Source organism: Bacillus mesophilum (genome assembly GCF_008923265.1).
In the GTDB taxonomy this organism is placed as follows: domain Bacteria; phylum Bacillota; class Bacilli; order Bacillales; family Cytobacillaceae; genus Cytobacillus; species Cytobacillus mesophilum.
This window is the reverse complement of the sequence record NZ_WBOT01000003.1, coordinates 461,372-519,042: the sequence shown is the minus strand read 5'-3', so window position 1 is coordinate 519,042 and position 57,671 is coordinate 461,372. Positions and strand designations below refer to the sequence as shown.

Annotated in this window: 55 protein-coding genes, 1 other RNA gene and 1 riboswitch (2 of these 57 running past the window's edge); of the genes, 11 read left to right on the top strand and 45 right to left on the bottom strand. The window is 38.5% G+C overall.

Annotation, left to right across the window (positions count from 1 at the left end; translation table 11 throughout):
• From F7732_RS12130 to F7732_RS12115, 4 genes are all read right to left on the bottom strand, one after another.
• On the bottom strand, positions 1–948 hold the 5' portion of the coding sequence (locus F7732_RS12130) for an MFS transporter (RefSeq protein ID WP_080844135.1). Its footprint begins 258 nt before the window's first position; only the first 948 of its 1,206 coding nucleotides appear in the window; it begins with the start codon at positions 946–948; the stop codon falls past the left edge of the window.
• Between the two features lie 476 nt (positions 949–1,424).
• Positions 1,425–1,766, bottom strand: a complete 342-nt coding sequence (locus F7732_RS12125) for a GIY-YIG nuclease family protein (RefSeq protein ID WP_151574170.1) — start codon at positions 1,764–1,766, stop codon at positions 1,425–1,427.
• A gap of 21 nt (positions 1,767–1,787) precedes the next feature.
• Complete coding sequence (locus F7732_RS12120; protein WP_151574168.1) at positions 1,788–2,543, bottom strand: DUF2087 domain-containing protein; 756 nt, start codon at positions 2,541–2,543, stop codon at positions 1,788–1,790.
• Positions 2,544–2,888: 345 nt separating this feature from the next.
• A complete protein-coding gene (locus F7732_RS12115) occupies positions 2,889–4,313 on the bottom strand; it encodes a hypothetical protein (protein WP_151574166.1) in 1,425 nt (474 codons plus the stop codon).
• A 243-nt stretch (positions 4,314–4,556) separates the two neighbouring features.
• Between F7732_RS12115 and F7732_RS12110 the strand changes: the two genes are divergently transcribed.
• Positions 4,557–5,927: an aldehyde dehydrogenase gene (locus F7732_RS12110; RefSeq protein WP_151574164.1), complete on the top strand. Its 1,371-nt coding sequence runs from the start codon at positions 4,557–4,559 to the stop codon at positions 5,925–5,927.
• Positions 5,928–6,012: 85 nt separating this feature from the next.
• Here F7732_RS12110 and F7732_RS12105 read toward each other — a convergent pair whose 3' ends face one another.
• The 3 genes from F7732_RS12105 to F7732_RS12095 are packed head-to-tail and all read right to left on the bottom strand — an operon-like array spanning position 6,013 to position 9,453.
• Positions 6,013–7,080: a Ger(x)C family spore germination protein gene (locus F7732_RS12105; RefSeq protein ID WP_240056605.1), complete on the bottom strand. Its 1,068-nt coding sequence runs from the start codon at positions 7,078–7,080 to the stop codon at positions 6,013–6,015.
• Positions 7,077–8,153, bottom strand: a complete 1,077-nt coding sequence (locus tag F7732_RS12100) for a GerAB/ArcD/ProY family transporter (protein ID WP_240056604.1) — start codon at positions 8,151–8,153, stop codon at positions 7,077–7,079. The genes F7732_RS12105 and F7732_RS12100 overlap by 4 nt, the downstream gene beginning before the upstream one ends.
• Positions 8,146–9,453: a spore germination protein gene (locus tag F7732_RS12095; protein WP_151574162.1), complete on the bottom strand. Its 1,308-nt coding sequence runs from the start codon at positions 9,451–9,453 to the stop codon at positions 8,146–8,148. The genes F7732_RS12100 and F7732_RS12095 overlap by 8 nt, the downstream gene beginning before the upstream one ends.
• Positions 9,454–9,625: 172 nt before the next feature.
• On the opposite strand from F7732_RS12095, the gene F7732_RS12090 reads away from it, so the two are divergent.
• Positions 9,626–9,949, top strand: coding sequence for a thioredoxin family protein (locus F7732_RS12090; RefSeq protein ID WP_151574160.1), 324 nt, complete (start codon positions 9,626–9,628; stop codon positions 9,947–9,949).
• Between the two features lie 88 nt (positions 9,950–10,037).
• Here the strand turns inward: F7732_RS12090 and F7732_RS12085 are convergent, their stop codons facing one another.
• From F7732_RS12085 to F7732_RS12050, 8 genes are all read right to left on the bottom strand, one after another.
• A complete protein-coding gene (locus F7732_RS12085) occupies positions 10,038–10,574 on the bottom strand; it encodes a redoxin domain-containing protein (RefSeq protein ID WP_151574158.1) in 537 nt (178 codons plus the stop codon).
• Between the two features lie 76 nt (positions 10,575–10,650).
• Positions 10,651–11,301: a hypothetical protein gene (locus tag F7732_RS22850; protein ID WP_192913020.1), complete on the bottom strand. Its 651-nt coding sequence runs from the start codon at positions 11,299–11,301 to the stop codon at positions 10,651–10,653.
• A gap of 343 nt (positions 11,302–11,644) precedes the next feature.
• Positions 11,645–11,905 carry a metal-sensitive transcriptional regulator gene (locus tag F7732_RS12075; protein WP_066442699.1) on the bottom strand — a complete coding sequence of 87 codons (261 nt, stop codon included), beginning with the start codon at positions 11,903–11,905 and terminating at the stop codon, positions 11,645–11,647.
• Between the two features lie 81 nt (positions 11,906–11,986).
• On the bottom strand, positions 11,987–13,681 hold the full coding sequence (locus F7732_RS12070) for an FAD-dependent oxidoreductase (RefSeq protein ID WP_151574156.1): 1,695 nt from the start codon (positions 13,679–13,681) through the stop codon (positions 11,987–11,989).
• Positions 13,682–13,927: 246 nt separating this feature from the next.
• Complete coding sequence (locus tag F7732_RS12065; protein WP_151574154.1) at positions 13,928–14,773, bottom strand: dimethyl sulfoxide reductase anchor subunit family protein; 846 nt, start codon at positions 14,771–14,773, stop codon at positions 13,928–13,930.
• Positions 14,774–14,787: 14 nt separating this feature from the next.
• Positions 14,788–15,366 (bottom strand): DMSO/selenate family reductase complex B subunit, encoded by a 579-nt coding sequence (locus F7732_RS12060; protein WP_151574152.1) that lies wholly within the window; start codon positions 15,364–15,366, stop codon positions 14,788–14,790.
• A gap of 19 nt (positions 15,367–15,385) precedes the next feature.
• The gene (locus tag F7732_RS12055) at positions 15,386–17,782 is read right to left on the bottom strand and encodes a DMSO/selenate family reductase complex A subunit (RefSeq protein WP_151574150.1); all 2,397 of its coding nucleotides are present in this window, start codon (positions 17,780–17,782) and stop codon (positions 15,386–15,388) included.
• Positions 17,775–18,440: a TorD/DmsD family molecular chaperone gene (locus F7732_RS12050; protein ID WP_161598874.1), complete on the bottom strand. Its 666-nt coding sequence runs from the start codon at positions 18,438–18,440 to the stop codon at positions 17,775–17,777. The genes F7732_RS12055 and F7732_RS12050 overlap by 8 nt, the downstream gene beginning before the upstream one ends.
• Positions 18,441–18,774: 334 nt before the next feature.
• Between F7732_RS12050 and F7732_RS12045 the strand changes: the two genes are divergently transcribed.
• A complete protein-coding gene (locus F7732_RS12045) occupies positions 18,775–19,611 on the top strand; it encodes a nuclease-related domain-containing protein (RefSeq protein WP_151574146.1) in 837 nt (278 codons plus the stop codon).
• 679 nt (positions 19,612–20,290) lie between these two features.
• Here the strand turns inward: F7732_RS12045 and F7732_RS12040 are convergent.
• Positions 20,291–20,926, bottom strand: a complete 636-nt coding sequence (locus F7732_RS12040; RefSeq protein ID WP_151574144.1) for a DUF6944 family repetitive protein — start codon at positions 20,924–20,926, stop codon at positions 20,291–20,293.
• Between the two features lie 162 nt (positions 20,927–21,088).
• Between F7732_RS12040 and F7732_RS12035 the strand changes: the two genes are divergently transcribed.
• The gene (locus tag F7732_RS12035) at positions 21,089–21,775 is read left to right on the top strand and encodes a DsbA family protein (protein WP_151574142.1); all 687 of its coding nucleotides are present in this window, start codon (positions 21,089–21,091) and stop codon (positions 21,773–21,775) included.
• Positions 21,775–22,194, top strand: a complete 420-nt coding sequence (locus F7732_RS12030; RefSeq protein WP_151574140.1) for a disulfide oxidoreductase — start codon at positions 21,775–21,777, stop codon at positions 22,192–22,194. Before F7732_RS12035 ends, F7732_RS12030 begins: the two co-directional genes overlap by 1 nt.
• Before the next feature lie 53 nt (positions 22,195–22,247).
• On the opposite strand, the gene F7732_RS12025 is transcribed toward F7732_RS12030, so the two are convergent.
• Complete coding sequence (locus tag F7732_RS12025) at positions 22,248–23,864, bottom strand: sensor domain-containing diguanylate cyclase (RefSeq protein WP_151574139.1); 1,617 nt, start codon at positions 23,862–23,864, stop codon at positions 22,248–22,250.
• A 244-nt stretch (positions 23,865–24,108) separates the two neighbouring features.
• Here F7732_RS12025 and F7732_RS12020 point away from each other — a divergent pair, with 244 nt between their 5' ends.
• Positions 24,109–24,939 (top strand): immunoglobulin-like domain-containing protein, encoded by an 831-nt coding sequence (locus tag F7732_RS12020; RefSeq protein ID WP_151574137.1) that lies wholly within the window; start codon positions 24,109–24,111, stop codon positions 24,937–24,939.
• 238 nt (positions 24,940–25,177) lie between these two features.
• Here F7732_RS12020 and thiC read toward each other — a convergent pair whose 3' ends face one another.
• From thiC to ltaS, 15 genes are all read right to left on the bottom strand, one after another.
• Positions 25,178–26,962, bottom strand: a complete 1,785-nt coding sequence (thiC, locus tag F7732_RS12015) for a phosphomethylpyrimidine synthase ThiC (RefSeq protein WP_151574136.1) — start codon at positions 26,960–26,962, stop codon at positions 25,178–25,180.
• A 138-nt stretch (positions 26,963–27,100) separates the two neighbouring features.
• Positions 27,101–27,215, bottom strand: a riboswitch (TPP riboswitch).
• Between the two features lie 234 nt (positions 27,216–27,449).
• Positions 27,450–27,971, bottom strand: a complete 522-nt coding sequence (locus tag F7732_RS12010) for a DoxX family protein (RefSeq protein ID WP_151574134.1) — start codon at positions 27,969–27,971, stop codon at positions 27,450–27,452.
• Positions 27,964–28,185, bottom strand: coding sequence for a hypothetical protein (locus F7732_RS12005; protein ID WP_151574132.1), 222 nt, complete (start codon positions 28,183–28,185; stop codon positions 27,964–27,966). Before F7732_RS12005 ends, F7732_RS12010 begins: the two co-directional genes overlap by 8 nt.
• 278 nt (positions 28,186–28,463) lie before the next feature.
• Positions 28,464–28,613 (bottom strand): 50S ribosomal protein L33, encoded by a 150-nt coding sequence (rpmG, locus tag F7732_RS12000; RefSeq protein ID WP_066442686.1) that lies wholly within the window; start codon positions 28,611–28,613, stop codon positions 28,464–28,466.
• Positions 28,614–28,637: 24 nt separating this feature from the next.
• Positions 28,638–29,804 carry an FAD/NAD(P)-binding protein gene (locus F7732_RS11995; protein WP_151574130.1) on the bottom strand — a complete coding sequence of 389 codons (1,167 nt, stop codon included), beginning with the start codon at positions 29,802–29,804 and terminating at the stop codon, positions 28,638–28,640.
• Positions 29,805–29,847: 43 nt separating this feature from the next.
• On the bottom strand, positions 29,848–30,213 hold the full coding sequence (locus F7732_RS11990) for a hypothetical protein (protein WP_151574128.1): 366 nt from the start codon (positions 30,211–30,213) through the stop codon (positions 29,848–29,850).
• 36 nt (positions 30,214–30,249) lie between these two features.
• On the bottom strand, positions 30,250–30,501 hold the full coding sequence (locus F7732_RS11985; RefSeq protein WP_151574126.1) for a type B 50S ribosomal protein L31: 252 nt from the start codon (positions 30,499–30,501) through the stop codon (positions 30,250–30,252).
• A gap of 21 nt (positions 30,502–30,522) precedes the next feature.
• A complete protein-coding gene (gene rpsN / locus F7732_RS11980; RefSeq protein ID WP_151574124.1) occupies positions 30,523–30,792 on the bottom strand; it encodes a 30S ribosomal protein S14 in 270 nt (89 codons plus the stop codon).
• 108 nt (positions 30,793–30,900) lie between these two features.
• On the bottom strand, positions 30,901–31,848 hold the full coding sequence (locus F7732_RS11975; protein ID WP_151574123.1) for a CobW family GTP-binding protein: 948 nt from the start codon (positions 31,846–31,848) through the stop codon (positions 30,901–30,903).
• 61 nt (positions 31,849–31,909) lie between these two features.
• The gene (locus tag F7732_RS11970) at positions 31,910–33,109 is read right to left on the bottom strand and encodes a GTP-binding protein (protein WP_151574121.1); all 1,200 of its coding nucleotides are present in this window, start codon (positions 33,107–33,109) and stop codon (positions 31,910–31,912) included.
• A gap of 107 nt (positions 33,110–33,216) precedes the next feature.
• Positions 33,217–33,525: a DUF1980 domain-containing protein gene (locus F7732_RS11965; protein WP_151574119.1), complete on the bottom strand. Its 309-nt coding sequence runs from the start codon at positions 33,523–33,525 to the stop codon at positions 33,217–33,219.
• Entirely contained in the window at positions 33,522–34,658 is a 1,137-nt protein-coding gene (locus F7732_RS11960) for a permease (RefSeq protein ID WP_161598873.1), read from the bottom strand. The genes F7732_RS11965 and F7732_RS11960 overlap by 4 nt, the downstream gene beginning before the upstream one ends.
• Complete coding sequence (locus F7732_RS11955) at positions 34,621–35,544, bottom strand: CobW family GTP-binding protein (RefSeq protein WP_151574115.1); 924 nt, start codon at positions 35,542–35,544, stop codon at positions 34,621–34,623. Before F7732_RS11955 ends, F7732_RS11960 begins: the two co-directional genes overlap by 38 nt.
• A gap of 181 nt (positions 35,545–35,725) precedes the next feature.
• Complete coding sequence (locus tag F7732_RS11950) at positions 35,726–36,946, bottom strand: GTP-binding protein (protein WP_151574113.1); 1,221 nt, start codon at positions 36,944–36,946, stop codon at positions 35,726–35,728.
• 155 nt (positions 36,947–37,101) lie between these two features.
• Positions 37,102–39,042 carry a lipoteichoic acid synthase gene (ltaS, locus tag F7732_RS11945; RefSeq protein ID WP_151574111.1) on the bottom strand — a complete coding sequence of 647 codons (1,941 nt, stop codon included), beginning with the start codon at positions 39,040–39,042 and terminating at the stop codon, positions 37,102–37,104.
• Between the two features lie 203 nt (positions 39,043–39,245).
• On the opposite strand from ltaS, the gene F7732_RS11940 reads away from it, so the two are divergent.
• Entirely contained in the window at positions 39,246–39,800 is a 555-nt protein-coding gene (locus tag F7732_RS11940) for a recombinase family protein (protein ID WP_151574109.1), read from the top strand.
• A gap of 185 nt (positions 39,801–39,985) precedes the next feature.
• Here F7732_RS11940 and F7732_RS11935 read toward each other — a convergent pair whose 3' ends face one another.
• From F7732_RS11935 to F7732_RS11920, 4 genes are all read right to left on the bottom strand, one after another.
• Positions 39,986–40,405: a universal stress protein gene (locus tag F7732_RS11935; RefSeq protein WP_066442678.1), complete on the bottom strand. Its 420-nt coding sequence runs from the start codon at positions 40,403–40,405 to the stop codon at positions 39,986–39,988.
• Between the two features lie 245 nt (positions 40,406–40,650).
• On the bottom strand, positions 40,651–41,070 hold the full coding sequence (arsC, locus tag F7732_RS11930; protein WP_151574107.1) for an arsenate reductase (thioredoxin): 420 nt from the start codon (positions 41,068–41,070) through the stop codon (positions 40,651–40,653).
• 15 nt (positions 41,071–41,085) lie between these two features.
• Positions 41,086–42,381 (bottom strand): arsenic transporter, encoded by a 1,296-nt coding sequence (locus tag F7732_RS11925; RefSeq protein ID WP_151574105.1) that lies wholly within the window; start codon positions 42,379–42,381, stop codon positions 41,086–41,088.
• A gap of 14 nt (positions 42,382–42,395) precedes the next feature.
• Entirely contained in the window at positions 42,396–42,740 is a 345-nt protein-coding gene (locus F7732_RS11920; RefSeq protein WP_151574103.1) for an ArsR/SmtB family transcription factor, read from the bottom strand.
• An 888-nt stretch (positions 42,741–43,628) separates the two neighbouring features.
• Between F7732_RS11920 and F7732_RS11915 the strand changes: the two genes are divergently transcribed.
• Positions 43,629–43,928, top strand: a complete 300-nt coding sequence (locus F7732_RS11915) for a HesB/YadR/YfhF family protein (RefSeq protein ID WP_151574101.1) — start codon at positions 43,629–43,631, stop codon at positions 43,926–43,928.
• A gap of 370 nt (positions 43,929–44,298) precedes the next feature.
• Here the strand turns inward: F7732_RS11915 and F7732_RS11910 are convergent, their stop codons facing one another.
• From F7732_RS11910 to F7732_RS11880, 7 genes are all read right to left on the bottom strand, one after another.
• A complete protein-coding gene (locus tag F7732_RS11910; protein ID WP_151574099.1) occupies positions 44,299–44,697 on the bottom strand; it encodes a DUF3997 domain-containing protein in 399 nt (132 codons plus the stop codon).
• Between the two features lie 230 nt (positions 44,698–44,927).
• Positions 44,928–45,287, bottom strand: a transfer-messenger RNA (tmRNA) gene (ssrA, locus tag F7732_RS11905).
• A 174-nt stretch (positions 45,288–45,461) separates the two neighbouring features.
• Positions 45,462–45,929: an SsrA-binding protein SmpB gene (smpB, locus tag F7732_RS11900; protein WP_151574097.1), complete on the bottom strand. Its 468-nt coding sequence runs from the start codon at positions 45,927–45,929 to the stop codon at positions 45,462–45,464.
• Between the two features lie 117 nt (positions 45,930–46,046).
• On the bottom strand, positions 46,047–48,335 hold the full coding sequence (rnr, locus tag F7732_RS11895) for a ribonuclease R (protein WP_420837694.1): 2,289 nt from the start codon (positions 48,333–48,335) through the stop codon (positions 46,047–46,049).
• 73 nt (positions 48,336–48,408) lie between these two features.
• Positions 48,409–49,155 (bottom strand): alpha/beta hydrolase, encoded by a 747-nt coding sequence (locus F7732_RS11890; protein ID WP_151574093.1) that lies wholly within the window; start codon positions 49,153–49,155, stop codon positions 48,409–48,411.
• A 160-nt stretch (positions 49,156–49,315) separates the two neighbouring features.
• Positions 49,316–49,549, bottom strand: coding sequence for a preprotein translocase subunit SecG (gene secG, locus F7732_RS11885; protein ID WP_151574091.1), 234 nt, complete (start codon positions 49,547–49,549; stop codon positions 49,316–49,318).
• A gap of 319 nt (positions 49,550–49,868) precedes the next feature.
• The gene (locus tag F7732_RS11880; RefSeq protein ID WP_151574089.1) at positions 49,869–50,636 is read right to left on the bottom strand and encodes a DeoR/GlpR family DNA-binding transcription regulator; all 768 of its coding nucleotides are present in this window, start codon (positions 50,634–50,636) and stop codon (positions 49,869–49,871) included.
• 201 nt (positions 50,637–50,837) lie between these two features.
• Here F7732_RS11880 and F7732_RS11875 point away from each other — a divergent pair, with 201 nt between their 5' ends.
• Positions 50,838–52,289: a M81 family metallopeptidase gene (locus F7732_RS11875; protein WP_161598872.1), complete on the top strand. Its 1,452-nt coding sequence runs from the start codon at positions 50,838–50,840 to the stop codon at positions 52,287–52,289.
• Positions 52,290–52,436: 147 nt separating this feature from the next.
• Here the strand turns inward: F7732_RS11875 and F7732_RS11870 are convergent, their stop codons facing one another.
• On the bottom strand, positions 52,437–53,816 hold the full coding sequence (locus tag F7732_RS11870) for a M24 family metallopeptidase (protein ID WP_151574085.1): 1,380 nt from the start codon (positions 53,814–53,816) through the stop codon (positions 52,437–52,439).
• A gap of 479 nt (positions 53,817–54,295) precedes the next feature.
• On the opposite strand from F7732_RS11870, the gene F7732_RS11865 reads away from it, so the two are divergent.
• Entirely contained in the window at positions 54,296–55,681 is a 1,386-nt protein-coding gene (locus F7732_RS11865) for a PTS transporter subunit EIIC (protein ID WP_151574083.1), read from the top strand.
• A gap of 104 nt (positions 55,682–55,785) precedes the next feature.
• Complete coding sequence (locus tag F7732_RS11860) at positions 55,786–57,006, top strand: MFS transporter (protein WP_151574082.1); 1,221 nt, start codon at positions 55,786–55,788, stop codon at positions 57,004–57,006.
• Positions 57,007–57,237: 231 nt separating this feature from the next.
• On the opposite strand, the gene eno is transcribed toward F7732_RS11860, so the two are convergent.
• Positions 57,238–57,671, bottom strand: the 3' end of a protein-coding gene (eno, locus tag F7732_RS11855) for a phosphopyruvate hydratase (protein ID WP_151574080.1). Its footprint extends 862 nt past the window's final position; the window shows 434 of its 1,296 coding nt (coding positions 863–1,296); the start codon falls outside the window, past its right edge; its stop codon occupies positions 57,238–57,240.

The window sequence follows — 57,671 nt, the reverse complement described above, 5'->3', positions numbered from 1 at the left end:
CGATGTAGCTAAAAAGATTAATAATGTGATGGCAAAGAAAACAGCATAGCTTGAAGCAAATAACGTTAATAAGAAACCAAAAGCTGCAACACCTAAAAAGATGTTTAGTACTTTACCTTCTCCAATTTTTGAAACAAGACGATCAACAATAAACAATTGAACAACCACACTAATAATACCAGTGGCTGTAATCATAAGAGCAATATCCTGAGGTGAGGCACCAAATTGATTATCTACAAAAAGTCCCAATACAGATTCATAAGCCATTAAGCCGAAGCTCATCACAAGCGTAATAATAAGCGGGACAAAATAAGGCATTTTTACAGAGCGAACCATTTTACTGGCCATTGATTCTTCCTGTACATTTTGTGCAGCTGCTGCGGCCTGCTCAGACATACTTTCTTTTAATACAATAACAGAGAAAACAACAGCAACAAGAGAGACAAGGGCAGAAACAAGGAAAGGCACCTTTAATCCATATTCCGCTAAAAATCCGCCGACACCAGGACCGATTACAATCCCTAATGACATAGCTGCAGATACAAGGCTATTTCCTTTTGCACGCTGATCCATTGTTGTAATATCCGCAACATAAGCAAAGATTGCTGGAATCATCAGAGCTGCACCAACTCCTCCAATTACGCGGGAGACATACAGCAGGTAAATGGAATCAACGGCATAAAAAACAAACATAGATGCGGTTAAACCAGATAAACCAAATATAATCATTTTCCTGCGGCCGTATTGATCGGTCCATTTCCCTGCAATAGGAGACATGATCAGCTGTGCTCCAGCAAAAATCGCAATCATGAGTCCAGCTGCAGTTCCTCCCTGATTAATTGATTCTAAATATTGAGGGAGGATCGGGATGACAATCCCAAAACTTCCTATGGCAATAAACATATTAACCATTAAAATCGTTAATTTCTTCCTTTGATCAGGAGACATCGTAAAACCCCGCTTTCATACTGTATAGTTGATAAAATTTATTGAATGCGAAAAATAAAAGATCCTATCCGTCAATAATGGGATAGGATCCAGTCTAACCGTAGAAAAAGGCATAGTGCTGTCACACTAAGCATAAATGATCATTTTCTATCCAATTTTAGACTAATCCTATTTAAAAGAGCTCTTCAAAAAACGAAAATGTATTAAAACAGGATTAGCAGATCATTTTTCTATGGTCACCTCTTCAAATTTTATTTCTAAATCTTACATGGTTTTTTCCAGTTTATCAAGTTAATTATTATAAAAAAATTAGAATTCAATTGCATTTTTGACCTCAGTGGATCTTCTTGTAGTGAGATCAATGTGCCCATTTTCCTGCTTTCAGATAAGACAAAAGCGGCATCTGGGGATCTCACCACAGCACTTTTCCTGTTTTCCGACCCATTTTCTGTCTCATTCCACTACTTTAAACAATCCTAGTTATACCCATTTTCTCCAAAAGGCATAAGCTCATCCAGCCATTTTTGTTCTAATTTTCCAAGTTCCTTTTTGCTGTCAAAATAGCCTTGTTCAGGCTGTTTTAACACTTCTGCAACTTCTATTTGAAACGAATCGCTTCCCAATCTGCTCCAGTCCTCCTGCAGCTTTTTATGAACACTTGTTCCATTATTTAGTGTGAACTTAACTCCATTTAATGTTTTTAGATTAGGAGTACTTCCAATAAAAATCCGTCCATTTTCTTTATTTGTGATTTTATAAACACCTGCTTCCACTTTGGTTTCCTTATATAATTGCTTTAATTCTTTTCTTCGTTCCAAAATATTCAGCCTGCCTCTCGGTTATTTTTTCAGCCAATATGCACTGCCATCTTTTTCACGTGCAAGAAATCCATACTCTATTAAATACCGTCTAAGCAATACATAATCATCAAACACGCCAGCTAATACTGTGTTCATTTCTTTCTCATCATACTTTTTCTCTGGGCTGATTCTTTCTGCTGCGGCTCTTAAGATAATGAGTCTTTGCTTTTCCTTTGGAGGAAAGGATGCCAGTTTCCCTTCCACACCTTGAGGAAAATACTTATTCAGGATCTTAACGCTCTCTTCTTCTGTCACATTGTAGCGGTCATCAATCATTCGGGCATGAGGGTGGATTGGGATAAAAGCCGGCTCATCATTGTCATGTTCCTTCAGCAGCTCCATCAGTGTTAAAAACAGTTTTGCCTGACGCTCCTTTTCTTTCAGAACAAACCGATGATTTCTTATTGTCGAGGCACTGCCAATTCCCATTTCCTCGCGAATTTCCCCATCACTTTTTCCCTCATAAAATAAACGCAGCAGCCGGTTTTGATGTTCCGTTAAACCTGTCAGCTTCTTATCTAATCCCATCAAGTGATGAAAAACAGACTGATGCTCCTCTTTTAGATGAAGCCGCATAAATTTTTCCGCTTCGTAAAAGACGCCATGCCGCTCATACACAATTCCTCTTTCTGATGATCTGCCGCATAATAAGCACACAAAATGCTGCCCTTTCTCTATATAACCTTTTTTTAATTCCTCTATGGTTGCATCCCAGAACAATTCCTCCGCTTTCATTAATAGACACCTCTTACATATGTTTGTTTATTTATAGACATTATAGAATTATGTTTGTTTTATGTCAATGCTCAGATTTTACTTAAGTAGATAAAAGCCCGTTCCATTGCGCTGCGGACCCTCGCTTTCCGTGGGGAGGAAGCTGAGCCTCCTCGTCGCGCGCTCCTGCGGGGTCTCACCCTTTCCTCTATTGCCCACAGGAGTCGAGTGTCCTCCGCTCCATTTCACTCTTGTTAAAATAAGATATTTTATCATAAATAAAAAACCGAATGACTAGAAAGATGATCTTCCTAACCACTCGGTTCTATGGCCATGTTAAATACTGATGTCCCAGCCTCATGTTTCTTATTCAAATTCTTCCATGCAGGATGTATCGATAATCCAGGGTTCCCCGCTGGTCGCATTGATGCAGCGGATATGTCCTCTTGTTTGTGGAAAAGAAGGGACAAAAGCTAATGAATACATGCCGTTTTCCAGGTCTTTTACCCATGATAGCTCCATGGACAGACCCTTTTTATACGTTTCCGCTGCTTCTTCTATCGTAATAGACTGCTGAATATTTAGCATACTAAGATCAGCAAAAATAACCTGATCTGTTTCAACTCTAAGCAGGGAGCCTGTTTTGGCGCAGATTTCGATGGCAATTTCAGCATTTTGAACTTTTATGCCCTGTTCAAAACGGTGATAACAAAAACGATAAGCATATATTTCTGATTGACCTTCATTGGTATAATGGTGCAATTCGGCATCACCTTGAAGTAATTGAAACGTACTTTTATTTTTTGTATATTCACCAGAGATCACTTCATTCGCCTTTTTCAGTGCTTGTTCTGCTGTAATCACTGTTGCATTTGAATTATGATCTTCACTTAATAAGCGCAGTAATCCTCCATCCTGATTAAATAGCAGCTTAACCGTATCTGGAATCGCTAATTGGATTTCTGCCAGCTCCGCATTCTCAACAGCAAGCTCTTGTTTGGTTTTTTTGCTCCAAACCTCGATGCGGCCCTTCTTTGTTTTGCTTTCGTAAATCTTCATGTGATCTTCCGTTAATCCTGCTAGTGTATATAAATCAGCAGGATCCGACAGACAGACTTCCCCAGCATATTGCTGGCGCTCGACTCCAAACATTTCGATTGTCTGAAGCTTTCCGTCAGCTCCTACCTCCATCACATAATCTTCTATTTCATAGACAAAGTAATAACGGTTATCTCCGTTGACATATGTATCCTTATCATATTTAGCTATGACAGGAACTAACCGAAGCTCTTTCAAAAATAGTTTCTTTGCTTTTTCAGCAGTGATACAGCTTTTCGGATAAATGACCTCAACTTTATGATAATCTCTCTCCACATGACTGATAACTCCATTTGGCATAATGGAAAAGCTTACCCCAGAATTAGGAAGTTCAAGTCCAAACTTTTTGTCCTTCTGATTAAAGACAATCATCGTGAAATCATCCATATCAATTAATGCAGATAAACAGAGCGTTTCGCTGAAATCCCTTGGATAAAATTCATCAATAAAGGTGTAAGCTTTATTAATAAGTACATCCCTCTTTAAGGATCCTGTTTGAGATTCTTCATCATTATAGGTGGAAAAGTTAGCCAGACCTTCTTCATCAAAATTTGCTGAAGCAATCACCTCATCTTCCTCACGATCAATAAAGTCAAAGGAATTAGGATCGCCCTCTGCCGGGAAAACATCAATTTCCAAAACATCAAATCCATATATGTATGTTTTTAATTTGTCTAACACTGTTTTGTTCACTGTATGGGCCCCTCTTTAAAGAAAAATGGTTAGTTGAATTTTACCATAAACAATTCTTAGAAGTTAACTATTCCAAGTATAATCTGAACATCACTTCGAACAAAACCCTCACAAATGATGATTATTGCAGGTGCTCATTCATGATCTCATAAGTGTTACATGGTATGATATAGAGAACTTATCTGCTGCTTACACGCAAATGAAAGGTTCAATTTACTCTCCAAAAGAAGGAGTGCGGATTAGATGGAAAACTACAAGCCATTACGGCAAAAGCAACAAGAATATTTTAGAAGCAATCAAACCAAAAGCATTTCTTTTCGATTAGAAGCATTGGATCAATTGCGCTCCATTATTAAAAACCATGAACAAGAGATTATAGATGCGCTCCGCAAAGACTTAAACAAGTCAGAATTTGAAGCATATACAACGGAAATCGGTATTCTATTAGAAGAAATTAAGTTTACAAAAAAGCATTTACACAAATGGGCCAAACCTCGAAAAGTGAAGACTGCTTTAAGCCATACAGGAACAAAAGGCTATATTTATCCGCAGCCATATGGAAGCACCTTAATTATTGCACCCTGGAATTACCCGTTCCAGCTGGCGATCGCTCCATTAATAGGCGCAATCAGTGCTGGAAATTGTGCAATTATTAAACCGTCAGAGCTTACGCCAACCATTTCTGCTCTCATTAAGAAGATGATAGAATCTGTATTTCCCGAAGAGTATATTGCAGTCGTGGAAGGTGCCGTTGAAACAAGTCAAGCCCTGCTGAACGAGCCTTTTGACTATTTATTTTTTACAGGAAGTGTTCCTGTTGGAAAAATTGTAATGGAAGCAGCCTCAAAGCATCTGACTCCTCTTACCCTTGAGCTTGGCGGAAAAAGCCCTGCCATTGTTCATCATGATGCAGACTTAAAACTTGCAGCTAAGCGCATTGCATGGGGCAAGTTTATCAATGCAGGTCAAACATGCATCGCACCAGATTATGTTTATGTACATGAAAAGGTAAGAGAATCATTTATATCGTGCCTAAAAGAGGCCATTGCCGACCTGTATGGCAAACAGCCTCTCGAAAATCGTGACTATACCCGCATTGTCAGCGAAAAGCACTTTAATCGCCTTGAGGAGTTTCTGACAAGCGGTCAAATTGCATACGGCGGAAAAACGAATAAAGAAAAACTCTCCATTGAACCAACTGTTATCACAGATGTAAATTGGGGATCACCTATTATGGAGGATGAAATTTTTGGTCCTCTTCTTCCTATTATGGAATACAAGGACATTGATGATGTAATAGCAGGTGTTTTAAACTTTCCCAACCCGCTTGCCCTCTATTTATTTACAAGTGATAAACAGATCGAACATTATGTCCTTGAGAGCATTTCATTTGGCGGCGGCTGCATTAATGACACGCTATACCACTTGGCCACTCCCCACCTGCCCTTTGGAGGTGTCGGAACAAGCGGCATGGGTTCCTATCATGGTAAAAGCAGCTTTGATGCCTTCTCTCATGAAAAAAGTGTTTTAAAACAGTCTACTGTTTTTGATATGCCATTTCGTTATCCAAACAGTAAGGATGGGTTGAAATGGATCCGGAGATTTTTGGGTTAGAATGGCTTATCTCTTAAATAAAGGCTGTCGGTCGCTATCCGATAGCCTTTATGTTTTATGGAAGATTGCATCTAGAAACTTCCTTTCAATTTTTAGGAATTTTTAAATTCCCTGTGTTTTGAATATCTATCTCTATATCAAAGTCCACTTTCAGTTCTGGAAAATAAACACTGCGCCATTCTTTTAGTTGATCACGAGGGATTTCGCGCCTAAAGTACTGGCCAATTCCTAGAATATCTGACCCGCTTTCTTTCATCTGCTCAAAAAGGCTTTGGTATCTTTCAGTCAGCAGCTGTTCCAATTCCTTTTTAATCTCATTTTCAGAAGCATCATTAATTGTCTCCAATATGGTCACTTTTAGTTTTAAAAATAGCGAAAAAACCGGTTTACCCTCTTCCAGTTTGCTTTTGAACTTCATTTTCTCACCTAGGATCATGACACTTGCATCATCCAGCACTTCTATCTTTCCCAGTGTACTCTCTCCATTGAAGGCATTATACAATAGAGTTTTATTGGCCGAAATATCTCCCATCATTACGCCATTTTTAATAACCGCTGATCCTGTATGCTCAACCAATGTGGTCTTTCCAAGCTTCATTAAAGGCACAGCGACGTCATTTGTGTAAGAATAGATGCTTCTGTATACTTCCCATATTCTTGTTAATGCTATTTGCGGATCCCAGCCTGCACTTTTTTCAAAGAAATCTAATAAAATGGTTCCTTCAGCTTTTGGTTCACTGGTCATGGCTCCAAAAAATGTGGATAAATCCTGATCAATAACAGCAAATAAAGCTTTGGAGGATATATCCCTTGATCGGATAAAACCAGAAATCAAATCCTTTACTCCCTTTTCAGCTAGCTCCCGATCTACCACAATGACTTTTACATGCAAAAGATCCACACTTCTCTCCATATTTGCACTAATGTGGTCAATGATCTCATTGACAGTTTTTCCAGTTCCTGACACTACGATGGTTTCAATCTGCCCCCCAGCCGGCTGCGGAATCTGCAGGTACACTTCATAGTTTTCATCCTGCTGTGTCACACCGAGGACAACAGGCATCACACGATGATTAATGTCTTTATTATCCCAGCAGCCGCTGAGGATAAACATTGAAGTAAGCAATAGGATAAGAAGCAAATATCTTTTCACCCATTCACACCCTCTTTACGTTTCTTCCAAAGACCTAAACCAAATATGGAAAGCGGAACAAGTAGAATGACGTAAAAACGTAAAGGCGTATTAATCTGAAACAATTTCTCTGCATCACTCCAATTAGGGATACGCAGACAGATGCAATAGATGAAGAATGCCAGGCCAATCGCTGCCCATTTCTCTGATAACATAGGAATATAATATTTTGTAATTTGTACTGTTTTCCATAAAACAAGCGCAATAAATAACATAATAAATGTGATTAGGCATAATAGAAAAAACATGGTGATTCGATCAAACATGAGCCAAGATATATTGATGCCATCTACAGCAGCAACGTATGGAAATAAAAAGGTCTCAGCTGTAGCCTGGCCAAATGTTAACACTGGCACATACACAGATAATAAATAGGCAGGTGCTATTGCTGCCAGGCCAATGAGGATCCGGGTGTTCCGAAAAGATAGCACTGGCTGAATAAAACCTAAAAATAGGAACCCTCCCCCAATAGCAAAGTAACTATTAAGATAAGATTGCTTCTTGATAAAAGAGAAGTCACTGCTCCATATAGGAATCACATAGCGCCAATCAACATTCTGAAAAGAAATGGCTATAACAAATAAAACTAATGGCAGGAAAAGAAAAGACAAGAGAAAGCCTGTCTTAAAAATGGCTGAAAGCTTCTGCATGGACAAATAACAGGAAATAGACAGAATTAGGAGCATTATAGCCCAGAGCGGGGTCTTTGTAAGAAATATGATATTAATGATCTCTGAATAAGATCTGACCGTAATGATATTGATCATTAATAAGTATAAGCCTGTAGGTATTAATAAAAAAAAGGTCCATAGCTTTCCAAAAGAAGAATATATGTCAATAATATTTTTATTTTGAAAGTAACTTAATCCTTTTAAATAAATTAAGACGATTACAAAATGTAAGATAACTCCTATGAATATTGGAATCCATTGAGCTACACTTGAACTCTCAATAATATTTGCAGGGTATAGAAAGAATATAAGTCCTAAATGTGTCAATATGTACATCACTACAATCTGCCAGCTTTTATCCACTGCTTTTTTCTCCTTTATTTAAGTTAAAATGCAAATAGGGAATGCCAAATGTTTCAATACTGGCTAAATAAGTACAAATGATAAATAATCCTACCAAAATGCCAAGAATCCCATAAAGAGAGGCCAAAAAAACGATGAGGTACTTAAAGATTCTGATAGAGATTGAATTTTGGAATCCCACTACGGTCGAATTGGCTATTGTAGCTGCAGCTAAAATAATGATGAGCAGGTTACTCACCAGCTTTGCTTCTACAACCGCCTGACCTAAAATAATGCCCCCAACCATTGTGATCGTAGGACCAATACTGCTTGGCAGCCGAATACTTGCCTCTAAGATTAATTCCAGGATCAGAAGCATAATAAGAATCTCAATAATCGCCGGATAGGGAACACCCTCCCTGCTTTGTGCAACTGACAATGCAATCTCAATTCTAAGTACTTCGGGGTTTACGGCAACTAAAGCTACATATAGTCCTGGAATAATTAACGCAAGAAGAATGCCCATTATTCGAAGCAGCCGTACAGAGAGCATAAGCGGGTAGGGGTAATTATGGTCGTTATACAAAAAAATCATATCTCTTAATACACCAGGCAGAATAAGAGCTAATGATAGTCTATCAATAAATAGAACCACTCTTCCCTTTCTGATTGCCCGCAGTGCTTCATCTGGGATTTCAGTCGTATTGATTTGTGTGACGAAACTCCACTTTTTTAATCCCAGCATCTTATAGGCATCCTGTATACATTCAAGTTCTGCTTGATTCAGAAATTTTGTAATTTGACCTTGGATTTTGGACAGCAGTTCAGAATGAACCGTTTCCTGATTATAGAGTAGTGCTATTTCTTTCTTATACTGTTTGCCAATTTCATAGGTTTTAACCTTTAAATTCTGTGATTTCAAATTCTTTCTGACCAGTCCAATATTGAGTTTAATATCCTCATTGAAAGAAATGGCCGAACCTAACACAACATTTTCATTTGAAGAACTTTCAATCGAACGATTTAAGGAAACAGGAGCTGGTACAAGACTAATAGCAAGATCCTTAGACGTTCTGGCAAGCAGCAGTTTGCCTTCTAATAGAGAGGTTTTAGCTGTTTCAATATCCGCCAGCTCCTCTCCGTGCTGCTCAATCTCTTCGATCTCCTTATATTCTTTCAGTTCCCCAAGTGTTTTATCTAATTCAACCAAGCTGTCTAAACCTATTACAAAAACGGACTCGCCGCAGATTATTTGTTTTTTACAGAAGAAATCGTCATTTCCCTGAAAAGCATCTTTTATCTTTCCAATAAAAGAATTCATATGTGATATCCTTTCATCTTATAATTGGGAGTAGTTTTGCCAATAAGAAAAAAATTATGTTAATTAGTGAAGAATATTGGTAAACATTAGCGATCCTTTTTGTTTGAAAATATACCCTACGTGGTATAAGGTGAGTTTAAATAAAAAATTTTACAAAGAAAGGTGAAAGAGTATGAGCGGACATACAGAACTGACTTCTATAGAAATGGTAAGAGATTTTATAAACAATCATCAAAAATCATTTATCTATATATCCAGTCAAAATTGCAGTGTTTGTCATGTTGTATGGCCAAAGGTTCAGGATTTACTTGATGAATATCCACAAATTCATGTGGGAAAGGTGGACGCAGATCTGGTCAAGCAAGTAGCTGGGGAATTTTTAGTGTTTACCGTACCTGCCATGCTGCTTCTCGGGAACGGAAAGGAGTTAATCAGAGAAAACCGATTTGTGCGTATGGAAGATTTAAAGAATCAGTTAGATCAGATTAATCAATAGAGGAGAGCGAAAGATCGGTGAAATCCAATTAAAAAACGTGCAAAAACATTATGCTATGAATAGCGAAAGCTTTTGCACGTTTTGGCGATTAATCCATTTTTTCAAACTCCTGAATCATCAATTCGTAATTCATGGCCCCTAAAGTTTTATATTGAATAATGCCATTTGAGTCTATCATATATGTAGTCGGAAGGGGTTGGATATTATACAAGTCAGCCATTTCTGCTTCTTCATCTAATAAAATCGGAAATGTTAATTCGTATGTATCAGCAAAATTCTCAACCTGTTCATCATTCATTTCAGTGTCGGTCATGTTTACAGCTAATATCGCTACATCACGATCTTGATGAAACTTTTCCATATCCGGCATTTCTGCCCGGCAAGGCGGACACCAGGTTGCCCAGAAATTCACCATAACACGCTGTCCCCGAAAATCAGATAATTTTACTATTTCCTCTTTATTTAACAATCCAAGTTCGAAATCAGGTGCTACATCCCCAACGTCTAGACCAACCTCATTCTCACTTTCATTAAGCTGCTTGGCAGTGTTTTTCGTATTTGTGAAATCGTAAATGGCCCAAGCCAGCATAGCTAAAATAACTCCAACAAAAATTGTATTTTTCATAACCTGCCCTCCTTCTCCTATTTAACATCATCATTAATAAATCTGAGAAAATAAAATTCTATATCATGACAACAGCTTATTGACGTTTCAAACCTGGATTTCTTATCATCATAACCGAGAAACTGAGCACTAAAAATACCAGGACAAACCATCTGGCTACGATAAATCCGAAAATCGTGATGAATGGCTGAAAGTAAGATAATATAAGCATTCCTGCTGACCAGCCAGTAAGGAGTGCCAAAACAAGATGTACAGATTTCAACCGCTCACGAAGATAAAGATACAAAACAAGAATCAGACCAGCTATGAGCATGTTACCAAGACTCAAAGAGTTCTTCTTCCACACCAATTGAATAAACTCATATAAAAAAGTTGCTGATAAGAAAATAGGCAGAAAAGCAGCACTAAAACCGATAAAATGAAGCTGTTTGTATTTAGATTTATAAACAAGCAGTACAATACTGAACAGAACTGCCAAGTAAAACGCTGAAGAATTACTTGGATACGCTAACACTGCCAATGGGTCATCAATAAATATTCGCCAATTGATCAGTACCTTTCCTATAATCATGAAGATAACAAAATTCAATAGTGCTGTTATAACTTCATCAATTTCTCTTTTTTTTTGCTCCTTCGGCTGCTCACTTAAAAAATAAAAAGCTATGACGCCAGCCAAAAAGCTAAATGCAACGATTCCAAAAAATAATAATTTACTGGTGATCGCCATATAGGATTCCCTCCGTTCACTTTTATACCAAAACAATACACTGGAAGTATGAAGAAACCGTGAAAACTGATAAAAATTAAATGCCCAGGGAGTCCCTCTTACGCGGATAAAACAAAGACAGTAAAGTGCTAAATGACTTCACTGCCTAATGTGTAATGCTTTGTCATTACATCCAAGTATTATACCGCCAGTAACATCGTTTATTTTTTCAAAGCCTTGATACTTTGATAATTAATGATGACAAATAATCATTCCAGTAAGGGAACCTCCCCTTACTAATACCCACACAGGTATATTATTATCATAAGAAAAAGTCCAATACTTTTTCTTATGGTATTGAACTTTATCTGCTTTTCACCAATAAATTGACTGCTTCTTTTACTAAATCCTCTGTGCTTTCCCCTTTTTCCAGGTTCTCACGAATACATTGTTCTAAGTTCATACTGACTATGAGGCCAATCGTTCGGTCAATGCCACTGCGGGAAGCTGATAATTGGGTGATGACGTCACGGCAATCCTTGTTTTGTTCGATCATCTGCAAAACTCCCTTAAGCTGACCTTCAATACGTTTTAAACGGTTTACAACGGATTTATCATATTCCATCCTACTTCCCCCCTTTTTCACCAATTGTACCCTAAAAGGAATAAACGGAGATACTTTTATAGGCGTTACTTTTAACATCCCTTACTTAAAATTATAGTGCGTAACGATCTTTTCTCTTCCGCTCACGAGATCGTTAAAATACTCATAAATATTAATGCCTAAATAAGACCCAGAAATATTATATATATTTTCATAGCCTAAGTTATTTAAAGCCATGACCATATTGTAACTGCGCTGCCCTGAACGGCAATGAATATACACTGGCTGATCTGTTGGAATCTCACCCAGTCTGTCTCTAAATTCGCTAAGCGGAATATTAACTGCATTTTTTAAATGCCCTGACTGATATTCTCCTTTTTCACGGGCATCAATAATAAAGGCATTGCTTTCTACTAAATCACGAACCTGCGAAACCTTAACTTCCTTATATAGGTCATAAAGCTGATTCTCTGCTACTAATGCAGCATGGTTTACGACGTCCCTAGCAGTCCCTAGCATCGGTGAATAGGTTAATTCAAGGTCTTTTAAATCCTCTATTGTTCCATTCAGCTTGATGATTGCTGCGATGACATCAATTCGCTTGTCGACATTCCCTTTTCCGATCGCCTGTGCACCTAAAATTCTGCCAGTCGGATATTCATATACCAATTTAAAATGCATAGGGTTGCTATTTGGCATCAATCCAACTTTATCTCCTGGTATAACATAAACAGAGTCGTGAGGAATACCCGCATCTTTGGCAGTTCTTGCATTCAATCCGGTTGCAGCAGCATTCATGTCAAAAAGGTGAATCGAAGACGAACCAATTACCCCTTCATTTCTATTTGGAATCCCATACATATGGTCCGCAGCCGCTCTGGCCTGCTTTAATGCTGGACCTGCAAGGGCCAATCTGGTTGGTTTGTTTAATAAACGATGATGTACTTCAATTGCATCACCAACTGCATAAATATTTTGGTCACTTGTTTGATAGTGATGGTTGACCTTAATCGCACCTGTCTCTCCAATTTCTAGACCAGCCTCTTCCGCTAAAGTCGTTTCTGGTCTAACTCCAATAGCCAAAACAACGACGTCCGCTTCTATTTTGCGGCCTGAATTTGTTTCTATAAAGGTATCAGAGATTTTTGCTAAACCATCATTTAAAATAAGCTCTACACCATGATTTACCAGCTCTTTATGAAGAATCTGAGCCATATCATAGTCAAAAGGTGTCATGACTTGATCAGCAAATTCAACTAAAGAAACGTCTAGCCCTGCTAGTTTCAAGTTTTCAGCAACTTCAACACCAATAAAGCCTCCACCTATTACAGCTGCTTTTTGAACCTTTTCAGTTTTTATAAAGCGATGCATTTTTTCAATATCCACTACATTTCTTACTGTAAAGACATTCGTATTGTTGACACCTTCAAGATTTGGCCGCATTGGCTTTGCTCCTGGTGAAAGAACTAAGTGATCATAAGTTTCTTCGTAGTATTCACTTGTTGCTAAATTCTTCACTGAAATGGTTTTTTCTTTGCGGTTAATTTTCACCACTTCTTGTCTTACTCTCGCTTCAATGTTGAATCTCTTTTTAAATATTTCAGGATTCATTAACACGAGCTTCTGGCTATCTTCTACAATCCCGCTTAAATGATATGGCAGGGAACAATTTGAAAAGGAAACATGCGGCCCTTTTTCAAACATAATAATCTCTGCATGCTCGTCCAGTCTCCTAGCTCTTGCTGCAACAGACGCTCCTCCAGCAACTCCACCGACAATTACGACCTTTTTCCCCATCTTTGTCACTCCTTTGGATAACTTATGTTTCATTTTATACCCATGGGGGTAAATGGTCAACTGGGGAGATTAATAGTAATTTGATTATCTGAGATTTAGATGGGGTTGTTATAACTCTAAGGATATATGATGGAATCAGCAGTCTTAAAATAAAAAAGCTAGCTAAAACGAAACACCAGCAGCTGCTCTCTCCTCTGACTTCCAAACATAAAAAAGCTGCCACTCAATGTGACAGCTTTCCCATAGTTATGCTCCCATGACATAAAACACATACCGGCTCATGCCTTCTGCAAAGATCAAGACAGCGAGTGCTCCATAAGCAAAGTAATTCAATTGCATTAGTTTTGTGGAATGTGCCAGGTAACCGATGAATAAGACCCCGGCAAGTTCAATAATCCAGCGAATAGCCACTGTGGCTTGGTAACCTTCCAATGCATTTAATGCATTAACCGCTCCGATTTGGCTGACATCTGGCATGGCTGATGAAAATAAAGCCACTCCTATTAGTTGTATCGCAATTCCGGCAAGCGAGATATAAAATGCATATTTTAGCAGCTGCTGGCTGAGCTCTTTATATCGCCCCTTTAAACTTGGCGCAATCAAACCTGCTGTAAGGACTGGTCCTAAAACAAAGACCGTTCCGTAAAAGGAAGTATAAGTATTAAGCGAATTCCAGCCGCTGACAAGAGTATTATAATAGATAGCACTCATGCAAAAGACATCAACTAAACCTGCAACAGTTGCGGCGATAAGCAGCCATACATGAACTTTTTTTTGAACAAAAGTCAAACCTGTGGTCAAACAGGTGAGTCCGATAAACATCCCTGTTATTAAAATCTCTCTGCTCATCCACGAGGACCCTAGATGTCTAATTGTATTAAATGCATTTTCAGGAGCACCCAAATGAGCGAAGGATGCCCCTAAGCCGATTAGGGAGAGCACAGAAATCACGGTAAGTGGCAGCTTCATCACTTGAAGGCTTTTTTCTGCTCCAAGATTGGAAAGTTTTCTATAAAATAACAGCAGTACAATTGTTCCGCCAATTGCTGCTTGCAAACATATGGTAAAAATAAGCAGTGCCCATTCATGCATGTGGGAAAACCTCCTTAATTAGCAAATTTATGCGGACTAATAACAATATTCGGATTGGTCATTGAAGCTTTTGGAAGGTCTTTAAGCTCGCTGACATCACCATATTTTTTTCGCAACTCATCAATCGGCCCTACTTCTATAGCACGATAAATACAAGCAGCCTCACACGCTGGGCGCTCTCCTTTTTCAAGAAGATCGATGCAGAGGTTGCATTTTGTCATTTTTCCAACCTCTGCATTGTATTGAGGTGCTCCGTATGGACAATTCCAAGAACAATATTGGCAGCCTACACATTTTTCATGATCAACAACAACAACACCATCTTCTTCACGCTTATACATCGCGGTTGTTGGACAACCTTTAACACAAGCCGGGTCATCACAATGGTTGCAGGAAACTGATAAATAATAGGCTTGAACATTTTGTTCGTATGTTCCATCGTTATGATCTGTAAATGAACCACTTTCAAACGAATAGACTCTGCGAAAATTAACGCCGACAGGATTATCGTTTTTATCCTTACACGCAACAACGCATGCTTTACACCCTACACAGCGGGCCTGATTAATATAAAAACCTAATTGTTGTGTCATTCTTCAGCATCCCCCTTTCTTATGCTTTTTCTGCTTGTGCCAGGTTTGTATGCTGCGGATTGCAATGGCCTAAAGCAGTAGCTTTATGTGTTGTTAAAACATTAATAGATCCCCTTGTATCAATCCCATCCTTATCAGGTGTAAACCATCCACCCTGCGGAATTGCCATAACACCCGGCAGGATTCTGCTTGTTACCTTAACAGGCATTTTAAGTGCTCCCCGATCGTTAAATACCTTTACCAGATCGCCCTCTTTTATGTCTCTTTCGTCTGCATCGATTGGATTCATCCACATAATATTTCCTTCTACCTCTTCCATCCAATCACTTGTATCATAAGACGAGTGGGTGCGGCGCTTGCTGTGCCACCCAATCAGCTGAAGCGGATATTTGCCTTTTGTAGTAGCTTCTGCTCCTTCTTCTAATAAGACATGCTTAGGTATCGCTGGGATTTCTTCAGGATTATCCATGTCCCACAAGTCTTTTGAAAACAGCTCAATTTTGCCTGATGACGTTTCGAATGGATTATTTTTTAAATCTTTGATTTGCGCTTCAAAGGCAATTACTGGTTCAAAATCATATTTATGAATGCCTGTTTTTTTCAGCTGCTCATATGTTGGAAAATCGGGCTGTTCTTTTCTTGTTTCGTTAATAATCCATTTCACCCAGTCATCCTGTGTACGGCCTTCTGTAAATTGCTGTTCAACACCCAGCTCTCTTGCAAGCTCTGTCATCCATTCATATTCTGTTTTTGAGTCGAAAAGCGGTTCAATCACCTTTTGTGACATAATAATATGCTGTCCATAGCTCCAAGGCGGAACAAAGTCACTTTGTTCAAAGAATGTGCAGGTTGGCAGAATGATATCTGAATATTTAGCAGATGGTGTCATGTAAAGATCCGTTGTGACAATAAACTCGACTTGAGATTCATCTGAAATTAGCTCGATCGTTTTATTAATATCTGAATGCTGATTGATCAGTGCATTACCGGCAATGTTAAAAATCATCTTGATATTGGATGGCAATGTTTGGCCTTCCTCAAGACCTTTAACTCCCTCTGCAGTTCCCATATTTTCTCCATCTGCAATGGCATCTGTAAAGCGAAAACACGGAATGGATAAGCCTGTTGGATTTTCAATTGAAGGAAACGCAACATACTTGGCAATGCCTGCTGCTCCAGGACCAGCCCAGCCGCCTTTAACACCAATATTGCCTGTCAGTGCAGCAACTAAAGATCCTCCCCGGGAAAGCTGTTCACCATTCATATGACGATTAATTCCATTCCCCTGAATCCATGCCATCGGCTTTGTTGAAGCGACCTCTCTTGCAAGCTGTTTAATCTTATGTGCAGGCAAACCAGTCACTTTTGCAGCCCACTCAGGTGTTTTTTCTACACCATCCGTTACTCCCATGATGTAGCTTTTATAGGATTCGCCAGCAGGGACACCTTCTGGCATATGTTCTTCGTCATGACCAATACAGTATTGATCCAAGAACGCCTGATCCTGCAGATTCTCACTAAACATGACATGGGCCATACCGGCAATCAGTGCATTATCCGTTGTTGGTTTAATCGGGAACCAGTCATCAGCAAGACCAACAGCAGTATCTGTATTTCTTGGGTCAATAATATAGATCTTTGCTCCAGCTTTTTTAGCCAGTCTTAAATAAACGTTAAAATGTCCAAAAATGGTCTCAGCCGGATTAAAGCCGTTTAAGACAATAAGCTTTGAATCTACTAAAGTGTCAAGGCTGCTGCTGGCAGAACCTACGCCAAATGTGTACGGTGTTGCAGCACCATGCTGCCCAGAACTGTAATTTGAGTATCTTCCAAGGAAGCCGCCGTCACATGCGAGCAGCCGCTGGATAAGTGTATCACCGCTTCCAATTTGTCCCGTCTGACCAGTTGCATAGATTCCGTACCGTGAGGCAGGACCATATTTTTCTTTAATTCTAGTCGATTCACTGGCAATCTCTTTAATTGCCTCTTCCCAGCTAATTTCTTTAAACTTGCCTTCTCCTCTTTTTCCAGTCCGGCGCAAAGGTGTTTTAATCCTGTCTGGATGATAGACATGGCGCCGATATCCTCGCCCTCTTACACAGGCACGTATTTGCGGAAACTTAAGGGAATCTGCATTCTTATCACGCGGATCATCATCTGTTGATAACCTTGTAATTGTCCCATCTTTCACATGAGCCTTAATCAGGCATTTTCCTCCACAATTCAAAGTGCCGCATGTTGGAACTACCTTAACACTCTCAGCAGTTCCCTCTGCTGCTGCCGGTGATGGAACAAGCTTATTTGCTACAGTCGCTCCTCCTAACACTGCTGGCGCCGCTACAGCACCTGTCCATTTCAAGAAGGTTCTGCGCTTCATGGTTTGACTCGAAATTTTCTCTAATAAATTCTCACTCATATTCTAAGACCTCCCTTACCGCTGATAAGTATTGATGTTCTTGTATGATAAAATCCCGCAGCAGTGTTGCAGAGCCCCTATATAACTTACTTTCTGCAGCAACAATAATTCTTTCAGTAAATGGCTTGACCCATTGCACGAGATGTTCATCTACTAGTAAAAACTGATACAGCATAGCCTTCTTGAGTTTCAAATCATCTTGGTCTTGTATTGCCTCAGCAGAAACTGTCATAAGGTACTTCATAAATTCGAGTTCTATTGCAATATGATCCTCAGGCTCTTTATTTTCTCCTTCAGATACAAGCCCAAATTGGCGCAGCTTCTCACGAACTGCCAATGTTGACTCTCCAAACAACAAGCCTTCCTTAGAGCGGTAAACCGATTCCCAAGGCGGAGCCATTACATGCTCTGGCCCGAAAAAAAGCTTTAAAAACACCTTTCCTTCTCTATCAGCAGTGTCATGATAGCTCCCTGCTGATAAAGTATGAATAAAGTCACGCAAATCATTGTTTAAATCAGCTTTTTCAGAAATACCGCTGAGATCCCATGCTTCCAAGTCAGCTGCACTGACAGGTTGACTAAAAATGTAATGAAGGAAATCATACTGATCTTTCCTGTCCTTCCAGACAGTCATAAAATTCTCCGCTGCCGCCTCCATCTTCATTCCCCGCTTTCAAGTTAATACTTTGTGAACTTAATCACATTCGTGAACTTAGTATAAACCTCTTTTGGGTTAAAAAATATGGCATGGAATACAAAAATACGGGGATAATTTAGTACATTGGAACAAAAGAAATCGGAGGAATTTGTGAGATTAGTTGTTTGCGTTCACAACATCATAGGATTTTTTTGAATTTTTTCTTCTTAGAGGAGACTTTGAACCATAGTAGAATTAATATAGTAGACCTGTAATAAGTTAGGAGTTGAAAATTATTAGTAATAATCGAAATAAACCAATTGAGCTGATCATTCTGCAATCATTGGAAGGCAGAATGAATTTACCTGATCTCAAGAAAAAGCATCATTTAGAAAAAGGATATGCCGGGGAAAAACGCTTTGATCACTGGCTTGAAACGGAGCTATCAAGCTCTTTCATTGTACTCAAAGATTTAACACTGGATGTCCAATCATCCAATGCACTTCAAATCGATACGCTGCTTTTCTCTGAAAAGACCATCTACTTATTTGAGGTGAAGAATTATGAAGGTGATTTTTCAATCAATGGAGAAAAGTGGCACTCCATCACAGGTACGGAAATCAAATCACCATTGCAGCAGCTCAAACGAAGCGAGCTGCTGCTCAACCACTTTTGCCGTGAGCTTGGCTATAAAATTCCGATAGAAGCTTATTGTATATTTGTTAATCCCGAATTTCATTTATTTGGCTGTAATCCTCAGCAACCACTCATTTTTTCTACACAGATTAAGAGATTCCTCAAAAAGATTAATAACCACTCCACTAAACTTAAAGCCCAGCATCATAAACTTGCTGCTGCATTAAACTCTTACAAGCTAGAAAAATCACCTTACTCACGTTTTCCTGCCTATTCCTATGACACGCTTAAAAAGGGAGTACCTTGTCCTGCATGCCGTACTTTTATGCTTCCGTCTAACTCTAAAATGGTTTGTGATCAGTGTGGATTTGTTGAGAAATTGGGCGCTGCAATACTACGGTGCGTTCAAGAGTTTAAAATTCTATTTCCTGAAGAAAAAATCACTGTTGCTGGAATTTCTAATTGGACTGGAGGCCTGTCTTTAAAGACAGTACAAAGAGTACTCAAGAGGCATTATCGCTTGACTGGCAGTGGAAGAGGATCCTTTTATGTTTGATGCTTAAATGGTTCGTCTTCTGGTATGCTTGGGATTATGTCATTTGCTCGTGCATCCATATATTGTGATTGCACGGGCTTTTTTGCTATATTGTGTTTTTGTTAGTGAATAGTTGAAGGCTTATTTGTGCGTTATTTTGGGTTAATAGAATTAGGTTGGGGGGGTTCTTTTCTTTTTAAGACACTATTTTCCGGATTTTGGATTATAGAGGGGTGTTTATCTCCTTTTCGCGACATTAATTTCCATATTATGGATTATAGAGAGGTGTTTCTCCTCTTTTCGCGACACTATTTTCCATATTATGGATTTTAGAGGGGTGTTTCTCTCCTTTTCACGACACTATTTTCCATATTCTAGATTTTAGAGGGGTGTTTCTCCCCTTTTCGCGACAGCATTTTCCATATTATGGATTACAAAGGGGTGTTTCTTCCCTTTTCGCGACACCATTTTCCAGATTCTAGATTCCACAGGGGTGTTTTTTCCTTTTCTCGACACCATTTTCCAATTTACGGATTCCACAGGGGTGTTTATCCCCTTTTCGCGACACCATATTCCAAATTCTAAATTCCACAGGAGTATTTATCCACTTTTCACCACACCATCCCCCAGATTCAAGATTCTCGCGCGGTTTCTCCCCTTTTTCACGACTCACTTCTCCCAGAATCCATCTAAAACTACCTCATCTCCCCCTATTATAAAAAGAAAACGTACGCCTCTCCCCATCCTCCTCATTTTCCGCTTCCATCGAAAAGGCTCTAATCAATATAAAAGCTCCAATTACTTGAATCCAGCTCCCAATCATTAGGATGTGTTCACCTGCTTCCTCCAGTTCCTGCAGTAAGAAAACAGTGCCAATTGCCTCAACGATCGAGCCCAGCGAAACCAGACTATTTCCTGTCATATCCAATTCCCTGGCAGGTGTGTCGGCGGCCAGGGAAGCTCCTACTGCTTCAAATGCTGCACCAAGTCCTTGCACGGAACTTCCAAGAGCATCAATTCGCCAGCCATCTTCTTCTGACTCATTTAATTCGACATGTATCCCGACTGAGTTTGTGGTATTGCCTGCCGCTTCAATCCAGCAGCCCATGATATAGTAATATGTTGATTCAGCACTTGCCGGGTTGGGATCTTTCGACCTTCCGACGGCCTGTAATGAGTTGCCCAATGCTTCGATCCCATTTCCCTTAAGGACCAGTTCTTTTCCCTTCTTTGTCCGTGTGACGGTGGCATGGGTCTGACCAATGGCTGCTGACAGTGTGCCCAGTCCAAGAAGCCATGCTCCTGTTATGAGTAATTCTTCGCCTGCATGATCCATGCCTTCCCCCCTAATAAGACGCTGCTACTATGGTATGGTGAAGTATGGATATTTGTACCTCACAAGCCTCGCCTGCAAAGCGGATCCTTCCAATAGCCTTTTGAATAGTTTTCAGCCATTTGATAAAATAGTAAAGCTACAACTAGAAAAGGAGATTTATACATGTCACAGAAAAAGAAATCATCTAATACATTTATTATTGTTTTGACTCTTTTAGTCTTTGCTTCCATTGCGGTGTTTGTTGTGCTCAACAGCAATAACCAGAAAGAAAATGAACCCGGTACTGAATTCTCAAAGCAGCCATCACTGGAAAAACAGCCTAGATTAGGAGAAGAAGATGCACCGGTGAAAGTCGTTGAGTTTGGCGACTTTAAGTGCCCAGCCTGCAAAGCATGGGGAGAAAGCATTTACCCGCAGCTTGTGGATGATTATGTAGAAAGTGGACAAGTTGAGTTTGGTTATATCAATGTCTTATTTCATGGGGAGGAATCCACTTTAGGCTCTGCTGCTGCAGAAGCCGTGCTAAAACTTGAACCTGAATCCTATTGGGACTTCCATAAGAAGTTATTTGCAGAGCAGCCTGAAAATGATCATGATACTGTATGGCTGACGGTGGATAAAATACACGAAGTGGCGGCTGAAACAACTGGCATTGCTGCTGAGGATCTAGAAGCAGCAATGCAGACGGAAGCGGTTGTGGAAGAGGTAAATAAAGATACCTCCCTTGTTGAAGAGTACGAAATACAATTAACACCAACCATTATGGTTAATGAAGTGATGATAGAAGATCCTTTTGATTATGAAAAAATAAAAAGTGTGATTGATGAAGCATTAGAGGATCAAGAATAATGGAGGCACAAAAGAAGAGTCAGCTCTTTTTATATCTTGCATGGGTCATCTCCATGATTGCTGCACTTGGCAGCCTTTATTTTAGTGAGATCCGCGGCTTTGTCCCTTGTGAACTCTGCTGGTATCAGCGTATCTTCATGTATCCGCTTGTTTTTGTTTTAGGAATTGGCGCTTTTTATCAGGATCATACAGTGAAAAGAATTGCCTTGCCAATGGCTGTGATTGGCTGGTGCATTTCCATCTATCATTACTTGCTGCAAATGGTTCCTGGTTTTGCCGAAATCAAACCATGTGCAAATGGCGTTCCCTGCAATGCCAAGTATATCGATTGGTTTGGGTTTGTAACCATTCCTTTCCTGGCCTTAACGGCATTTACACTAATTATTGTTTTACTGTTAATGATGCGCATCAAAAGATAAATCAAAAGGGTGATCCCGCCTTAGGATCACCCTTTTCAAATGTCAGAGCACCATTAATGCGCTTCCGACATATACACTCTATTTTTCCCTGTTCTTTTCACCTTATATAATGCTTCATCAGCTAGACGGATGACCGAAGTGATGTTGTTGATTTCAGGGTGATACACCGCTCCGCCTACGCTGCAGCCGACATGAACAATATGTTCATCAATGATAAAGGCATCACCAAGCATGGAGACAATCCGATTTCCGATATCGATTCCTCTTTGAACTGGATCTTCTGGAGATTTCAAAACAAGGATAAATTCATCTCCGCCAAGTCTTGCAACGAACTCGCCATTCTCGATATTCTGCTTGAGGCGCCTTCCTGTTTCAATCAGGAGCTGATCACCCGCATCGTGACCTAACGTATCATTTACTTTTTTAAATCCATCTAAGTCTAGATACAATATCGTTAAGGGGGTATTTTCATGTGTAACCCGATCCAGATAACGTTCAAGACCATTACGGTTCGCAAGTCCTGTCAAATGATCCCTTGAAGCCACATTTTCCATTTCTACTAAATCAGTTTCTGTTTTGGTTAACTGTTTTATTAGTTTTCGCAAAGAAATGGACAGAGATTCAATCTCCTCAATTCCTCTATAGATTGGGATATCAATTTTTTCCCCTCCGCGCAGCCGGTCCGCAATGCTCGATATTTCCTTCAATGGTGCAGCCATTCTTCTGGCCACTAAAGAAGCTAAAAGGGAAGAAAGAACAGCCAAAATGATGCCGCAGACAATAAAATAGCTTAACATCTCTTTCGTTGGAGCATATGCCTCGTCCACCGTCTGCCTGACAATGACAGTCCAACCCAGACCTTCATAGTCTCTATATCCATCCGTTAAAGCAAAACCTGTTAAATATTCCTTTCCATCGTCCCATTTCTCTACAGCCCAAGCAGCCTGATCTGGTTCGGCATGCTTTAACTCATTAAAATTCAGCGTATGACCCAGCATTTCTTCAGGTCCTAGGAGAACATCATGATTTTTGCCAACAATGAAAATTTCAAGATCTTCTCTGCCTTTTAAAGTATTCAGCATGGCCATTTCAACCTCTTTAGCCCATTCCCAGCTTAAGTGTGCCGCCAATACTCCAGTAAAAACACCACCATCGGTTGTAATAGGCATACTAATATCCACAAATTTCATCGGTTCTCCAGTAGGATTTGGCAATAACTCAGCCAGCAGTACCGCTTCATGAACATCACCAATAAACGGCCTTTCCAATGCTTCCTGATAAACTGGCCTCTCTGAAATATCTATTCCTCTTAAAATATCATCTGTAGCTGAAATAACTTCCCCTGCTTCATTGGTTAATCCAATCCAGCTGAAAGCAGGGAAGCTTTCTCTTACCTGATTCAGCAATTGGTCGATTTCGTTAAGATTTTCCTGCTCTTTAATGGTCTGCATTTCACTGATAATCTCAACTTCGCCATTTCTTGACCACATATACCGATCAAGCTTGTCCCCCATTAAATAGGCCATATCTGCTAATGAATCACCAATTTCCGTTTGTACTTCCTGAATGGAACGCTGCCCAATTAAAAAACTTAGTATAATGACTAAAAATACCATAAGAATGCCAAAAATAATCGATAGTTGCCTTTGCAGACTACTAGAAAATAACATATAGAACCTCTCCGTTTGTTTAATCTTATTGTTGCTGCGTTTCATGGAGGTATATTCTAGGATGCAACTTTTTTCAAGCTATATAATGATCAATCATGAACATAGTAAGTATATAAGATGTGAAGGAATTTTTGTATAGCCGATTTACAAATACAGTTTAATATTTCAAAATAGTTTTACAGATGAAGTTCTAAGAAGTAACATTTTCCCATCTCCTCCGTCTATTGTTTTAGGAGGGAAAAAAATGAAAAAAATCATCTTATTCGCTTTATTTGCCCTTTTCGTAACTGGATGCAATTCAGGTACGGCCGGCACAGACCATGTAGAAAAGGAAGAAAAAGAGATCACGATACCAAATGATCTTCCACAGCAATTAAAAGAGATCGACAAATCAAAAGTAAACACAGCTATTCAATTTGAGAGTAAATCATTTTTGGATTTAATGGATTCAGTCTTTTTTGAAAATCGTGATCAGGAAGGTTATCAGCGTACAACACATCGTGTATACAAGGCTGGGGACCAATTTGAAATCGATCCCGATGGATTATCACCCACTGCAAGATATGAAGTTGAATTCTTGAAATTTAATTATGAAGAAAGGAAGTTTGAAACGATCATAGAAAAAACAGTTGAGCGCCAGGATCCAAGTTATTTTATTACCATTCCAGATGAAGAGAATGTTGCTTATTATATTGAACAAGTAGCAATAGGTGAAAATGATGAAATTCGGAAACAGGAATATCATCAAATCTTTGTACCCTATAACGAAATAAATGCAAGAATTGATTTAGACAAGACACACTATTACCCTGAAGAAAAGATGACCGTTACGCTGACAAACTTGGGGACGATTGAATTAGGTACTGGTTATGGTGTGATATTGGATAAATGGAACGGAGAAAATTGGGAGCAGTTTGAGTTTGAACAAATGGCACCAGCAATAGGGATATTATTAAGAAATGAAGGCACTTTTTCGCAGGATGTCGAGCTTTCTCAGCTTGAAAAAGGAACCTATCGTGTAATTCAAACTTTGACAGAGGATGACAGAATATCCGCATCATTTACGATTGAATAAATAGAAGACTGATTAAATGGCGAGACTTCAAATTTTCATAGCTGGGAAACTCCTTGCTATAGCATTTTCCCTAAACCAAAGAGCTCATATGATAATGAGCTCTTTGGCTTTTCATATGTGTTGATCCTTTAGGATAAGATGCTCCCCTTTTACTGTTTTCTCACCCAGCTGTGCTTCAGCATTCATCCAGCACATAAGCGAAAATAAACTGCAATTTCACCAAGATATCAAAATGGTTCTATTTATAGATTTGACTTCCGCCTTCTTTAAATTCTTCTGCCTTTTGCTTCATCCCCTGCTCTATAACTTCAGTTGAAACAAGCATATTCTCTTTTGCATAGTTTCGGATATCCTGAGAAATTCTCATTGAGCAAAATTTGGGTCCGCACATGGAACAGAAGTGAGCCGTCTTAGCACCTTCTGCAGGCAAGGTTTCATCATGATATTGCAGTGCCCGTTCTGGATCAAGGGAGAGATTAAACTGATCCTTCCATCGAAATTCAAACCTTGCTTTTGATAAAGCATTATCTCTTATTTGGGCACCTGGATGGCCTTTAGCCAAATCGGCTGCATGGGCAGCAATTTTATAAGTGATCACACCTTCCCGGACATCATTTTTATTTGGCAGTCCTAAATGCTCCTTTGGCGTCACATAGCAGAGCATGGCTGTTCCATACCATCCGATCATGGCTGCGCCGATTGCAGAGGTTATATGATCATAGCCTGGTGCAATATCGGTTGTTAGCGGACCTAATGTATAGAATGGAGCTTCTTGACAGATTTCAAGCTGCTTATCCATGTTTTCTTTAATTAAATGCATTGGAACATGTCCAGGACCTTCAATCATTACCTGTACATCGTACTTCCAGGCAATTTTAGTCAGCTCACCTAATGTTTCAAGCTCGGCAAATTGAGCTTCATCATTTGCATCTGCGATTGAGCCAGGACGGAGGCCATCGCCTAATGAGAAGGCCACATCATAGGTTTTCATGATTTCACATATTTCTTCAAAGTGTGTGTATAGAAAACTTTCTTGATGATGAGATAAGCACCACTGAGCCATAATGGAACCGCCGCGTGATACGATACCAGTCATTCGCTTAGCTGTTAATGGAACATAATGCAGCCGCACACCAGCATGGATTGTAAAATAATCTACCCCTTGTTCAGCTTGCTCAATCAGAGTATCGCGAAATACGTCCCAATTAAGATTTTCCGCAATCCCATTCACTTTTTCAAGTGCCTGATAGATTGGAACAGTGCCTACAGGAACAGCTGAATTTCGGATTATCCATTCCCGTGTTTTGTGTATATTTTTCCCGGTCGATAAATCCATAATAGTATCAGCACCCCAGCGCGTCGCCCAAGTCATTTTTTCAATTTCTTCTTCAATTGACGAGGATACAGCGGAATTGCCGATATTGGCATTGATTTTCACATGAAAGTTGCGGCCAATAATCATTGGTTCACTTTCAGGGTGATTAATATTTGCTGGAATGATGGCTCGTCCGCGGGCGACTTCCTCACGGATATATTCAGGATTCATATTTTCCCGAATGGCGATAAATTCCATTTCAGGTGTGATAATCCCTTTCCTTGCATAATGAAGCTGTGTAACATTTTTTCCTCGTTTTGCCCGCAGAGGCTTTCTTTTTAGCCCGGGAAACACACCGTGCTGGGTACGCTGGTCGTCTTCATTGCGGTAACCATTATCTTCTGGCTTTACCCTGCGACCTTCATAGCTTTCAATATCTCCGCGTTCATCGATCCATTTCTGGCGAATGGGCGGCAATCCTTTTGTCAGATCCACTGCATAATTCTGATCCGTATACGGTCCGCTTGTATCATAAATACGTATGGGCTCGTTCTTCTCACCTCCAAAAGATCCGGTGGTGGCACTTAGTTCAATTTCTCTCATTGGCACCTGGATATCAGTCCTAGTACCTTCTACATACACTTTTTTGCTGCCGGGAAAGCTGGACATAATGGAAATCATTTTACCGTTTACTGTGGGGTTGATCATTTTATCTCTCCTTTAACATAATGTTAAGGACATGATCTCGGGAAATGCAAAGACATCCTTCAGTGAAGTGCATAAAAAGAAGCTGGGTCCATTGTAAAATAAACAGACCCAGCTTCAGAATATGCAGAAGTATACATAGCAAGTATTCACTAACTTCCCTACGCTGGCATGATCCAGATCAGGTCCAAAGGGTCAAGAAACTTTATCGCGTTTCCCTCTCAGCCCAGCTTATTGGACTCCCCCAGTTATAACTATTCAATTGTGCTTTTAGTTTAATATAAACGAACAGTAAATAAAAGGATATTTTAGGATTTATTGAAAAATAGGACGAAAGAAACTCTGATACTGAGCGGAAGTTATATAGTAGCTTTTAAAGATTGCTAGATGTAGCTTCAGAAACTGAACTAAAAAAAGGTTGAACTAGTAAGCCTAATTCAACCTCATACTATATAATTTGTTTACAATAGATTATTAATGAAAATTCACATTACACTCTGCTAACGTTCGCTCCACTCTCTTCTTCTTTCCCTTTATTTAATTGCTTGCGGATAAAAGGCATTACATAATAGTCAAGTCCGAATCTTCCAGCGTTGTAGCCAGCTGCTAGAATGAATACACCCATTAGAATGTCTGTCGGGTTATGAGATACAGTACCTGTAAGCAAGAAAGAGAAGTTCATCAAAATTCCGAAGAATGCTGCTGCTGTTGTTAAGCATCCAAGAATTAATCCAAGTCCTACTAAGAATTCGCCCCATGGAATAATGAAGTTAAATAGATCGGCATTCGGTAAGGCAAAGCTTTGAAGGAAGCTGTTATACCAGCCAAAAACAGGTGCACCATCTGGTCCCATTACCGGGTTTGCGGCTGCATTAGCCAGGAATCCTTTTGAATCAAATCCTCCTGTGATTTTCCCCCAGCCTGCTGTAATCCATAAATATCCCCAATAAACACGTATAACTGTTAATAGTGCTGCTGCAATTTTGTTTTCTCTTAACCAAGTGTTAATCATCTTGCATCTCCCTTTCTTTTAGTGAAAGATTATTTTTATGATTGCTTCTTACACTTAGAATATACCATGGTGGAGGGTACTCTACATCAACATTGTGATAAACTTCACAATGTTGTAATAAAGATGTGACGGAATGTTGAACAATGTGGTTTTTTATAGAATCTTCATCACTAGAAAGCATTTGTGTTAGTGAGGAAATTGCCGCTGCTGACATTTCTGCCCTCTATTTACATCAGAATCCGATTATTGGAGCTCATTTGAGGAAAAAAAGCTGGATTAAACGAAGAATTCAATAAAAATACTGCAAAACCTTAAAAAAATATAACTACTAGACCTTTGAACCCTGGATATCCGCCGTTAAATGGGATTTATCCGCCGTAAAAAAATATATCCGCCCAAAACAGCGATTTATCCGCCAAACCCCGCTCAAGACATACAATACGCAAAAAGCCGGCAGCACCAATAGTGCGCCAGCCGGCTTCTCAAATAAAATTACTTCGTCTCTCTATGCAATGTACGCTTCTTCAAGCGCGGGCAGTATTTCATTAATTCAATTCTGTCCGGGTTGTTGCGCTTATTTTTCGTCGTAATATAATTACGGTCTCCAGTTTCTGTACAAGCAAGTGTAATGTTTACTCTCATGATCAAAACTCCTTTTCGTTTGATTTATACACTTAAAACAATTCTTTCAGCCGCTTGACGGGCTCCAGAAATATTCCTTGCAATCGGTCCCATCTCCAGCTCGGCCAGCGGTCCTATCACATATAAATGCGGACACCATTCGAGGGACGGACTAACAATGGGATATCCGCATCTTGCGCAAGGCAGACTGTATTTTTCAATCGTCTTTTCCAGCCAGCCGCCACCGGGTCTTTCAGGCTTAAAACCAGTTGCAAGGATAACGGACTGAACTTCAACAGAACCATTTTCGGTGGTTAAGCTAAGCTCGTGATTTCTCCCGTTTCGGGCGGAAATAATCTCACCATCGATCACTTTGAGAATTCGATCCTGCTCAAGCTTCTTCAGTTTACGGAATAGCTCTTGCGGCAAGGAGCCTCGATTTCTTGCCGTTTTAATCATTTCTCTTCTTGTATCATAGTCATTAATCAATTGATATGGCTTCTGATTTTTAGGTCCTAACCAGCCTGGATCACTGTCAAAGTCATAAACCCGATAAGGATGCCTTTTAATTAGATGAACCTGGCCGGGATACAAGACTGACAGCTTGATGACTAAATGGGCAGCTGAGATGCCGCCTCCCACAACAGCAATAGAAGGCTTTATTTTCGTTAAATCGGCAGCTTCATCGTAAATATGGAAGAGCTGATGTGAGTGAGCTTTAAGGTTACTAGCCCATTCCGGTATATTCAGCTGGCCATTCACACTTAGTGCCAGTACCACGTTTTTCGTTTTAAAACGATTCCCAGCTTCAGTGTTGATGGTCCAGCTAGCATCTTCCCGGTCAACTCCATTTACACAGCCTTGATGCCAGCAGGATTCCATGTTGAGATTTCGAAACAGAGCTTGGCTATGCTCATTGAAAAGCTCCAATGAAGGCCGTTTATATACTCCATAAAAATCACTTTTCTTTCGATTCTGGTCGTCAGCATATTTTCTCAAAGAGAAAGGCTCAACATCCAGATGATGTACAGACGGTGATCTTAAAAATTTCATCTCAATCATTTCTGTTGTTTTGGTCCAACGGTATAGCGGTGTTTCATGGGGGTCAATGATGAGCAGCTGATCTGCTGATACTTTGTTATTTTTCAGTAGAAACGCTGCAATTGTACAGCCTTGAATGCCGCCACCTATTACAATCCATTCGTAGACCATGTCTATCTCCTGCCTTTAAAACGAAATTATTACGATTTAAACTTCAAGCTTCATGAAGGGAAAAATAAAAATATTTAACATGATCACCTATATTTTTATTTTGCATGCGAACTTTTTCTGTTAAATCAAGCCATTGTGCATGCTCCATTTTCTGCTCAAGCTGCATACTAATAGTGTCTTCAATTTTGTGCATTGTCATCATCAGCTGTCCAAAGGAAAGATTAAAGTGTTCGGCAGCTTGCCGATGAGGTGAATGTTTGACAAGCAGTGACATGAATTCATCCGAGGTTGAAGCTTGACTGGCCAGTTCATCTTCCAGATTAACAACATATTCATAAATATCCTTTTGCCTCGAAGGAAGTGATTTAATAATCTCTCTTGAGAGAATTTCCATTAAATGAGTATTCATGCTAATACCCCCAACCATCTTGCTAATAGCAACATCTTACTTATTTTTCATATTATATTTTTGCATAAAGCGATCTGCACGGCCACCGCGTTCAGCAAACTTTTGAACACCTGTATAGAACGGATGTGTATCTGATGTAACCTCTACTTTAAGCAGCGGATAGGTGTTTCCATCTTCCCAGGTAATCGTTTCGTTTGATGTTTTCGTTGAGCCTGTTAAAAATTTAAAACCGCTATTTGTGTCCATGAATACCACTTTATGATACTCTGGGTGAATATTTTCTCTCATTTTAAATTCCTCCTTTTATATTTACCAGCTGGCTTTTTTCACACCCGGAATTTGACCTTTATGAGCATACTCTCTGAACGCAATCCGGGACATTTTAAATTTACGCAGATATCCGCGCGGTCTGCCTGTTACTTGGCAGCGGCTTTTCAGGCGGGTCGGTGATGAATCTCTTGGCAGTTTTCTCAATGCCTCATAGTCACCTTTTTCTTTTAATTCTCTGCGTAACTCTGCATATTTTAAGACAAGCTCTTGTCTCTTCTGTTCTTTTACAACCTTAGATTTCTTCGCCAAAAATTTCACTCCTTCGATCAATTAAATCGTAATTATTACGATTTAATTTCAAGATAAAGTTATTTAATCATAAATTTTCACGAAATGCAACATCTTTGACCAGTGTCCCTAACTTTTTTTAAATGTGCAGACTTCCTTTTTCGTATCCATCGCTGCCAGTTCTTCAGTCATTTTCTTAATATCTATGTTTTCACCAATTACGACTAATGTCCTTGGAAATTGAAAGTCTTGCTTAAGGGAAAGCGGAACACCATATGCATATTGGAATAAAACTGTTTTTTCCTCCTGTTCTTCAAATACAATAAATCCTTTTATTCTCAGAACCGATTTCGGCAGCCCTTGGATCCACTTTTCAAACTGAGTTTTGTTAATATGTCCGGTAAATGTATAAGAAAATGACTGGATATTTAAATGATCATGCACATGCAGTTTGGCTGTATCCTTTAAAACTGGCTTTTTCACTATGCCGATTTCCTGTAAATCAATCTGTGCATATTCTGTAAATAGTTTGGGACCATTTATATTCAATGAACTTATCTCATTTTTCAATTGTCTCTGCTCTTTTTTATTTATCGTATCAACTTTATTAACAACAACCATGTCAGCAAATTTAATCTGTTCCTCCATTAAGTTCATAATTGGCAACGAATAAACTTCGCGATCCAGCCACCTTTTTGCATCTACAACAGTTATCAGTCTGCAAAAGCTTATATATGGAGCAAGGATGGGAGAAAGACAGGCATCAAGAACCTCCACTGGATGTGCAGCACCTGTCGTTTCGATATAGATAATATCTGGCTGCTCTGCCTGATAGAGAGTTAAAAGCTGTTCCTCCAATTCATTGCGGATGGTGCAGCAGATACATCCATCTAACAGTTCTCTCAAGGGAATCGATTCTTCCAGAAGTTTAGAATCAACCGAAAAATCACCTAGTTCATTCATCAATACAGCCACTTTTTTATCTTTGCTTTTTTGTTCCAATAATAAATTATGCAGCAAAGTTGATTTCCCGCTTCCTAAAAATCCGCCTAAAATGTATATTTCAATTTTCTTCATAAAATACTCTCCCTACAGCAAAAGGACTTCAAACTCGAAGTCCTTTTCACATTTTGCTTTATTAAGACGCACCAACATGCCATTTAAATGGATCTTCAAGCTCGCTCCAGTCATCTTCTAGCTCTGTATCCGTTAATAAGCATTGATCAAGGTCAAGCTCTATTTCTTCCCGATCCAGATCTGTGCCAATGATGACAAGCTTGATGATTCGATCTCCATAAACGGGATCCCATTGATCTAAGACATCACTATTTTGGCGCAGGATTTCCTGCTGCTCTAATTTTGGCAATGACGCTACCCAATAGGACACAGGTTCAATACTTACAGATGGTCCAGCCTGGGACAGGAGCATTGCAATATTATTTCTTGTCGCACACCAGACAATTCCTTTTGCACGAACAATATTTTCTGGCATATTATTGACCCAGTTGTAAAAACGCTCTGAATGAAAGGGGATCCTTCTTGAATAGACAAAAGATCCGATACCGTATTCCTCTGTTTCAGGAGTATGATGCTCGTGACCAAGCGTTAATTCTTTAATCCAGCCAGCCGAAGCGCTTGCTCTCTCAAAATCAAATCTGCCTGTGCTCAAGATTTCCCGTGGATCTACCTTCCCTTTTACACTATGAATTACTTTTGCTTCTGGCTGAATCACTTTTAATACTTTCTCCAGTTTTGCCAATTCTTCTTTTGAAACTAAATCAACTTTGTTAATAATGAGTACATCGCAAAATTCAATTTGATCAATCAGCAGATCGGCGATTTCGCGATCATCTGCTTCTCCGACCGCTTCTTTTCGATCCAGCAGGCTGTCTCCTGATCTGTAATCTTTCCAGAAACGGTTCGCATCCACGACTGTAACCATTGTATCTAAAGTACAAAATCGAGTCAGATCAATGCCAAGTTCATCATCTATGTATGAGAATGTTTGGGCAACTGGAATTGGCTCACTAATCCCTGTTGACTCAATAACGATATAATCGACATTTCCTGCTTTAGCCAGTTTTTCAACTTCGATTAATAAGTCTTCACGAAGCGTGCAGCAAATACAGCCATTTGATAGTTCAACAAGCTTTTCTTCCGTTCTGGAAAGCTCTCCGCCTTGTTTTACTAACTCTGCGTCTATGTTAACCTCACTCATGTCATTCACAATAACTGCTACTTTAAGCCCTTCACGGTTTTGTAAAATATGATTAAGCAGTGTTGTTTTCCCAGCCCCTAAATACCCGCTTAATACTGTTACAGGGATTTTTTTACCCATTTACATCCTCCTTAGGAATCTTTTAAATCGTAACCATTACGATTTATTATATAAAGAATGATACTGTACTTTGGATTACTTGTAAACGATAATGGATGGGATTTTTTTTAATAATAATTAAACGCAATAAAAATCGGCAGAAAGAACAGCACTCCGTATTGAAAAAGTCCAAACAAGCCTGTTCCTCCCTGGTCACATGCCTCACAGTCACAGTCCGCTCCATACATATCACTATTCATCATTCTAAAAAAACCTAATAGAAACATAGCCGCCATTGCAAAAAGAGCAAAGGGAATTAGCCTGGGCTCGAGCATATCTGTGATTTGGCCTGTAGTAAACAGCTTAAACAGCACGAGACTAAACGAGATTAAGATAATCGCCTGCAACTCATTTGCTAATTGCCAATCATTTTTCATGGTATCAATCCATTTCCTCGAAGATAAATTCCTGACCCAATTGAAAGCATCATAACAACGATGACGACTGCTATCGTGAACAAAAGAACAAATCTCAATTTAAAGCTTGATAACATGACGAGCGTATTTTTCAAATCAATAATTGGTCCAAAAACAAGAAAGGCCAGTAAGGACTCCGACGGAACCATGCTGCTGAAGGATGCTGCAACAAAGGCATCTGCCTCTGAGCATAAAGAGAGAACAAAGGCTAGTCCCATCATAAAAGCTGTTCCAATGATTGTATTCTGAGTGGCGTTCAGCATAGCGGTTTCGCTAATAAAAACCTGGGCCACACTTGCTAACAATGCCCCAACCATAAAGTATTTTCCTACGATAAAAAATTCGTTCGCACTATGATGCAGAATTCCTTTTAGCTTTGAATCTCCCCTCACATTCTGAGGAATATCTAAACTTTGAAAATCACTTTTTTGGTTTTTCAATATATTCTCTTTTGAAAAATAGATATAAATAATGAAGCTCACAATAGCTGCTGTCAGCAGACAGATGACGATCCTCCCAAAATAGATGAATGGATCATCCTGAAAAGCATAGTAGGTGGAACCAAAGACAATAAAATTTAAGATTGGCGCACCAATTAAAATGGTGACTCCCGCATGAATAGGAACTCCTTTTTGAATAAGCTTTCTTACGACAGGAATAATGGCACACTCACACACAGGCGTAATAATCGCGATGGTTATCGCAGCCAGAAAGGCAGGAAGCGGCTTTTTCGGAATTAGTTTTTTGATCTGTTCTTCTTTAAAGAAAACTTGTATGATCGAAGAAATGAAGACCCCTATTAATATAAAAGGTATTGCTTCTAAAAGAATGCCAATAAACACGTCAAATACCCTTGTCCATTCTTCTTGCAGTCCAAGCCCTAAGAGGTTGAGTATTTCCTCATTTCCAAATAAAAAGAAATAAATAAAAAACAAAAATACCAGATAAACAGTCAGGTTTTTAAGTTGATTTAACAGGCCCATATACAACTCCTTTAACACTGATAATAAAACGGGCTGCCCGATTGCTTGAAAACAACCAGGCAGCTGAAGCTCATTATAATAAAACTTTCTCCCTGCTAAGATTTGTCCCAATAAAAATGATTTCTCCATGGAGAGAACTGGACATCTTTTTGACTTTTTCCCATTGGAGTTTTCCTGATGCATATTGGAAGTGATACCATTGTGCTTCTGATTGATCATAGATCGTTCCTTTTGCTCTAATCATATCCTCGGTTAAATCTGAAAGAATGCGATGAATGTCGTTTCTTCCTACATTTGCAGTGTTTTGAATTTTGACAGCTTTAATCTCACGATGGTGAGCATATTTCTCTTCATTTTTTATTGTTGTTCTGGCTAAGCTGGAATGGGTCTGAAAAAGGTCTTCAATGCAATCTCCATATGATGTTTCCTTTAAGATTGCATCAGGGTTTATTTTTCGGACTAATTTACGGACTTTCTCCAGATCCGCCTTATGATCAATCAAGTCAATCTTGTTCAGCACAATATAAGAAGCATGATGGATTTGCTGTTTTTGCAGGTTTCGCACTTCTTTTGAACTGGAAAAAAAACTTAAGTATTCCTGCAGCATGGATGCATCTGTTATGCAGACAGACTCTTGGAGTGAAAATAAATCGGAGAAAGGATGCTGGTTTAATATCTCGTGAATTTCTCCTGGATTGGCTACCCCTGTTCCTTCTATAACAGCAACATCTACTTTTCCATCCTTGTATAAACCTGATAAATCACGCATGACTTTCTTCAGATCGTCCTGCAGAGAACAGCAAATACAGCCATTCAATAATTCAAAAAAGTTATCCTCCTTAAACATATGCCTTTCCAAATTCGTTTGACCAAGCTCATTTAGCAAAACGGCGACCTTTAAGCCCTTATCTTGAAGCTTTTTGATCATTTTAAGCATCATCGTTGTTTTTCCGCTTCCTAAAAAACCATTAATTAAGTAAACCGGCATTTTTCTCATAAATGACTCTCCTAAAATTTATAATGATAATCCCATAGAGTAGTTTCCGAAATAGATTGTCATTTACAATTTATTGCTGTTTAATCGTAATTATTCCGATTTTAATGTTCATTCCTACAACAAGCCTATATAAAAAGAAAAACCCGCCATTCGGCGAGTTTTATCTTCTTTAAGTACTCTCTTATTCTTCCGTGCCAATCATCATTGTTTGTGCGGTTGGTACGGTAAAGGAAGGCAGCGGGTCAGGAAGTGAGTTCCAGTCTCCCTGCATTTCCGTTTCTGTTAACTCACAATTTTTAAGAGACTGTTCAATTTCATTCTGATTCATGTCAATACCAATAAAGACGAGCTCTGTCAGCCGATCACCATTGACTTCATCCCAGCGATCCTTTAGTTCTGGATCCTCTTCGAACATAACAGCCTGTTCTTCTTCAGGCAGTGCCGCAATCCAGCTTCCTCCCGATTGAAAAACAATGGATGGACCTGCCTGAGAAATAAGACAGCTTTCATCGTTTCTTGAAGACAGCCATATAAAGCCCTTCATACGGATGACCTCCACTGGAAAATCTTCTAACCATGCATAAAAGCGCTCGGGGTTAAGCGGCTTTTTGCTTCTGTATACGAAAGAACTAATCCCATACTCTTCGGTTTCAGGGGTATGTTCACCATTTAGTTCTTTAATCCAGCCAGCACCTGAACTTACTGCATCAAAATCAAATAGACCTGTATCTAAAATTTCATTCATAGCTACTTTCGATTGGGAACTTTCAATGATTTTGGCATCAGGATTCAGCTGTTTTAATGTAGCTTTCAATTCATTTTTATCTTCTTCCTCTACAAGATCAATTTTATTTAAGATCAGTATATTAGCAAACTCAATTTGATCAATTAAGAGGTCAACTACTTCTCGATCATCGTTTTCATCTGTACCTTGTTTACGGTCAAGCAATGATTCACCTGAAGCATAATCATGCCAAAATCGATTTGCATCAACAACGGTAATCATGGCATCAAGCTGACACATGCTGGACAGATCAATATCTAATGTCTCATCCATATAAGTAAAGGTCTGTGCAACTGGAATAGGTTCACTAATTCCGCTTGATTCAATGACGATATAATCGATATCACCGCTTTCTGCCAGTTTATTAACCTCAATAATTAAGTCTTCTCTTAAGGTACAGCAGATACAGCCGTTTTGCATTTCTACTAATTTTTCATCCGTTCTGCTGAAGCCGCCCTGCTTTACAAGTGCTGCATCAATATTGACCTCACTCATGTCATTGACGATCACAGCCACTTTCTTGTTATCTCTGTTTGATAAAATATGATTAAGCAATGTTGTTTTTCCAGCACCTAAATAGCCGCTTAATACAGTAACCGGAATTTTTCTTTGTGTCATTGGTAATCTTCTCCCCTCAATCTTTTTAATAGATATCATTATAAATCGAAATGATTACGTTTTACAATTAATTATTTATTCAAACTATTATTCCGATGCCTAAATTGAAAAAGACTGCCACAGATAGATCTGCAGCAGCCCTATTTCAGCATCTATTATTCACGATCTTCTTTGTTCAAATAATTATACTGTGAACGATCTACGGGGAGGAAGCTATCTGGTGTATAAAACCGCAGAAGATCTCCATTTACCACTTTATCAGACATCCCAAGCTTTTGTTCTGCGATTGTCTGATATTCCCTCGCTTCATCTAACCGGCTTTCGTCCAGCAGTTCACCAGTTGTGGAATCGTAAAATTTGCCATCAGCGTAAGTAAACACCGAACTCACGAAATCTCCATTCCTGAATGGAATTATATCATCATGCTGTTCTGACAGGAGATCTGTACCTAAATGAATATATTCGTCCGTCTCAATCCCCAGCAAGTGAAGCAGTGTCGGCAGCAGATCAATCTGGCCCGTATACTCTTCATTCACGCCGCCTTCCATGCCTGGTACACGAATAAATAATGGCGTACGCTGCAGACCTGCACTTTCAAATGGTGTGACCTCTTTTCCAATAACCTGCTCCATCGCCTTGTTGTGGTTATTCGAAATACCATAGTGATCGCCATACATAATAATGATGGAGTTATCGTATAAACCGTTTTCCTTTAAATCATCAAAAAATTGCTGAAGGGCCTCATCTGCATATCTGGCAGTTTGAAAGTAATTATCAACCGTTTTATTGCCCGTTGTATGCTTATCAATAGTTGCTTCCTCTTCATTAATTGTAAAAGGAAAGTGATGAGTAACGGTAATAAAATTCGCATAAAATGGTTCAGGCAGTGCCTTTAGATACGGCATCGATTGTTCGAAAAACGGCTTGTCCATTAAACCATATTCAGCCTGCTGGTCAGCGCTCATTTCATAGTAACTTAAATCAAAAAACTCATTGTAGCCGAAAGATTTATAAATTTCATCTCTATTCCAGAAGCTCCCTGTATTTCCATGAAAAACAGCAGACGTATATCCTTGCTGCTGACTTAAAATCGCTGGTGCAGCCTGATACGTATTCATTCCTTTCGTTGTAAATGCAGAACCTTGCGGAAGCCCATAAAGTGAGTTTGCTACCATGAATTCAGCATCAGCTGTTTTTCCTTGTGCTGTTTGGTGGAAGAAATTATTAAAATAAAGTGTATTCTCTTCCTCTGTTAAAGAGTTCAGAAACGGAGTAACTTCCTCTCCATGCAATTTATAATCAATCAGGAAGTTCTGAATAGACTCCATGTGCACATAAATGACATTCATCCCTTCAGCTGCTCCAAAATATTCGGGCTTCGGCTCTGCACGGCTTGTCTGAGTAAAGTTTCGAACCTCGGTCAAATCATTGCTGTCAGCAAATACTCTTTGAGCAGTGGCTCTCGTGCTCTGAACTGCATCATAAATCGTATAATTATACATCCCGAGATATTTTACGATATAGTTTCTATCAAACCCTCTTGTTAATAGCTGCGGGCGATCCATTTCGGCAATAGCCAGGTTAATACAAGATATACTCAAGGCTAAAAACATTAAAGCAGAGACTTTCCTTGGAGCTGTCTTTTTAACTCCTAAACTTTTAAAATTAAATGTTAATAGAAATACCAACAGGACGACATCAGCAAAAAATAGTAAATCTGCAGGACTGAGTAACGTGCCGATGCTCCCGCTGACATCACCAAAATTTTGCGTTTGTGTTAAAGTAGGCAACGTGATAAAGTCATTAAAAAAACGATAAAACATGACATTGGCAAACAACAATGCTGACATAAAAAAGTCAATAACAATCAAGGCTATAAACTTTTTCTTGCCTTTAAACAAAAAAGCCAGCCCAAGAAATAATAGTGATGATCCCAAAGGATTTAAAAGCAGCAAAAACTGCTGAAGCACACTCTCAATTCCCAGTTCAAATTGTGTTAATTGAACTATATACGTTTTTAACCAGAGCATCAAAACAGCTGCTATATAATAGAACGTAAACTGATGAGTTTTATTTTTATTAAGCGTTAGGTTCATTTTTCTCCTTCCTTCTGCGAGAACAACATCTATATTTATCCTATATATTTACAAATATAAACATTACTGTAATAAAAGATTAACAAAAGTGTACCATGGATCGTCCCAAAAATGAACTATTTTGGTACAGGTCATTATATGTATATTCAACCAAAAAATAGTTATTACATCTAAGAAGATAGAGAAAGTTAGAGGTGCTAGTTATGCAAATTGGCTATGCCAGACCATATCCCAGCGATCCCGATAGAGAGAAGCAGAAGCAGATTCTGCAAGAAGCTGGCTGCGATACCTTTATCAATGAAATTCATTTTTCATCTGGCCAGCGTCCTGAACTGATGAATATGATCAAAAGCGTACAGCCGGGAGATAAAATTGTAGTCAGCAGCCTGCTCACATTCGCAGATTCTACCCGGAATCTTTTTGAACTCCTTCAAGAAATTGAATGGAAGGAAGCATTCTTCCATTCTGTACAAGAGGATATTGATACAAGTAAGGAAGACCATAACTCGTTTAAGAAGATCGTTAAACATATTATTGATTTTGAATCAGACCTACTGAGCGAAAAAACCAAAGAAGGAATTCACGAAGCTAAACAAAAAGGCAGTATCCCAGGAAGGCCGCGAATCCCAGATGAAAATGTCAAAAAAGCCATTCAAATGTATGAAAGCAAGAAGTACAGCTTGGCTGATATTAAAAATACAACAGGGATCAGTAAGACTACCCTGTACAGGTATCTTGGGAAATCACAGGATTCATAAAAGGCAAATAGGGGGAGCTCGGACTTTCATGCCTCAGTGATGACAAGCATAATAACCTTTTCTCCTTTGGTGCTTTCTGAAGGTACAGGGAAAAACCCAAACGATTAGAAGATGTTCCCTATCTAATCGTTTGGGCACTTCCATTCTTTAAGAAAGGCGGAAATGGAATAAAGTATCGTAACGCCTTATTTAACAATCATAACAGGTGCTAATACCCGCTTTGCTATCTTATGACTGACACTCCCTAATACCATCTCTTGCAATGCGTTCAACCCGCGGCTGCCGACGACAATAAGGTCGTATTCTCCTTTATTGGCAAACTCCACTATCGCTGGTCCAGGCTCACCATGTATAAACTCAACCACATATGTTACACCCTTTTGCTCGAGGAGATTTATTATGGGCTCTAATCGCTGTCTTCTCTTTTCATTCACGATAGTTTTATCATAATGATGAAGTATATCTTCCTTTGAAGTTTGACCGTCAATAGCATATACAACGGTAAAGCGGGCCTGTGGATTTTGTTCCCCCAGATGCAATGCTTTTTCAGCACAGCGAATCGAATGATCAGAACCGTCAGCCGCAATCAGAATTTTATTAAACATACCCTTCACCTCTGATTTACAATCTTTTATCAATCTTAATTCTTCTCATTGATTCATTCAAGATAAAAAAGGAAAATTGTGTATAATATATGTTTGTATAAAAAATATACTATATTATTTGCAGAAGCCCTTATGATATAAATGGATACATTCTAACAAACATGAAAATATTAATAATACAGATCAAATAGCCAGGAGAAATGTTCTCCTGGCTATTATTTATACTTACTAGATATCTGCTTTCTCTATTTCCCTGTTTCCGCAAACGTTTTAATCCGCTCGCTGATCTCATCTCTGACACGCTGGAAAAATGCCCACTTCTCTTCTTCTGTTCCTTCCGCTTTGGCAGGATCATCAAATCCCCAGTGTTCGCGCTTCACATGAGGAGGTGTCACTGGACATTTATCAGCCGCATCACCGCAAAGTGTGATAACTAAATCGGCATGATTCAAGATTTCAGGATCAATAATATCGGAAGTTTGTGATGTTATATCAATACCAGCTTCCTTCATCGCTTTAACAGCATTCGGGTTTAAACCATGTGCCTCAATACCTGCACTGTATACCTTCCAGGCATCATCTAAATATTTCTTTGCCCATCCTTCAGCCATTTGGCTGCGGCAGGAATTTCCTGTACATAGAAAATAAATCGTTTTTTTAGACATATTTTATACCTCCATTTAAATAATCAATAACCAAATATATAATCCAGCCAGTGTAATAAATAATGTTGGAATCGTTAAGATGATTCCCGTCTTAAAGTAGGTGCCCCACGAAATCTTTACTCCTTTAAGGGATAGAACATGAAGCCACAGCAAGGTTGCAAGTGAACCAATTGGTGTAATTTTCGGCCCTAAATCAGAGCCAATCACATTTGCATAAATGAGTGCTTCACGAACAACGCCTGTTGTATTCGTATCTGCGATAGCAAGCGCATCAATCATCACAGTCGGCATGTTATTCATAACCGACGAAAGGATCGCAGCAATAAAGCCCATCCCGATGGTTGCCGCAAAAAGGCCCTGATCTGCAGCCGCTTGAATCACATCTGCTAAAACACTTGTTAAACCTGCATTACGCAAACCATACACCACGACATACATTCCAATCGAAAAGAATACAATTGCCCATGGAGCTCCTTTAATGACTGTACCTGTATTTACCGCTGGACTTCTTTTTGCCATGATCAAAAAGAAAATGGCTATAAGACCAGCAATGATGGAAACAGGAACCTTTATAAACTCACTAACAAAATAACCAATTAATAAGATTCCTAAAACAATCCAGGAGAGACGAAACATTTTTCCATCTTTAACCGCTTCAGCTGGATTCTTCAAATGGTTTGAATCATATTGTTTTGGAATACTTTTTCTAAAATATAAATACAAGACTATAATACTGGCCGCTAATGAGAAGAAATTCGGAATAATCATTCTGGATGCAAATTCTATAAATCCAATGTCAAAAAAGTCAGCAGACACAATGTTCACGAGATTGCTGACAACTAATGGAAGTGAGGTTGTATCCGCAATAAATCCGCTTGCAATGATAAACGGGAAAACCATCTTTTCCTCAAATTTAAGATTTCTGACCATCGCAAGTACAATCGGCGTCAAGATCAAAGCCGCGCCATCGTTTGCAAAAAAGGCTGCAACCAGCGCTCCCAAAATGGAAACATAGACAAACATCCTGACTCCATTCCCTTTTGCCGCTCTCGCCATATGCAGTGCCGCCCATTCAAAGAAACCAATTTCATCTAAAATAAGAGAAATAAGAATAATGGCAACGAATGTCAAAGTTGCGTTCCAAACAATTGATGTAACATCCAATACATCATTAAAATCAACTACACCCGCAAGAAGCGCAAGGATGGCCCCTCCACAGGCTGACCACCCGATTGATAACCCTTTAGGCTGCCAGATGACAAGGATCAGTGTGGCTAAAAAAATCAAGGATGCCAGTATAATTTGAGTCATTTTACTCCCTCCTTTTACTCACAGGTAATTCTTAATCCCTGTTCTTCAAGTTGTGCTAATTTATCATCCTGACTTGGAAGGTGACTCAGCAGGTTCTGTACCAGTTGGTAGTATTCACTGTTTTTATTCAGTGAATAAAAAATCCATTGGCCTCTGCGTGTTTCCCCTACAACCCCTGCATCCTTCAGTTTTCTGAGATGCTGGCTGATTGCAGGCTGGCTCATGTTAAAAATCCCGACAAACTCACACACACAACAATCATGGTGATCAAGAATCTTCACCATCGTTAAACGTGTTTTATCACCTAACAATTTAAGGATCTGTGCTGCTGTTCCTATATCAAGAGTTGATTCCAACATTTCCGCCTCCCTTTTTCCTATATCACTATATAATAATATGCTTATATATGTAAATGCTTATTTAGTATCTCATCCTTTTACTGTACAAAAATAGAAAAGTTTCTTTGTTTTACTTTTAAATAATAGAAAAAAGGTGAAAAATTGAATTATATAACCATTCTAGTCCTTAACAAAGATATGCCGGTTCATAAAGCAGGAATTAAAAAGAAGGTGAAACGTGGAAAAAAGGTGCAGAAAAATTTGGTATAACAATGAAATCTATTATCTCATTAAAACAAACGAGTCAGGATATTGCGAAATACAAAAATCAAATCTAAACTATATTGAATTAATTCATCGCAGTGAACTCAAAGAAACAAAAGATGATCATAAGTAATTGAGCTAGGAAAAAACGAAATGAATATTTCTAAAACACGAATATTCAATATCTTGGTTTGGGTATTCAAACAAGTCCGTACCACCTGCGCTGCGGACTCTCGCTTTCCGAGGGGAGGAAGCTGAGCCTCCTCGGCACGCCTGCGGGGTCTCACCTTTTCCTCTATTTCCCTCCGGAGTCGAGAGTCCTCCGCTCCATTTCACTCATGTTAATAAAAAATATTTTGTAATCATAAAAAACGAATGATTAGAAAGACAACTTCCCAACGATTCGGATCTAAGGGTATGTTAAATACTAATGTTCCAGCCTCAAGATTTTATTAGATATATGTTCCTAAAAAGTGAGCTATATAGCTTAAAAGTGTCTTAGAATTGTCGTATTATTATATACCGCGAAAATGTTATCATTAAGATGACATATATGTTTTCGTAAAAGACTGATCCAGTCAGTCTATGTATTTTTATTCTAAGAGGAAAAGCTATAATACTAAAATTTAAAAGGAGCTGTACTTTTTGAAAATCCAAATTAGTGATAAAGCATTGCAGTGGTTTAAGGATGAGGTTGGTTTAGAGCCGGGAAAAAAGGTGCGCTTTTACTCGCAAATTTATGGAACAAGTCCAGTCCAAGAGGGGTATGCTCTTGCCTTTACGATCGATAATGATTCGAGAAATGCGGTTGTCGAAACCGTATCAGACGGCATCACCTTCTTTGTTGAAGATGCTGATCTATGGTTTTTTAATGGTCATGATCTATTTGTAGATTATAATGAAAAAAGTGATGAAGTGGAGTATGACTATATTAAACCAGAATAATGTAATCATAATAAAACCCTCTGTGCGGTAGACTCTTTATCTGCTCAGAGGGCTTTTTGAATTATGTGTTATTTAAATTATAGTGAAAGAATCGACTAATTAACCGAATTATATTAAGAGTTAACATACTTTCAAACAGGAGTTTCCTCCCTTTTCTAAATTCCTAATACCCTGGAAACTAGGATGAGTTTTTAGTTCTATTTTTTATATGAAAAGCGAAAAATGACGAAGATAAAAGAGAAAGCCAAAATCATTAACTAAGATCCAGCAAAAAAATAAAAAACCACCAAATATATTTGGTGGAAAAGAAAGAATGACAATCTGAATCCCTATAAATCCGATCGCGATATCAGAAAAGAGTACTGTTCACTTAATATGCCTTTTCTAATTCTTGTACCTTTTTTAAAGAGATGTCCTCTATCCCGTATTCTGCTTGTTTATTAGTAAAGTTTTCATTATTTAAGGGACCAATAACGTTTTCAGTTTCTATTTCAATAATCCAGAAGTTTTCATTTTTAGCACCTTGTTGCTGCTTTGCAATGATGTATTTTTCATTCCAGCCAACCTCCACAACTTCCGCAGGCACTACCTCAGGTCCCCATCCATTCTCACCTATCTTTGGAGAAATCTTAACATCATGAGCTGACGACCTAATAACCGAATAATTACCTGGCAGATCAATCTCATAATCGGACGCTCCAGCACAGCCAGCTGAAAATAATGTTAGCATCATAATAAAAGAAATTATTAACTGACGTTTCTTTAACATATTCTCTCCTTAATTTTTATACTTAACAAAATGTGATAACTGCAACCGTCTTATATTATCTGTGATTCAATAAATTCATCTTAATGATTATTTTACCTCTTATGAGACAAAATAAAAAACCTTCGATAGTGAATTCGAAGGCTTTTGAGTAAAAAATGTTATAGCTAATATAATTAAATAAAGGAATCATTTTAAGATAGAAAAAAATAAAAAACCACCAAATATGTATTTGGTGGAGACGGAGGGAGTCGAACCCTCGTCCAAAGATATCGGCACTTAAGCTTCTACGAGTGTAGTCGATATATTCGTATTTCGCTGAGCCATCTGCCTATCGACTGGCGCCCGGTCAGCTAGTCTGGTTGTTCTCTTCCTTCATCCTCAGACGGTGGAATCCGGCGTAGCCCACTAAGTTTGAGTCCCTTACCCTACCACATGGGCAATGGAGGGAGGAACCACTAAAGCGCTATTAAGCAGCTAAAGCGAAGTTGTTTTGTTGTTTGCCAGTTATAGGCGTTGACGTTTTAACGAGGCCGATCCCCTCGACTCGCAACCTAAGCTCGAACTATCCCTGTCGAATCCGTAGCGTCCCCATTATAAGAAAAGCGTCGGCATTTAGCCTATTCCCGCTTTATAAATGAGTCAAACATGGCATCATGCTGACGTTTCGGAAGCTCGAAATAGATGAGCTAGAGTTTGTATCACCGCTTGGTGACATAAATTATTATAACATAGTGACAGAGAATTTCAATTGTAAGGTTCTGGAACTACATTTTCTGCCGTTCACGGAAGGCACGTTCAACCTCACGTTTCGCTTCTTTTTTCTTCAAATCTTCACGCTTGTCGTATTTCTTTTTCCCTCTTGCCAAGCCTATTGCCACTTTAGCATACCCATTTTTCAAATAGAGCTTTAGAGGTACAAGTGCATAACCGGACTGCTTGGTTTCACCGATCAGTTTGTTGATTTCCTTGCGGTGAAGCAGCAGTTTTCTTGTTCTTAACGGATCGTGATTATATCGGTTTCCCTGTTCATATGGACTGACATGCATGCCAATCAAGAACATTTCATTGTTTATGATGCGCGCATAAGAATCTTTTAAATTAACGCGGCCATTTCGAATTGACTTGATCTCTGTACCTTGTAAAACAAGACCTGCTTCATATGTTTCTTCTATTGCGTAATCATGAAAGGCTTTTTTATTTTGCGCAATAACCTTTCCGCTACCCTTTGGCATACTGACTTCCCCCTTGTGTTGCAGCTCGCGTACAAAGCGTTTCCTTCTATTGTAGCAAAAAGGGCCTCAAAACGGAATATTGCCTGCTCCAAGTGAATGCACACTTGGAGCAACAGCTTATCGTTTTTTCTTACGCTTTGCTTTTGGAGCATTTTCAAAATGCTTTTTATTCTTTTTATGTTTGCGTTTTGAACCTTCAGCAGCGCTGCCTTTACGCTCACCTTCACCACTTTTGCCACGGCGCGGTTTACGGTCTGAGCTGCCTGTTTTAAATACTTTTGGTGCATCATTTGTTTCACGGCGCCGTGTGCCTTTCATGCCGACAATTTCAAAATCAATTGAACGTTCATCTTTATTGACATTGACAACTCGAACGGTAATCTCATCACCAATGCGGAAAACCTTGCCTGTACGTTCTCCGATCATTGCCATATGGCGTTCTTCATAACGATAATAATCATCGGTCATATAGCTGACATGAACAAGACCTTCAATCGTATTTGGCAGCTCGACGAACATTCCGAAATTCGTAACAGAACTAATAATCCCGTCGTACTCTTCGCCAATTTTATCTGCCATATATTCTGCTTTTTTCAGCTCGTCCGTTTCACGTTCTGCTTCTACTGCCCGGCGCTCCATATTAGAAGAATGCTCAGCAATATCAGGCAGAAGCATATTCCACTTCTCTCTCGTTGCTTGGTCTATCTTGCCTTCAATTAAATATGTGCGGATGAGACGATGCACGATTAAATCCGGATAACGGCGAATCGGAGAGGTAAAATGCGTATAGAACTCTGTTGATAACCCAAAGTGTCCTAAGCTTTCCGGATCGTATTTTGCCTGCTGCATCGAACGGAGCATAACAGTTGAAACGACCATTTCCTCCGGTTTTCCTTGTACTTCTTCAATGATTTCCTGAAGTGCACGCGGATGTACAGCATTGGCTGTTCCTTTTACGATATAGCCGAAGTTCGTGATAAATTCAAAGAATCGGCGCAGCTTGTCTTCTTTTGGATCCTCGTGAATACGATAAATGAACGGCACTTCCATCCAGTGAAAATGTTCAGCGACGGTTTCATTGGCCGCAAGCATGAACTCTTCAATTAACCGTTCAGCTACGGAGCGTTCACGAATGACAACTTCCTTTGGAGCACCTTCATCATCAACAAGCACCTTTGCTTCTTTAAAATCAAAGTCGATTGCTCCGCGCTGCATCCGCTTTTTGCGTAAGATTGCAGCAAGCTCTTCCATCATTTTAAACATCGGCACTAATGGTTCATAGCGCTTGATCAGTTCTTCATCTTCATCCTCAAGAATTTTGTTCACATCATGATACGTCATCCGCTCTGCTGTTTTAATCACACTTTGATAGATCTCATGATTGACCACTTCACCGTCTTCTGTAATCTCCATATTACAAGATAACGTTAAACGATCAACCTGCGGGTTAAGTGAACAAATTCCATTTGAAAGACGATGTGGAATCATCGGAATCACGCGATCTACGAGATACACACTTGTCGCGCGGTCTGCTGCTTCTCGGTCTATTGAAGAATCTTCCGTAACATAATAGGTAACATCGGCAATATGTACACCAAGTCTGTAGTTTCCGTTCTCAAGCTTTGTAACCGTAACAGCGTCATCCAAGTCCTTCGCATCTGCGCCATCAATCGTCACGATCGTTTCATTTCTAAGATCACGGCGATTTTTCAGTTCACTTTCATCAATGGTTTCAGGTGTATCAGATGCCTGCTGAAGCACATCGTCAGGAAACTCCATTGGCAGGCCATGCTTATGGATAACCGAAAGAATATCAACACCCGGATCATTTTTATGACCAAGGATCTCAATAACTTCACCTTCTGCACTTTTTCGTCCTTCTGGGTAGGTTGTCAGTTTTACAACCACTTTATGGCCTTCTATTGCCCCTTTTGAGCTTGCTTTTGGGATAAAAATATCACTGGCAAACTTTTTATCATCAGGGATTACAAATCCAAAATGCTTGCTTTCCGTATACGTACCGACAATTTGCTGAATGCCGCGCTCTAGAATACGAACGATCGTTCCTTCTCTGCGCTGACCTGACGATTCAGCTGTTACACGAGCAAGCACGATATCCCCATGCATCGCATTATTTGTTTCATTTGGCGGGATAAAAATATCATCCATGCCCTGCTCATCCGGAACAACAAACGCAAAGCCCTTTGCATGGCCAATCATTTTTCCGCGGATTAAATTCATTTTTTCCGGCAGTCCATAACGATTGCTGCGGGTTCTAACAACTAACCCTTTTTCCTCCATTACGACGAGCGCCTTCACAAAATCCTTAAAATCAGCGGAATCTTCAATTCCAAATGCCTGTTCCAGCTCCTGAACGGTTAAAGGCTTATACGCTTCATCTTTCATATGGCTCAAAAGCTGTTCAATTATCTCTGCTGACTTATTCTCCAAAGGATTCCCTCCTTTATATCTAATTGTTTTAGTCTTCCCAATTTAACTGTTCTAAAAACTGATAAACATCCTCGTGAAGCTCATCACGCTGTTTATCAAGCGTAATAACATGTCCAGATTCTTCATACCATTTTAGTTTCTTTAGATCGTTTTCTACTTCATTAAAGATAATATTTGCACTGTCTGTATTAATCATGTGATCATGTCTTGCTTGTGCCACAAATGTTGGCGAATAGATCATATCCACATGGTTTCTGACATCTGCAATCAGCTCTTGAAGGGCTTTTAGTGTATTCATTGGCGTTTTTTCAAATTCCGCCATCTCAGAATCAATCTGGTCCGCAGATTTCCCTTCAAGTTTTTTATATTCTCTAGCATACGCCAATATGCCCTTGTACATCGTCTCTTCGCTTTTAATATACATCGGCGCGCACATTGGAACTATTCCCTTTACAGGAACAGTGTAACCTAATTTAAGTGAAAATACGCCCCCAAGTGACAGTCCTGCAACAGCGATCTCCTGATGCCCCATCTCTTTTAAAAGCTCATATCCTTCCATTACATCTTTCCACCAATCCTCTGGTCCTGTATGGACAAGCTCTTCTGGCGGAACACCATGACCTTTAAAAAGCGGTGCGTGACATGTATAGCCTTTTCCTTCAAGATAGCGAGCCAGCATTCTGACATCTGCAGTATTCCCCGTAAATCCGTGTAGAAGCAATACAGCTCTTTTTCCATCTCCGAACGTAAACGGCTTTGGTGCAACAACTTTCATTCTCTTACCCCTTTTCAATCAAACGTTTGATTAATGTGTATGTTCTATTTTTAACAGACCGCAACAAAACAATCCATTTAGAAGCCTTCAGGCAGGAATATTATTCCATTATTTTGAAGCATAATAAAAGCCTGACCTTTTTCGGCCAGGCAGGAAAGGCTTATAGAGCAAAATAAGATACAGCAATCGTTAATAGGAAAAATAGTACAGAAAGCACAATTGTTAAACGGTGAAGAATTAAGTCAATTCCGCGTGCCTTTTGTTTTCCGAAAAGCTGTTCAGCTCCTCCGGAAATTGCACCCGAAAGTCCTGCACTCTTACCAGATTGAAGAAGTACAACAACAATAAGTCCAATCGAAACAATGACCAGTAATGTAATGAATAATGTATGCATTAAGCCCACCTCCTGAAACTGAAACGTACACTTACAGTATTTTAAATTTTATCATATTTATTGGAATTGGACAATATCTTGGGAAAGATGTGTTGATTTTATTTGCGCAGGAGTGGCATTATACCATATTGAATTCTTCTATAAAGAGAAATTCTTGCAGTAATAAGGGAACTAAATAAAACCCAAAGTAAAGTCTCTCTCCAACTATTTGATCTTTATTAATTTTGCTGCAAACATGCTAAAAATTAGGAATATGTCTGAGTCTTTACTTAGTAGCCCTTTAGTATGTAGTCATGTCAATACTTCTCTGATTGATGTATTATTTAGAACTAACAGATACAATATTTGTGACCTGGCTTATTTCTTTAAATATTTTGTTGCTGCTTGGTAAATCCGTAACAATCAAATCAAAGTCTTTTATATCACACATTTTATAAAGATGTGTAATTCCGAATTTCGTTTTGTCTGCAACCAAAACTAATTTTTTCGTTTGATTTATCAATGACTTTTTTGTATAAGCATCCATTTCATCCGGTAGTGTTACACCTGTATTAAGAGTAATTCCTTCCGTTCCGACGAAAACAATATCAAATTGAAAATTTCTAATATAATCTATAGTCTGCACACCTAGAAAACCTTGTGACAATTCTCTATATTGCCCCGGAACACTATATAAAGATATATTCTCATATTTAGATAATGTAGTGTGTACCATGAGTGAATTTGAATAAAAAGAGCAATTTTGAATATCAAAAATTTCATGTGCCACTGCTAAAGTTGTAGTACCCGTTTCTATAAAAACTGAAGAGTAAGGACTCACAATACTTTTACAATACTTCCCAATTAAAGTTTTCCCATATGCATTTACTTCTTTTTTTATTGCCATAGGATACTCTGACAAATCAGCTTTTTTGTATATAGCCCCCCCATATACTAGTTCAACTTCTCCGTTTTTTGCCAATTCCTTCAGATCTCGATTTATTGTCATTAAAGAAACATTTAGTTCTTCTGCTAAATCTTTAGAGTTAACCTCCCCATTTACCTTTATTCTATCTAATATAAAAACTTGTCGCTTTATTTGTTTCAACGTATTCACTCCTATAATTTTTAGCTTTCACCTTATTATCCTCAACTAAAATAACAAGATTTATCATAAAAACGCACTATAATTAACAAGAATAATCTTTTTATGTTATATTTGTTTTAAAGAACTAGTTTATATGTGAATTTTAACATATAACTATTTTTATAAACACTTTGATATCAATTATTGAAAAGAGGGGTAAACGTGAAAATATTAATCGCTAATTTTACAACAGAATCAAACGAGCATATTGATAAAAAAGCTGAAATCACAGATTATCTACTTGCATATGGCGACGATGTACAAGATTTAATGCATGTCAGAAATATCTTTAAAGAAAATAATGTTGAAGTTATTGGTTCCTTATACGCTAATGCCCACTCTTCAGGTGTAGTAGAGGAAAATACCTTTGATTTTATAGCAAAGCGAATATTTAGAGACGTTAAAAAATATCGCGAGGAACTTGATGGAATTTTATTATTCTTGCATGGAGCAAGCAAAATTGAAAATTTAAATGGCAGCAGCGGTGAACCTTATATATTTAAAGGGATAAGAGAGATTATGGGAGAAAACTTTCCTATCGCTGTTGCGGTAGATCCACATGGAAACTTGCATAAAGAGTATTGTGAGAGTGCAACGATCATGCGTTCTTATAGAGAGTCACCTCATACAGACATTGCTGAAACACTTCAAACGGTAGCGAAGATGTTAGTAGATCTTATTAATGATAATAGAAGAACAAATGCTGTGTATCGAAAGTTACCGATAATTCTTGGTGGAGAACGATCTGTAAGTACTGATGAGCCAGTCAAGTCTATAAATCAAGAGCTAAATAAATATGAAGAAGATAGTAGAATTTTATCCGCGTCGTGGCATGTAGGTTATCTCAGACACGATTCTCAACATGCAGGCTGTAGCATAGTGGTTGTTCCCACATCAAAAGAGCATGCAGAATACGCTAATATAGTAGCAGATCAATTAGCCTCGTTTGTTATTGAGAGAAGGCATGATTTTCACTATCATGGAGAAACAATTAATCCAGAAGATGTAGTAGAGGAAACTATAAAATCAAATAATAACCGAATTGTACTTACAGATTCTGGAGATAACTCTACATCTGGAGCAACAGGAATAAACACGCTGCTTTTACACAAATTTGTGAATACCGACGAATACAATGACAAGAACATCTTGTTTGCAACAATAAATGATCCATATGCATACAATGAACTATCTCATTATGATATAGGAGATTCTGTAAAAGTAAGCATAGGAAAAAACCTAAATGAGCTTAGTGCTCCTGTAGAAATTGAAGGGACGATAAAATCCCGCGGAGACGTTGTTTACTATTTTGGCTCATCAAAGAAAATGGGGGATGTAATAACGTTGTCATTAAAAGACAAGCCTATTGATGTAATGGTTGCAACAACGGGAATTAGTTTCGCAGAGATACGTCAATATGATATAGCGAACGTCAATATTTCAGATTATAATATTGTTGTTGTAAAACAAGGATATGTTTTCCCTGAATTAAAAAAATTCGCAGACCAAAGTTTGATGGTTTTGACTCCGGGTACAACCTATCAAGTTACAGAGGCATTAGAATTTAAGCTAATAGACAGGCCCATGTTCCCTTTTGATGAATTAAAAATATAATTACTAAAAAAATGTACGATTCCATTAGGAATTGTACATTTTTTCATTTAAATAGTATTGTCTCAACAAGTTACAACTTATATTTAGTATATTAAAGTTTCTTTGTAGTATTTTTTCTATAACAAACTAAAATCGTATTCGTTTTTCTTATTCAAGCACAAGCGCCATGTCTCCATTTAAGAAGAAGGGACGATAATAACCAACAGTACTTGTAAGAGGTAACACATGAGGTTGTAATTCAATATTTAACATTTCTTTCATATATTTTCGACGAGTTTGAATTCTCTCCCATAGATCAGGATATTCAGATTGAATTTCGTTTATAAGTCTTTCATCAGCTAATACAATAGTACTTTCCGCAGAAACTCCATTATGACCTGATTGAACAGGTATAAAATCAATCTGATGAATATTCCCGCTTTGAACAACTGCATCAGAGCCTTTATAGAAAGCTGAACTCAACCACTCTTCATCTGCTGTTAGATGTCCGGGGCATAAATGCCAACCAAATTTATCAGGTGGATAAATCGCGGAGAATTGTTCATAGAATTCTCCACCTTTCTGCCCAATTGTTATATTGGAAAGCCACCAATTATATGCCTCAAAGTATGGCAATACAACCTCATTAAAGTAACCTTGATCAACTTCTTCCAATTCATTAAAGTTATTGACAGCATAACCTGAGCGACTTGATAATCCCCCTTTATAACCAACTGTTAATGATACCTTATCACCTTTTTTTAGTGTACGGTTTGTTGGATAAAGGTTTGCTTTAACGAATCGCTCTCCAAAAGCAGATATTGTAACTACACTTGGATACTGTCCATCTCGGTTTAACATATCACCAATCTCTCTCTCAATTGCACCTTCTTTTAAGTTATCCAAACCTAAGAGTAATGCATCCGATGCTAAAGAGGCACCAAATTCATAATGAGCAATCTCATTTGCATTATTGGTCGTTCGTGCTCCTCTATTAGGATGAATATAAAGTTGAGTTGCATTCACCAGTTTGTCTTCTCCCACTACTTCAGCTAACCCGTCAACGATGAAAGCTGGTAGATCAAAGGATTTATGAAAATCATTATAATTATAAGATAACAATTTCCATCCAACTAATCCTACTTTCTTTGTTGTATCAATATCTGCTTGTTTTAAATAATGACTGATAGGCAAGAAATCACCCATTGGCTGGTTAGGTAAAGATAGAAGCGGGCAATGAACACCTTTACTTTCAACACGAGAGAATTTGACTTTATTATAATTCTCATTCCCTAGAACTAGTGTACTGTGACCGTCTTGATTAATAATATGCAGACCTTCCTCAAATCGTGGGATAAAGCCCGTTAAGTATTCAAAGTTGCTGCCATGTTCTTTATCAGCATAAACAACTAAAGAACTTATATTTGCCTCTTTCATTAAGGTTAAGATCTTCTGTTTACGCATCATAATAGTATTCTCATTTAAAAATATTGGTTCACCTGAATGATCAAACTTTGGGGGAATAACTTTTTTTACTTTCGTAACCATATTTATGAACTCCTTAAATTTTATTTAAAAAACCACCTCTGATATCACGTATGATAACATTTAACCACAATAAGTCAACTAAATATAACACAATTCAGCTTAATTTGTTTATTTGTGTTGATTTATAACAACAACTTAATTATACTCTATACATGTAAACGCTAACTATCTGATAATACTGAAAGGAGAATAATAAAAATAAATTAATGCTCAATTAATTTATTTACAACCCAAATATTCCTTTTATATCCGCTAAGAAGGAAATGTGGTTAATATCGAGGAGATCCCAGATGATAGTTTACAAGAAGAGACTGATCTAACTTCAAGTGTATAAGAGTTATTTACTGCGAATTTAAAACCTGAACAATAAGAATATAACGTATTTAATTAATCGTACTTAAATCATCTCCGAATACAATGAAATCTTTTTAAAAATACAGACTATTACTTAGAAATGCTATTAAGAGAGGAGAATAAACATGGCAAAGTATACTAATTTATCCAATAAAGCGCTGGATAGTATTGGTGGTATTGATAATATTAGCAGCATCACTCACTGTGCTACACGTCTTAGAATTAATATTAAAAATGAGCAATTAATAGATCATGAAGCTTTAAACAATCTTCCAGATATAAATGCTGCTGTTAAAAAAGATAACCAAATTCAGCTTATCATCGGACCAAAAGTCGGTGAAGCTTACAATGAATTTATAAAAGTAACAGGTTGGGAATCTACTGATAAAAGTGAGTCTAAAACAAAGGAAGTAAATACTTCAAAAAAAAATCTTCAATATTACGTTAACAAATTTGGAAGTTTCATGGCTGCGGTATTTATGCCAATTGTTCCTGCTTTAATTACCGGTGGGATCATTTTAGCCATTAGAAATATATTAATTAACTACTTTGGTGTAGAGACAGATAGCGGTACTGCGCAAGTGTTAATTGCCATTTTCTCTGCAAGCTTTACATTTTTACCTGTCTATATTGGTTATACCTTATCCAGAAATTTGAACATGGACCCGATTCTAGGGGCACTACTTGGTGCAGTACTGGTAAGTCCCTCAATTAGCGGTGTCGAGGGATTAGATTTTTTAGGTATTCCTATCCCACTTGTTAATTATGGTTCATCCGTGTTTCCTATATTCCTGGGCGTATTCTTTATGTATTTTGTCAATAAGTTACTTTCTAAAATAATACCTGAGGCATTATCATTCTTTTTAAAACCCTTACTAACTATGATTATTGTTGTTCCTGTTACTTTAATCTTCTTAGGGCCTATCGGAACTACTATGAGTGAATTTGTAGGTTATGTTATTACTTCAATTGGAGAAACAATAGGTACTTTTGCAACGCCAATACTAGCAGCAGTCTACCCGTATTTAGTTATGTTTGGGTTAGATAAGACATTACCTCCAATGAAAATACAAATAGTAGCAGAGGTAGGTTATGATCCATTTATAACTGCCGCTGGATTTATATCTAACCTAAGTGTTGGTGCAAGCGCTTTGGCGGTTGCTTCATCAACAATAGATAAAGCTAAAAAAGGGGTCATTTATTCATCTGGTGTAACGGCACTTTTTGGTATAACAGAACCTGCATTTTATGGATCATTAATTCTAAAACCTAAAACACTAATCGGTGTAGCTTCTGGTGCTATTGCAGGCGGGATCGTAGCAGGTACGTTCAAACTATATGCATATATTGCAGGTGCTGCACCCGGTTTATCAACCTTTGTATTTTTTATTGATAACGACGGAGGTTTTGATAAGGTAATTCTTGGGGCAATCGTTGCTGCAGTCACAATAATCGTTTCTTTTGTAGTAACTAAGTTAATAATAAGAAAAGAACTGCAAAGAGAACTATAAGAATTTGATATTATAGAGAACTCGTTTGATGTCCTCTCATAACTGAAGCAGCCCCTGACAATATTGTCAGGGGCTGCAATCTATAAAAAAGGAAGTTCTTTAAGATGGAATTAAAATCGCAACGCGTTGAAAGAGGATCGTTTCTTTACAAACGTATTAATCTCGCATTTTTTATTGCGGGTTTTAATACATTTGCTATTTTATACTGTGTGCAGCCATTGTTGCCAAACTTTGCTTCACAATTTAATATAACCCCTGCAATTTCTAGTTTATCTCTTTCCTTGGCAACATTCTTTTTAGCAGTATCTATGATTTTTTTCGGTATTCTTTCTGATAGGTCAGGCCGAGTGAAATTAATGAATATATCCCTTATCATTTCAGCCATCATATGCTTTTTCATACCTTTTAGTTCTAATATTTACTGGATATTAGGACTTAGAGCCATTCAAGGCATTGCTCTGGCTGGCCTTCCTTCTATCGCGATGGCATATTTAAGTGAGGAGATAGGGACAAAAAGTTTAGCCCCAGCTATGGGTTTATATATATCAGGAAATGCACTGGGATCAACCTTTGGCCGTTTTATTACAGGGATGGTAGCAGAGCAAACGAACTGGCAGATTGCTATTTTAGTTGTTGGAGTCATCAGTTTGATTGCCAGCATTTTATTTACACGTATGGTGCCTGAATCACAGAATTTTGTTCCTGACACCACTACTTTTAAATTCACTCAAATTACAAAATCTATGTTTTATACTCTTTCACAATATAGGTTGATGTGTCTATTTTTAATCGGCTTCATCCTACTCGGTACAAATGTTGCTTTGTTTAATTATATGTCATTTACACTTCTGGATTCTCCTTATTTCGTTCCAGAATCATTAATCAGTCTTATATTTTTGCTTTATTTTGTTGGTATGTTTAGTTCTGTAGGTGCTGATAAAGTAATTAGACTATTTGGCAGGAAATCTGCTATTTTTATTAGTTTAACTTTAATATTAATTGGAATAACACTCACATTAGTTCCTAACATTCCTGTAAAACTAATTGGGACAGCGATTTCTGTTTATGGATTTTTTAGTAGTCACTCTATTTCTAGTAGCTGGATTGGTTTAATTACAACTAAAAGCAAAGCACAAGCATCCTCCTTCTACTTATTTTTCTACTACCTTGGATCTAGTGTGGTCGGTACAATAGGCGGTTTAATTTGGAGTGAAAACGGATGGCCTGGAGTAGTAATGATGAATATGATATTAATCTTTATTGCCTTGATATTAGCTGTAATACTTACAAAAAATGAAATGAAGGATAATACTTTGGCTAACTGAAAATCTTCACAGCGACCATCCTAAAATTAAATGCTGTTCGTTGCACGGATTCTTTATGCAAATCTTTTTCAACACACAAAAACCTCCTATAAACGTGGATTCATCACACATTTATAGGAGGTTTTATAAATACTGTTTTGCGAATTAAATCATGTCTTTGTATCGTTTAATTCAAGCGGTATAAAATCACTCTGTACGACACAATTCAGGTATCTTTTTTTAACTTCAAACTTACTTGCTCAAGTTATAAAAAGATTTCAAACCATCGTATACAGCTAAATCGCCAAGTTCGTCTTCGATGCGAAGAAGCTGGTTGTATTTCGCGATACGGTCTGTACGGGACATAGAACCAGTTTTGATTTGTCCAGCGTTTGTTGCAACAGCGATGTCAGCGATTGTTGCGTCTTCTGTTTCACCAGAACGGTGAGAAACTACAGCTGTGTAGCCAGCACGCTTCGCCATTTCGATTGCTTCAAACGTTTCTGTAAGTGTACCGATTTGGTTTACTTTGATTAGGATTGAGTTGCCAACGCCTTGCTCAATACCTTGTGCAAGTTTCTTCGTATTTGTAACGAATAGGTCGTCACCAACAAGTTGAACTTTGCCGCCGATGCGCTCAGTTAATAGCTTGTGGCCATCCCAGTCGTTTTCGTCAAGACCATCTT

Bases quoted from the DNA above. Each gene is read 5' to 3' on its own strand.
- F7732_RS12120 (WP_151574168.1), bottom strand. From the start codon at position 2,543: ATGAAAGCGGAGGAATTGTTCTGGGATGCAACCATAGAGGAATTAAAA.
- F7732_RS12110 (WP_151574164.1), top strand. From the start codon at position 4,557: ATGGAAAACTACAAGCCATTACGGCAAAAGCAACAAGAATATTTTAGA.
- F7732_RS12095 (WP_151574162.1), bottom strand. From the start codon at position 9,453: ATGAATTCTTTTATTGGAAAGATAAAAGATGCTTTTCAGGGAAATGAC.
- F7732_RS12090 (WP_151574160.1), top strand. From the start codon at position 9,626: ATGAGCGGACATACAGAACTGACTTCTATAGAAATGGTAAGAGATTTT.
- F7732_RS12085 (WP_151574158.1), bottom strand. From the start codon at position 10,574: ATGAAAAATACAATTTTTGTTGGAGTTATTTTAGCTATGCTGGCTTGG.
- F7732_RS22850 (WP_192913020.1), bottom strand. From the start codon at position 11,301: ATGGCGATCACCAGTAAATTATTATTTTTTGGAATCGTTGCATTTAGC.
- F7732_RS12075 (WP_066442699.1), bottom strand. From the start codon at position 11,905: ATGGAATATGATAAATCCGTTGTAAACCGTTTAAAACGTATTGAAGGT.
- F7732_RS12070 (WP_151574156.1), bottom strand. From the start codon at position 13,681: ATGGGGAAAAAGGTCGTAATTGTCGGTGGAGTTGCTGGAGGAGCGTCT.
- F7732_RS12065 (WP_151574154.1), bottom strand. From the start codon at position 14,773: ATGCATGAATGGGCACTGCTTATTTTTACCATATGTTTGCAAGCAGCA.
- F7732_RS12060 (WP_151574152.1), bottom strand. From the start codon at position 15,366: ATGACACAACAATTAGGTTTTTATATTAATCAGGCCCGCTGTGTAGGG.
- F7732_RS12055 (WP_151574150.1), bottom strand. From the start codon at position 17,782: ATGAGTGAGAATTTATTAGAGAAAATTTCGAGTCAAACCATGAAGCGC.
- F7732_RS12050 (WP_161598874.1), bottom strand. From the start codon at position 18,440: ATGGAGGCGGCAGCGGAGAATTTTATGACTGTCTGGAAGGACAGGAAA.
- F7732_RS12045 (WP_151574146.1), top strand. From the start codon at position 18,775: ATGAATTTACCTGATCTCAAGAAAAAGCATCATTTAGAAAAAGGATAT.
- F7732_RS12040 (WP_151574144.1), bottom strand. From the start codon at position 20,926: ATGGATCATGCAGGCGAAGAATTACTCATAACAGGAGCATGGCTTCTT.
- F7732_RS12035 (WP_151574142.1), top strand. From the start codon at position 21,089: ATGTCACAGAAAAAGAAATCATCTAATACATTTATTATTGTTTTGACT.
- F7732_RS12030 (WP_151574140.1), top strand. From the start codon at position 21,775: ATGGAGGCACAAAAGAAGAGTCAGCTCTTTTTATATCTTGCATGGGTC.
- F7732_RS12025 (WP_151574139.1), bottom strand. From the start codon at position 23,864: ATGTTATTTTCTAGTAGTCTGCAAAGGCAACTATCGATTATTTTTGGC.
- F7732_RS12020 (WP_151574137.1), top strand. From the start codon at position 24,109: ATGAAAAAAATCATCTTATTCGCTTTATTTGCCCTTTTCGTAACTGGA.
- thiC (WP_151574136.1), bottom strand. From the start codon at position 26,962: ATGATCAACCCCACAGTAAACGGTAAAATGATTTCCATTATGTCCAGC.
- F7732_RS12010 (WP_151574134.1), bottom strand. From the start codon at position 27,971: ATGATTAACACTTGGTTAAGAGAAAACAAAATTGCAGCAGCACTATTA.
- F7732_RS12005 (WP_151574132.1), bottom strand. From the start codon at position 28,185: ATGTCAGCAGCGGCAATTTCCTCACTAACACAAATGCTTTCTAGTGAT.
- rpmG (WP_066442686.1), bottom strand. From the start codon at position 28,613: ATGAGAGTAAACATTACACTTGCTTGTACAGAAACTGGAGACCGTAAT.
- F7732_RS11995 (WP_151574130.1), bottom strand. From the start codon at position 29,804: ATGGTCTACGAATGGATTGTAATAGGTGGCGGCATTCAAGGCTGTACA.
- F7732_RS11990 (WP_151574128.1), bottom strand. From the start codon at position 30,213: ATGAATACTCATTTAATGGAAATTCTCTCAAGAGAGATTATTAAATCA.
- F7732_RS11985 (WP_151574126.1), bottom strand. From the start codon at position 30,501: ATGAGAGAAAATATTCACCCAGAGTATCATAAAGTGGTATTCATGGAC.
- F7732_RS11975 (WP_151574123.1), bottom strand. From the start codon at position 31,848: ATGAAGAAAATTGAAATATACATTTTAGGCGGATTTTTAGGAAGCGGG.
- F7732_RS11970 (WP_151574121.1), bottom strand. From the start codon at position 33,109: ATGGGTAAAAAAATCCCTGTAACAGTATTAAGCGGGTATTTAGGGGCT.
- F7732_RS11965 (WP_151574119.1), bottom strand. From the start codon at position 33,525: ATGAAAAATGATTGGCAATTAGCAAATGAGTTGCAGGCGATTATCTTA.
- F7732_RS11955 (WP_151574115.1), bottom strand. From the start codon at position 35,544: ATGAGAAAAATGCCGGTTTACTTAATTAATGGTTTTTTAGGAAGCGGA.
- F7732_RS11950 (WP_151574113.1), bottom strand. From the start codon at position 36,946: ATGACACAAAGAAAAATTCCGGTTACTGTATTAAGCGGCTATTTAGGT.
- ltaS (WP_151574111.1), bottom strand. From the start codon at position 39,042: ATGAACCTAACGCTTAATAAAAATAAAACTCATCAGTTTACGTTCTAT.
- F7732_RS11940 (WP_151574109.1), top strand. From the start codon at position 39,246: ATGCAAATTGGCTATGCCAGACCATATCCCAGCGATCCCGATAGAGAG.
- F7732_RS11935 (WP_066442678.1), bottom strand. From the start codon at position 40,405: ATGTTTAATAAAATTCTGATTGCGGCTGACGGTTCTGATCATTCGATT.
- arsC (WP_151574107.1), bottom strand. From the start codon at position 41,070: ATGTCTAAAAAAACGATTTATTTTCTATGTACAGGAAATTCCTGCCGC.
- F7732_RS11925 (WP_151574105.1), bottom strand. From the start codon at position 42,381: ATGACTCAAATTATACTGGCATCCTTGATTTTTTTAGCCACACTGATC.
- F7732_RS11920 (WP_151574103.1), bottom strand. From the start codon at position 42,740: ATGTTGGAATCAACTCTTGATATAGGAACAGCAGCACAGATCCTTAAA.
- F7732_RS11910 (WP_151574099.1), bottom strand. From the start codon at position 44,697: ATGTTAAAGAAACGTCAGTTAATAATTTCTTTTATTATGATGCTAACA.
- smpB (WP_151574097.1), bottom strand. From the start codon at position 45,929: ATGCCAAAGGGTAGCGGAAAGGTTATTGCGCAAAATAAAAAAGCCTTT.
- rnr (WP_420837694.1), bottom strand. From the start codon at position 48,335: ATGAAAGATGAAGCGTATAAGCCTTTAACCGTTCAGGAGCTGGAACAG.
- F7732_RS11890 (WP_151574093.1), bottom strand. From the start codon at position 49,155: ATGAAAGTTGTTGCACCAAAGCCGTTTACGTTCGGAGATGGAAAAAGA.
- secG (WP_151574091.1), bottom strand. From the start codon at position 49,549: ATGCATACATTATTCATTACATTACTGGTCATTGTTTCGATTGGACTT.
- F7732_RS11870 (WP_151574085.1), bottom strand. From the start codon at position 53,816: ATGGTTACGAAAGTAAAAAAAGTTATTCCCCCAAAGTTTGATCATTCA.
- F7732_RS11865 (WP_151574083.1), top strand. From the start codon at position 54,296: ATGGCAAAGTATACTAATTTATCCAATAAAGCGCTGGATAGTATTGGT.
- F7732_RS11860 (WP_151574082.1), top strand. From the start codon at position 55,786: ATGGAATTAAAATCGCAACGCGTTGAAAGAGGATCGTTTCTTTACAAA.